At 71.6% G+C, this 57671-nt stretch carries 50 protein-coding genes, 1 tRNA gene and 2 pseudogenes (1 of these 53 only partly in view); 25 read left to right on the forward strand and 28 right to left on the reverse strand.

Annotation, left to right across the window (positions count from 1 at the left end; genetic code table 11):
• Nucleotides 1-30 precede the first annotated feature (30 nt).
• The gene (locus HHX31_RS24715) at nt 31-525 is read right to left on the reverse strand and encodes a helix-turn-helix domain-containing protein (RefSeq protein ID WP_169950743.1); all 495 of its coding nucleotides are present in this window, start codon (nt 523-525) and stop codon (nt 31-33) included.
• Between the two features lie 163 nt (nt 526-688).
• On the opposite strand from HHX31_RS24715, the gene HHX31_RS24720 reads away from it, so the two are divergent.
• The 7 genes from HHX31_RS24720 to HHX31_RS24750 all read left to right on the forward strand — a co-directional run bounded on the left by HHX31_RS24720 (nt 689) and on the right by HHX31_RS24750 (nt 7105).
• Nucleotides 689-2098, forward strand: coding sequence for an MFS transporter (locus tag HHX31_RS24720; protein WP_169950744.1), 1410 nt, complete (start codon nt 689-691; stop codon nt 2096-2098).
• A gap of 22 nt (nt 2099-2120) precedes the next feature.
• Nucleotides 2121-3026, forward strand: a complete 906-nt coding sequence (gene sigJ, locus HHX31_RS24725) for an RNA polymerase sigma factor SigJ (RefSeq protein ID WP_311932222.1) — start codon at nt 2121-2123, stop codon at nt 3024-3026.
• 11 nt (nt 3027-3037) lie between these two features.
• A complete protein-coding gene (locus HHX31_RS24730; RefSeq protein ID WP_169950746.1) occupies nt 3038-3490 on the forward strand; it encodes a carboxymuconolactone decarboxylase family protein in 453 nt (150 codons plus the stop codon).
• Between the two features lie 511 nt (nt 3491-4001).
• Entirely contained in the window at nt 4002-4640 is a 639-nt protein-coding gene (locus tag HHX31_RS24735) for a pyridoxamine 5'-phosphate oxidase family protein (protein WP_169950747.1), read from the forward strand.
• A 285-nt stretch (nt 4641-4925) separates the two neighbouring features.
• Nucleotides 4926-5495: a carboxymuconolactone decarboxylase family protein gene (locus HHX31_RS24740; protein WP_169950748.1), complete on the forward strand. Its 570-nt coding sequence runs from the start codon at nt 4926-4928 to the stop codon at nt 5493-5495.
• Between the two features lie 70 nt (nt 5496-5565).
• The gene (locus HHX31_RS24745; RefSeq protein WP_169950749.1) at nt 5566-6510 is read left to right on the forward strand and encodes a hypothetical protein; all 945 of its coding nucleotides are present in this window, start codon (nt 5566-5568) and stop codon (nt 6508-6510) included.
• A gap of 160 nt (nt 6511-6670) precedes the next feature.
• Entirely contained in the window at nt 6671-7105 is a 435-nt protein-coding gene (locus HHX31_RS24750) for a YbjN domain-containing protein (RefSeq protein ID WP_169950750.1), read from the forward strand.
• Between the two features lie 76 nt (nt 7106-7181).
• Here HHX31_RS24750 and HHX31_RS24755 read toward each other — a convergent pair whose 3' ends face one another.
• The 3 genes from HHX31_RS24755 to nrdR form a co-directional block, all read right to left on the reverse strand.
• Nucleotides 7182-7808 (reverse strand): NADPH-dependent F420 reductase, encoded by a 627-nt coding sequence (locus HHX31_RS24755; RefSeq protein ID WP_169950751.1) that lies wholly within the window; start codon nt 7806-7808, stop codon nt 7182-7184.
• 141 nt (nt 7809-7949) lie between these two features.
• A complete protein-coding gene (locus HHX31_RS24760; RefSeq protein WP_169950752.1) occupies nt 7950-10814 on the reverse strand; it encodes a vitamin B12-dependent ribonucleotide reductase in 2865 nt (954 codons plus the stop codon).
• Nucleotides 10815-10931: 117 nt separating this feature from the next.
• Entirely contained in the window at nt 10932-11396 is a 465-nt protein-coding gene (nrdR, locus tag HHX31_RS24765) for a transcriptional regulator NrdR (protein ID WP_169950753.1), read from the reverse strand.
• Between the two features lie 436 nt (nt 11397-11832).
• On the opposite strand from nrdR, the gene lexA reads away from it, so the two are divergent.
• Nucleotides 11833-12549: a transcriptional repressor LexA gene (lexA, locus tag HHX31_RS24770; RefSeq protein ID WP_169950829.1), complete on the forward strand. Its 717-nt coding sequence runs from the start codon at nt 11833-11835 to the stop codon at nt 12547-12549.
• 123 nt (nt 12550-12672) lie between these two features.
• Nucleotides 12673-13767 (forward strand): aminotransferase class I/II-fold pyridoxal phosphate-dependent enzyme, encoded by a 1095-nt coding sequence (locus HHX31_RS24775; RefSeq protein ID WP_311932223.1) that lies wholly within the window; start codon nt 12673-12675, stop codon nt 13765-13767.
• A gap of 69 nt (nt 13768-13836) precedes the next feature.
• Here HHX31_RS24775 and HHX31_RS36015 read toward each other — a convergent pair.
• Nucleotides 13837-14121 (reverse strand): annotated as a pseudogene (locus HHX31_RS36015) (cellulose binding domain-containing protein); the annotation flags it as partial.
• Between HHX31_RS36015 and HHX31_RS36020 the strand changes: the two are divergent.
• Nucleotides 14051-14368: a hypothetical protein gene (locus HHX31_RS36020; protein WP_396711625.1), complete on the forward strand. Its 318-nt coding sequence runs from the start codon at nt 14051-14053 to the stop codon at nt 14366-14368. The pseudogene HHX31_RS36015 and the gene HHX31_RS36020 sit on opposite strands and share 71 nt — an antisense overlap.
• Before the next feature lie 56 nt (nt 14369-14424).
• Here HHX31_RS36020 and HHX31_RS36025 read toward each other — a convergent pair.
• The 3 genes and pseudogenes from HHX31_RS36025 to leuS form a co-directional block, all read right to left on the reverse strand.
• Nucleotides 14425-15492, reverse strand: a pseudogene (locus HHX31_RS36025) (glycoside hydrolase family 5 protein); the annotation flags it as partial.
• A gap of 226 nt (nt 15493-15718) precedes the next feature.
• Nucleotides 15719-18886, reverse strand: coding sequence for a S41 family peptidase (locus tag HHX31_RS24785; RefSeq protein WP_169950754.1), 3168 nt, complete (start codon nt 18884-18886; stop codon nt 15719-15721).
• 26 nt (nt 18887-18912) lie between these two features.
• Nucleotides 18913-21375 (reverse strand): leucine--tRNA ligase, encoded by a 2463-nt coding sequence (gene leuS, locus HHX31_RS24790; RefSeq protein ID WP_169950755.1) that lies wholly within the window; start codon nt 21373-21375, stop codon nt 18913-18915.
• A 461-nt stretch (nt 21376-21836) separates the two neighbouring features.
• Here leuS and HHX31_RS24795 point away from each other — a divergent pair, with 461 nt between their 5' ends.
• Nucleotides 21837-23237: a hypothetical protein gene (locus HHX31_RS24795; protein WP_169950756.1), complete on the forward strand. Its 1401-nt coding sequence runs from the start codon at nt 21837-21839 to the stop codon at nt 23235-23237.
• Nucleotides 23238-23262: 25 nt separating this feature from the next.
• Here the strand turns inward: HHX31_RS24795 and HHX31_RS24800 are convergent, their stop codons facing one another.
• From HHX31_RS24800 to HHX31_RS24810, 3 genes are all read right to left on the reverse strand, one after another.
• Entirely contained in the window at nt 23263-24552 is a 1290-nt protein-coding gene (locus tag HHX31_RS24800) for a cytochrome P450 (RefSeq protein ID WP_249346484.1), read from the reverse strand.
• Nucleotides 24553-24618: 66 nt separating this feature from the next.
• Nucleotides 24619-25632: a hypothetical protein gene (locus HHX31_RS24805; RefSeq protein ID WP_169950757.1), complete on the reverse strand. Its 1014-nt coding sequence runs from the start codon at nt 25630-25632 to the stop codon at nt 24619-24621.
• A 34-nt stretch (nt 25633-25666) separates the two neighbouring features.
• Nucleotides 25667-26656: a GlxA family transcriptional regulator gene (locus tag HHX31_RS24810; protein ID WP_169950758.1), complete on the reverse strand. Its 990-nt coding sequence runs from the start codon at nt 26654-26656 to the stop codon at nt 25667-25669.
• 99 nt (nt 26657-26755) lie between these two features.
• Here HHX31_RS24810 and HHX31_RS24815 point away from each other — a divergent pair, with 99 nt between their 5' ends.
• Both HHX31_RS24815 and HHX31_RS24820 read left to right on the forward strand, forming a co-directional pair.
• Complete coding sequence (locus HHX31_RS24815) at nt 26756-27175, forward strand: hypothetical protein (protein ID WP_211590273.1); 420 nt, start codon at nt 26756-26758, stop codon at nt 27173-27175.
• A 168-nt stretch (nt 27176-27343) separates the two neighbouring features.
• Nucleotides 27344-28870 carry a long-chain fatty acid--CoA ligase gene (locus HHX31_RS24820; protein ID WP_169950759.1) on the forward strand — a complete coding sequence of 509 codons (1527 nt, stop codon included), beginning with the start codon at nt 27344-27346 and terminating at the stop codon, nt 28868-28870.
• A gap of 18 nt (nt 28871-28888) precedes the next feature.
• Here HHX31_RS24820 and HHX31_RS24825 read toward each other — a convergent pair whose 3' ends face one another.
• From HHX31_RS24825 to HHX31_RS24835, 3 genes are all read right to left on the reverse strand, one after another.
• A complete protein-coding gene (locus tag HHX31_RS24825) occupies nt 28889-30145 on the reverse strand; it encodes a cyclopropane-fatty-acyl-phospholipid synthase family protein (protein ID WP_169950760.1) in 1257 nt (418 codons plus the stop codon).
• A gap of 25 nt (nt 30146-30170) precedes the next feature.
• Nucleotides 30171-31541 carry an FAD-binding oxidoreductase gene (locus HHX31_RS24830; RefSeq protein ID WP_169950761.1) on the reverse strand — a complete coding sequence of 457 codons (1371 nt, stop codon included), beginning with the start codon at nt 31539-31541 and terminating at the stop codon, nt 30171-30173.
• 186 nt (nt 31542-31727) lie between these two features.
• The gene (locus HHX31_RS24835) at nt 31728-32717 is read right to left on the reverse strand and encodes an NAD(P)-dependent oxidoreductase (protein WP_169950762.1); all 990 of its coding nucleotides are present in this window, start codon (nt 32715-32717) and stop codon (nt 31728-31730) included.
• 74 nt (nt 32718-32791) lie between these two features.
• Between HHX31_RS24835 and HHX31_RS24840 the strand changes: the two genes are divergently transcribed.
• Both HHX31_RS24840 and HHX31_RS24845 read left to right on the forward strand, forming a co-directional pair.
• Complete coding sequence (locus HHX31_RS24840; RefSeq protein ID WP_169950763.1) at nt 32792-33910, forward strand: CaiB/BaiF CoA-transferase family protein; 1119 nt, start codon at nt 32792-32794, stop codon at nt 33908-33910.
• Nucleotides 33911-33940: 30 nt separating this feature from the next.
• On the forward strand, nt 33941-34588 hold the full coding sequence (locus HHX31_RS24845) for a nitroreductase family protein (RefSeq protein WP_169950764.1): 648 nt from the start codon (nt 33941-33943) through the stop codon (nt 34586-34588).
• Nucleotides 34589-34653: 65 nt separating this feature from the next.
• Here the strand turns inward: HHX31_RS24845 and HHX31_RS24850 are convergent, their stop codons facing one another.
• On the reverse strand, nt 34654-35163 hold the full coding sequence (locus HHX31_RS24850) for a GyrI-like domain-containing protein (RefSeq protein WP_169950765.1): 510 nt from the start codon (nt 35161-35163) through the stop codon (nt 34654-34656).
• Between the two features lie 103 nt (nt 35164-35266).
• On the opposite strand from HHX31_RS24850, the gene HHX31_RS24855 reads away from it, so the two are divergent.
• The 5 genes from HHX31_RS24855 (at nt 35267) to HHX31_RS24875 (ending at nt 41272) form a co-directional block, all read left to right on the forward strand.
• Nucleotides 35267-36706, forward strand: a complete 1440-nt coding sequence (locus tag HHX31_RS24855) for a GuaB1 family IMP dehydrogenase-related protein (RefSeq protein WP_169950766.1) — start codon at nt 35267-35269, stop codon at nt 36704-36706.
• A 50-nt stretch (nt 36707-36756) separates the two neighbouring features.
• Nucleotides 36757-37503: a general stress protein gene (locus HHX31_RS33800; RefSeq protein ID WP_211590275.1), complete on the forward strand. Its 747-nt coding sequence runs from the start codon at nt 36757-36759 to the stop codon at nt 37501-37503.
• A gap of 143 nt (nt 37504-37646) precedes the next feature.
• Complete coding sequence (locus HHX31_RS24865) at nt 37647-38021, forward strand: FKBP-type peptidyl-prolyl cis-trans isomerase (protein ID WP_169950767.1); 375 nt, start codon at nt 37647-37649, stop codon at nt 38019-38021.
• Between the two features lie 144 nt (nt 38022-38165).
• Nucleotides 38166-39680 carry a glycosyltransferase family 39 protein gene (locus HHX31_RS24870; RefSeq protein ID WP_169950768.1) on the forward strand — a complete coding sequence of 505 codons (1515 nt, stop codon included), beginning with the start codon at nt 38166-38168 and terminating at the stop codon, nt 39678-39680.
• A 65-nt stretch (nt 39681-39745) separates the two neighbouring features.
• Nucleotides 39746-41272, forward strand: a complete 1527-nt coding sequence (locus tag HHX31_RS24875; protein WP_169950769.1) for an ATP-dependent DNA ligase — start codon at nt 39746-39748, stop codon at nt 41270-41272.
• A 34-nt stretch (nt 41273-41306) separates the two neighbouring features.
• Here the strand turns inward: HHX31_RS24875 and HHX31_RS24880 are convergent, their stop codons facing one another.
• Nucleotides 41307-41849, reverse strand: a complete 543-nt coding sequence (locus HHX31_RS24880) for a DUF1707 and DUF4870 domain-containing protein (protein ID WP_169950770.1) — start codon at nt 41847-41849, stop codon at nt 41307-41309.
• Nucleotides 41850-42049: 200 nt separating this feature from the next.
• Here HHX31_RS24880 and HHX31_RS24885 point away from each other — a divergent pair, with 200 nt between their 5' ends.
• Nucleotides 42050-42397 carry a hypothetical protein gene (locus HHX31_RS24885; RefSeq protein ID WP_169950771.1) on the forward strand — a complete coding sequence of 116 codons (348 nt, stop codon included), beginning with the start codon at nt 42050-42052 and terminating at the stop codon, nt 42395-42397.
• Here the strand turns inward: HHX31_RS24885 and HHX31_RS24890 are convergent.
• Complete coding sequence (locus HHX31_RS24890; protein ID WP_169950772.1) at nt 42376-43494, reverse strand: DUF4192 domain-containing protein; 1119 nt, start codon at nt 43492-43494, stop codon at nt 42376-42378. The two genes, HHX31_RS24885 and HHX31_RS24890, sit on opposite strands and share 22 nt — an antisense overlap.
• 217 nt (nt 43495-43711) lie before the next feature.
• On the opposite strand from HHX31_RS24890, the gene HHX31_RS24895 reads away from it, so the two are divergent.
• Nucleotides 43712-45301: an ABC-F family ATP-binding cassette domain-containing protein gene (locus HHX31_RS24895; RefSeq protein ID WP_169950773.1), complete on the forward strand. Its 1590-nt coding sequence runs from the start codon at nt 43712-43714 to the stop codon at nt 45299-45301.
• Here the strand turns inward: HHX31_RS24895 and HHX31_RS24900 are convergent.
• Both HHX31_RS24900 and HHX31_RS24905 read right to left on the reverse strand, forming a co-directional pair.
• A complete protein-coding gene (locus HHX31_RS24900; RefSeq protein WP_169950774.1) occupies nt 45274-46110 on the reverse strand; it encodes an EI24 domain-containing protein in 837 nt (278 codons plus the stop codon). The two genes, HHX31_RS24895 and HHX31_RS24900, sit on opposite strands and share 28 nt — an antisense overlap.
• Before the next feature lie 10 nt (nt 46111-46120).
• Entirely contained in the window at nt 46121-46708 is a 588-nt protein-coding gene (locus HHX31_RS24905; RefSeq protein WP_311932224.1) for a Maf family protein, read from the reverse strand.
• Between the two features lie 61 nt (nt 46709-46769).
• Between HHX31_RS24905 and HHX31_RS24910 the strand changes: the two genes are divergently transcribed.
• Nucleotides 46770-48629: a CASTOR/POLLUX-related putative ion channel gene (locus HHX31_RS24910; protein ID WP_169950776.1), complete on the forward strand. Its 1860-nt coding sequence runs from the start codon at nt 46770-46772 to the stop codon at nt 48627-48629.
• 45 nt (nt 48630-48674) lie between these two features.
• Here HHX31_RS24910 and HHX31_RS24915 read toward each other — a convergent pair whose 3' ends face one another.
• The 4 genes from HHX31_RS24915 to HHX31_RS24930 form a co-directional block, all read right to left on the reverse strand.
• Entirely contained in the window at nt 48675-49628 is a 954-nt protein-coding gene (locus HHX31_RS24915; protein WP_169950777.1) for a helix-turn-helix transcriptional regulator, read from the reverse strand.
• A gap of 136 nt (nt 49629-49764) precedes the next feature.
• Nucleotides 49765-50712 (reverse strand): hypothetical protein, encoded by a 948-nt coding sequence (locus tag HHX31_RS24920; protein WP_169950778.1) that lies wholly within the window; start codon nt 50710-50712, stop codon nt 49765-49767.
• A 46-nt stretch (nt 50713-50758) separates the two neighbouring features.
• Complete coding sequence (locus HHX31_RS24925; protein WP_311932225.1) at nt 50759-51409, reverse strand: peptidyl-tRNA hydrolase; 651 nt, start codon at nt 51407-51409, stop codon at nt 50759-50761.
• Complete coding sequence (locus HHX31_RS24930; RefSeq protein WP_211590276.1) at nt 51406-52665, reverse strand: MFS transporter; 1260 nt, start codon at nt 52663-52665, stop codon at nt 51406-51408. The genes HHX31_RS24925 and HHX31_RS24930 overlap by 4 nt, the downstream gene beginning before the upstream one ends.
• Nucleotides 52666-52736: 71 nt before the next feature.
• On the opposite strand from HHX31_RS24930, the gene HHX31_RS24935 reads away from it, so the two are divergent.
• Nucleotides 52737-53711 (forward strand): GlxA family transcriptional regulator, encoded by a 975-nt coding sequence (locus tag HHX31_RS24935; protein WP_169950780.1) that lies wholly within the window; start codon nt 52737-52739, stop codon nt 53709-53711.
• A 1-nt stretch (nt 53712) separates the two neighbouring features.
• Here the strand turns inward: HHX31_RS24935 and HHX31_RS24940 are convergent, their stop codons facing one another.
• The 3 genes from HHX31_RS24940 to HHX31_RS24950 form a co-directional block, all read right to left on the reverse strand.
• A complete protein-coding gene (locus HHX31_RS24940) occupies nt 53713-53919 on the reverse strand; it encodes a DUF6203 family protein (RefSeq protein WP_169950781.1) in 207 nt (68 codons plus the stop codon).
• An 85-nt stretch (nt 53920-54004) separates the two neighbouring features.
• Nucleotides 54005-54080, reverse strand: a tRNA-Ala gene (locus HHX31_RS24945).
• A gap of 71 nt (nt 54081-54151) precedes the next feature.
• Nucleotides 54152-54607 (reverse strand): rhodanese-like domain-containing protein, encoded by a 456-nt coding sequence (locus HHX31_RS24950; RefSeq protein ID WP_169950782.1) that lies wholly within the window; start codon nt 54605-54607, stop codon nt 54152-54154.
• Nucleotides 54608-54678: 71 nt separating this feature from the next.
• Between HHX31_RS24950 and ftrA the strand changes: the two genes are divergently transcribed.
• The gene (gene ftrA / locus HHX31_RS24955; RefSeq protein ID WP_169950783.1) at nt 54679-55647 is read left to right on the forward strand and encodes a transcriptional regulator FtrA; all 969 of its coding nucleotides are present in this window, start codon (nt 54679-54681) and stop codon (nt 55645-55647) included.
• Here ftrA and HHX31_RS34640 read toward each other — a convergent pair.
• Nucleotides 55644-57110 carry an ATP-binding SpoIIE family protein phosphatase gene (locus tag HHX31_RS34640; protein ID WP_169950784.1) on the reverse strand — a complete coding sequence of 489 codons (1467 nt, stop codon included), beginning with the start codon at nt 57108-57110 and terminating at the stop codon, nt 55644-55646. The two genes, ftrA and HHX31_RS34640, sit on opposite strands and share 4 nt — an antisense overlap.
• Before the next feature lie 12 nt (nt 57111-57122).
• A protein-coding gene (locus HHX31_RS24965) for a class I SAM-dependent methyltransferase (RefSeq protein ID WP_211590277.1) crosses the window boundary here: on the reverse strand, nt 57123-57671 show its 3' portion. The gene runs 120 nt beyond the window's last position; only the last 549 of its 669 coding nucleotides appear in the window; its start codon lies off the right edge, out of view; its stop codon occupies nt 57123-57125.

Below are 57671 nucleotides of genomic sequence, written 5' to 3' on the forward strand. Positions count from 1 at the left end.
TCCCCCAGCGCGGGCACCCCGTACCAGCGGTCAGCCCCTGATAGGCAGGACCGCGCGGGCGACGGCCAGGCGTTCGGCCTCTTCGCGCTCGGCGGCCTCCTGCTCGGCGGCCACACGTCGGTCGTAGGCGGCGCGGGCCGCGGCTATGGCGTTCTGGTGCTCCTCGGTCCAGTCCACCAGCGCACGGATGGTGGTGTGCAGAGTCGCGCCCATCGGCGTCAGCGCGTAGTCCACGCGCGGGGGGACCGTCGGGTGCACCGTCCGGCTGACCAGCCCGTCGCGTTCCAGGTGCCGCAGCGTGCGGGCCAGCATCCGCTGGCTGATCCCGTCGATCGCGCGGCGCAGCTCGGTAAAACGCAGGCTCCGCTTGTCGAGCAGCGCGATGACCAGAAGCGACCACTTGTCGGCGATGCGGTCGAGGATCTGCCGTACCTCGCAGTTCGCGCGCTGATCCCATTGGAGGACGTCGTCGTCGACGCCGGTATTCGCGCAGTAACCGAGGGACTCGGAGGTGCCGTCTTCCATGGTCACCGATAGTGCCTGACGATGCAGTCGGTTACAAGAAGGAACCGGCAGGCACTCGGGGAACCGCTCCGGGACCGGTTCCCCGACGAGATGGAGCCGGACTCCGATGTCCAATTCCGTGGGCGGAATCGCCGCCCGGCAACCGGCCCCTATGACCGCCCGCATGACGGGACGCGCATGGGGCGTGCTGCTGGTGTTGTGCGGCGCGATCTTCCTGGAGGGGATCGACGTGGCGATGCTAAACGTGGCGCTGCCGTCGATCCGGGCCGACCTTGGCCTGTCCACCGGGATGCTGAGCGGCGTGGTCAGTGCCTACGTGCTCGGCTACGGCGGCTTCATGCTGCTCGGCGGCCGCGCCGCCGATCTGCTGGGCCACCGGCGGATGTTCCTGCTGTGGCTGGCCGTCTTCCTGGTCTTCTCCGGTCTCGGCGGGTTCGCCACGCAGGGCTGGATGCTGCTGGCCGCACGGTTCGTCACGGGGGTCGCGTCCGCGTTCATGGCGCCCGCCGGGTTGGCGCTGGTCACCTCCAACTTCCCCGAAGGACCGGTGCGCACCAAGGCGCTCGGCGTGTACGCGGGCACGGCGGCGGGCGGGTTCTCGCTCGGCCTGGTCGCCGGTGGCGTGCTCACCGCGTTCGGCTGGCGGTGGGTGTTCTTCGCGCCGGTCATCCTGTCCGCGCTGATCCTGGCGGCCGCGCTGATCCTCCTCCGTGACACGGGCGGCGCGCGCCCCTCGGGCGGCTTCGACCTGGCCGGGGCGTTCGCCGTCACGGGGGCCATGTTGCTGCTGGCGTACGGGGTGGTCCGGTTGGAGCACCCCGGCGACGGCCCCGGCCTGACCGCCGGCGCGATCGCAGCGGGGCTGGTGCTGCTGGGGGTGTTCGCCGCGATCGAGCGGCGGTCGTCATCACCCCTGATGCGCCTGGGCATCCTGCGCACCGCGCCGCTGGTGCGGGTGAACGCGGCGGCGTTGCTGTTCCTGTTCGCGTTCGCGGGGTTCCAGTTCCTGATCACCCTGTATCTACAGGAGTGGCGTGGCTGGAACACGATGCAGACCGGCCTGGCCATGCTGGTGATCGGCATCGACACGGTGCTCGCGCCGACGCTGACGCCGCGCCTGGTGAACCGCTTCGGCAACACACGGGTGCTGTTCGGCGGCATCGTCCTCGCGGCGGTCGCGTACGCGCTCTTCCTTCCCGTGGGAATGGACTGGACCTACACCGCCATGCTCCCGGCGTTGCTCCTGCTCGGTCTGTCCTTCTCTCTGGCGTACGGCCCGCTGACCATGGCCGCGACGGAGGGCGTCGACGAGGAGGAGCACGGCCTGGCGGGCGGCCTGCTCTACACGGCGATGCAGTTCGGCACCGCGCTCGGGCTGTCGGCCGTCACCGCCGTCAGCGTCGCGGCCGGGCCGGGACCGGACGCGCTGCGGTCCGCGCTGGTCGTCCCGCTGGTGGCGGCGGTGCTCGGCGCGGTCGTCGTCGCGTTCGGCCTCCGCGCCCCCGGAGGTTCCCCGGCACCGGCTCAGGACGCCCCGCGAGCGCGGCCGCCGCAGCGGGATGTCACACACTGAAGGCGTGTCTCGTCCTCAGGATGTGAACGACCATGACAACGCGGTGACCGGCCTGGACGCCGAGTTCCAGGCGCTGCGGCCCCGGCTGCTCGGCGTCGCGTACGGCCTGCTCGGCAGCCTGGACGAGGCCGAGGACGTGGTGCAGGACGCCTGGCTGCGGCTGCGCGCCGCCACGGCGGCGACGGGCGACGAGATCAGGGACGTGACCGGCTGGCTGGTGGTCACGGTCTCCCGGCTCACTCTCGACGTGCTGCGCTCCGCCCGGCATCGCAGGGAGGAGTACGTGGGGCCGTGGCTGCCCGAGCCCGTCCTGACCGGGCCGGACCTGGCCGGGCCCGACCCCGCCGAGCGGGTGACCCTGGACGAGTCGATGAGCATGGCCATGCTCGTCGTGCTGGAGTCGCTCAGCCCGGCCGAGCGGACCGCCTTCGTGCTGCACGACGTGTTCGGCCTGACGTTCGCCGAGGTGGGCGCGGCGGTCGGGCGCAGCCCTGCGGCCTGCAGGCAACTCGCCGCGCGGGCGCGGGCGCACGTCGCGTCCCGCGCGCCCCGGTTCGACGTGGATCCCGCGGAGCACCGGCGGGTGGTGGACGCCTTCGCCCGCGCCTGCCTCGGCGACGACATCGACGCGCTGCTCGCGCTGCTCGACCCGGACGTCGTCCTGCGCAGCGACGGCGGCGGCATCGTGACCTCGGCCCGGCGGCCGGTCATCGGCGCCGCCAAGGTCGCCAGGCTGCTGCTCGGCGTCCGCAGGCCAGGGCATGCGATGGTCCCCGCCACCGTGAACGGCTGGCCGGGGCTGCTGCGCTACCGGGACGGCCGGTTGGTGACGGTGATCGGCCTCACCGTCGCCGACGGCCGGGTCACCGCCGTCGACATGGTCCTCAACCCGAGGAAGCTCGCCCGCGTGACGCGGGTGGCGAGATGAGGAGCTCAGAGATGACCGCGAGGATCGACGTGCCGGCCCTGGCCCCCGAGGCGTACCGGGCGATGAGCGGCGTGGAGCGCTACCTGCGCGAGTGCGGGGTGCCGCACTCCACCCTGGAGCTGGTGAAGATCCGGGCCAGCCAGATCAACGGCTGCGCCTTCTGCCTCGACATGCACAGCCGGGACGCGAAGAAGGCCGGGGAGAGCGACGAGCGGCTGTGGTCGGTGGCCGCCTGGCGGGAGGCGCCGTACTACACCGGCGCGGAGCGGGCCGCGCTCGCGCTGACCGAGGCCGCGACCCGCCTGGCCGACCGGTCCGACCCGGTGCCGGACGAGGTCTGGGCGGAGGCGGCCGAGCACTACTCCGAGGAACGGCTGGCCGCGCTGGTCATGGCCATCGCGCAGATCAACGCCTGGAACAGGATCGCCGTGGTCAGCCGTAAGGTCCCCGGCACGATCTCCTGATCCGTCCCGGAAAATCGCGAGACGCCGGGAGGCGGGGCGAAATAGTCTGCCAACGTCACGGAAGGAGGAGGCCATGAGACGCACGAGGATCCGCAAGCCGCTCCGTGTCCGCCGCCCCGCCGGTCTCGACCTGCGCACCCCTTCAGGCCGGCCGCTCCCCTACTGAGACTCGTGTGACGACTGAGGCTTTACGCCCGTTTTACCTAGTCTCCGGTATCTATAGCGACAAGGTCACGGAACCATCACGGTCAGGGGGGAACGAACATGGTCACGGTGGTGCCGTCACTCGCCAAGGTCAGGGACATCAGGTCGGCGCTGCGCCGCAGGCCCAGGAGGGACAGAGGGGACAGGAAGATCGTCGATCTCCGCGCTTACACGGGCGGTAACGTCATCCGGTTCCCGAGGACGTCCGGGCCGACGTCGGCAGCCTGATCCGGTCCGTACTCAGCGATTTAGAGACCCGCCCGGCATCCCTGCCGGGCGGGTCTGCTTTCTGGTTGGATGTCACCCCATGAGCGATCTGTCCGCGACGGAGCGGACCCGGCACCGTCGCCTTCGGGAGCAGGGCCGCACCGACCGGCAGGCGCTGTTCGAGGTGCTCAGGGCCGGGTTCGTCTGCCACCTCGGCGTCGTCGTGGACGGCGACCCCATGGTGGTGCCGACGGTGTACGGCTTCGACGACGACCATCTGTACGTACACGGCTCCGTCGCCAGCCACAGCCTCACCCGGGACACGACGGTCTGCGTGACGATCACCCATGTCGACGGCCTCGTGCTGGCCCGCTCGGTCTTCGAGCACGGCGTCAACTACCGCAGCGCGATGATCTACGGCGTCCCGCGCGCGCTGGAGGGCGACGAGAAATTCGACGCCCTGCGCTGCCTCACCGAGCACGTCGCCCCCGGCCAGTGGGACCACGCCAGGCGGCCGAACCGCAAGGAACTGGCCGCGACGACGATCCTCGCTGTCCCGCTCGCCGAGGCGTCGGTCAAGGTGCGCGAGGGCCACCCGGACGACGCGGACGACCCGCACGACGTGTGGGCGGGCGTCCTGCCGCTCACCCCTTCATGGCAGGCCCCCGTGACCGACCCGCTGGCCGCAGCCCACCCCGTCCCGCCGCACATCCTGGCCCGCGCCGGCGCGAGCCTCTGACCGGCGTTCCCCGGGTTCGCCGAGGCCGCGTCCTCAGGCGGGCCGCGGCGTCACGACTGATCACGGGCTGAACGACGACCCGGCCCGGCGAGTGCCCGGGCGGTCACCATGAGGGCCGGCCGAGGCGGGAGCGAGACGGCCGCGGGCGTGGCCGAGGCGATCGACGCCGACGGGGCGCTGGAGGTTCTCCAGAGCGAGCAAGACAGAGGTTGACCGGACGATCTTCTTCACGGACGCTGCATGGAAGAAACACGTCCCCCTTTCCCGATCAGCAAGGGAGCGTCCATGCCCCATATCGCCCTCGGATCCGACGCACCGGGGATCCGCGGCCTGTTCGCCTTCCGCCCCGAGACCGCACATCCGCTCAACGCGCTCGCCGAAGTGCTGCTGCGCGGCGACAACACGCTGTCCCGGGGTGAGCGCGAACTCATCGCGGCGTACGTCTCTTCGCTCAACGAGTGCCGTTACTGCTACTCGTCGCACGCCGCCTACGCCGCCGCCCAGTTGCCCGAGGGGATGACGCTGGTCGACCAGGTGCGCGCCGACCTCGACTCCGCGCCCATCACGCCCAAGATGAGGGCCCTGCTGCGGATCGCGGCCTCCGTACAGCGCGGCGGCAGAGAGGTGAGCGAGGAGCAGATCACCGCGGCACGCGCCGAGGACGCGACCGACATGGAGATCCACGACACCGTGCTCATCGCCGCGGCCTTCTGCATGTTCAACCGGTACGTCGACGGCCTGGCCACGTTCGCGCCCGACGACCCCGAGTCCTACGCCGCGCGGGCCGAACGGATCGTCTCCCACGGCTACCTCGCGCTCTTCGCCGAGATGCAGGCCGCCACCGGACGGTCCTGACCTGGTTGACGCGGCTCCCGATCGCACCTCCCCCGCCACGTCCTCGTCATCGTCCGGAGAAAGGTGTCTCATGGCTCGAACCCTGCCGCTTTCCACCTCCCCCTCACTCTCGCACTCCGACGACACGCCCCGGCGCCGCGGCCTGATCATCGTCCTCAGCGTGCTGGCCGGCGCGCTCATCGCCGTCGTCTGGTCGTTCCACTTCGTGGACAGCGTGATCGGCGACAACGTCGCGAACACGCTGCTCGGCTACGACGCGAAGGGGACCGCGATCGGCGGTCTCGCCGCCGGCACCGTCTTCGCGTTCGTCTCGGGCCTGGCCGGGACGTTCACGGCCTGCAACATCGCCGTGTTCGGCGCGATGGCCCCGATGGCCGACTCTCCTGACGCGGAGAGCAACCCGCTCAGGGCCGCGCTACGCCCGCTCGGCAAGCTCGCCCTCGGCATGGTCGTCGTCTCCGCGGTGTACGGCGCGGTCGGGGCGCTGCTCGGCGACCGGCTCCCCCAGTTGTCCACCGCGCAGACGGCCTCGGGCCTGCCGGTCCGGCTGATCCAGGCGTCCGTGGTCTTCGGGCTGATCGGCCTGGCCTTCGTATATCTCGGCCTGGCGGCCCTGCGCCTCGTGCCCGATCCGTTCGCCCGCCTGTCCGGCCGGTTCCCGAACGTCCGGCTCGTCGTCATCGGCGGGCTGATCGGCGGGTTCCTCATCGGCCGCCCGTTCCCGCTGTTCCACAAGCTCTTCGAGTACGCCGCGGCGACGCACAACCCGTTCTACGGCGCCGCCGTCTTCGTCCTGCAGTCCCTCGGCAACATCACCATCATGGCCGTGCTCTTCGTGGTGCTCCTCTACGCGACGAGAGGCGGTTTCACCCGCTGGCTCACGGCGTCGCCCGCGCGGATCGCCACGATCACCGCCGTGACCTTCCTCGTCGTCGGCGCCTTCACGTTCCTCTACTGGGACGTGCGGCTGCCCGCGATGTTCGGGTACGGATGGTTCCCCACGGTCTCCTGGTGACGGCACGGCGTGTGCCGCCCGCGGCCGGCGACCCCTTCACCCGGGTCGCCGGCCCCCGGCGCGGCGCGTACGGCGATAAGGCGCGGAACGCGTCCGCCCCGGCGGGCTCCGTTGTCACATCCGTCACTTCGGGAGCGGAGCGATGCGGCAGGATGGGATCGTGACGCCTTCCCCAGCGGTCGTGCAGCCCGACCGGGATCTCATCGAGGAGATCCTCGACGAGCTGGACATCGCGCACACCACGGACGCGGAGGGTGATCTGGCGATCTCCACCGCGCATCTCACGACGTTCTTCCTGTTCGGCAAGGAGGGAGACCTCTTCACCGTACGGACCTTCTACGACAGGCCGCACTCGGTGGACGACAAACCGATGCTGCTCAGGGCGCTCAACGAGTGGAACGCCGACACGATGTGGCCGAAGGTGTACACGTTCACCCAGGACAACGGCGACATCCGCCTCGTCGGCGACTCGCAGATCTACATCGGCGCCGGCGTGACCAGGGAGCACCTGACCACGATGGTGGCCCACTGGGTGCGATTCTCGATCAAGTTCTACAGCTGGCTGACCGACAGGCTCGCGTTCGAGACCGACTGACCTGACGGCCGACGGCCCCGGCGTGACCGCCGGGGCCGCCCGTCCGGAGTCAGCCGTCCGGAGTCGGCCGTCCAGTTCAGCCGCGGCTCAGTGCGTCGCGCAGCTCGGCGATGGTGAGTCGCGGCCCGTACGCCGGCTTGTCGCGCTGGAACCGCTTCCCCTCCGCGAGCGGGCCCGCGTCGACCACGTCGAAGCCGAACGAGTCGATCAGCTCGGCGACCGTCTTCTTGGCCTCGTCGTCGTCGCCCGCGATGGGCAGCGCCCGCCGGTTCTCCGTGCCCGCGGGCTGGCCCTCCTCGGCGAGGTGGACGTAGTGGATGGCGTTGAACGCCTTGACCACCCGGGATCCCGGCAGGTGCGCGGCCAGCAGTTCGCTGTCGGTGCTCTCACCGGCGTCGAGCTCGGGGTAGTGGCCGTCCCGCTCGAAGTAGTAGTTGTTCGTGTCGATGACGATCTTTCCGTCGAGCGGCCCCACAGGGATCTCCCGGTACCGTCCGAAGGGGATCGTGACGACCACGATCTCGCCCGCCTCCGCGGCCTCGGCCGCGGTGGCGGCGCGTGCGGCCGGGCCCAGCTGTGCGACGAGTTCCGAGAGCGTCTCCGGCCCGCGGGAGTTGCTCAGCACCACCGAGTGCCCGGCGTCGACCGCCAGTTTCGCGAGGGTGCCGCCGATCTTTCCGCTGCCGATGAATCCTATGACCATGGCTGTCGGAACGCGCTGACCTCGGCCCTCATTCCCCGGGGCCACCGTCGGGGCGGCGGTGCGACGGTTTCGAGGAGGAATGCGAAGGGGGCCGGCGCGTTCGCCGGCCCCCTTCACTCCCGGGGTGTTTCGCTAAGCGGCTCAGCTGCAGCCGCTGGTGCTTCCGCAGCCCTCGCAGACGTAGCAACTGCCCGCGGGCCGCATCTTGGTGCCGCAGGTCAGGCACAGCGGTGCGTCGGCCGTACGGCCCTGGTGGCTCTCCAGCGAGGCGCCTGCCCTGCGCGGCTCGGGCACCGCCACCGGCGCGGGCTGCCCGGCGGCCGCGCCCTCGGCGGGCCTGGTCTCGATCGGCGCCGACTGGGCCAGCGCGGCGGTGTCGACGTCCTGGAGCGCGGCCGGGTCCTCCCCGCGCTGCTGCGCGGACCGCTCGGAAGCGGAGAAGATCCCCAGGGCGGCCCGGTCCTCGTACGGCAGGTAATCGAGCGCGAGCCGCCGGAAGATGTAGTCCATCACGGACTGCGCCATCCGGACGTCGGGGTCGTCGGTCATCCCCGCCGGCTCGAACCGCATGTTGACGAACTTCTGCACGTAGGTGTCCAGCGGCACGCCGTACTGGAGGCCGATCGAGATCGCCACGGAGAAGGCGTCCATGACGCCCGCGAGGGTCGAGCCCTGCTTGGACATCTTGAGGAAGACCTCGCCCACGCCGTCGTCCGGGTAGGACGAGGCGGTCATGTAGCCCTTGGCGCCGCCGACCGTGAAGCGGGTCGTGGTGCTGGGCCGCTGGTTCGGCATCCGCCTGCGGGTCGGCCGCGCGATCTCGACGACCTGGACGACCGGCTCCTTCTCCCCGGCTTCCTCGGAGGCGCCGTCGGAGGTCTTCTTGGCGACCGACAGCGGCTGCCCGACCTTGCAGTTGTCGCGGTAGACGGCCAGCGCCTTGAGGCCGAGCTTCCAGCCCTGCAGGTAGACCTCCTCGATGTCGTCCACGGTGGCCGACTCGGGCAGGTTCACGGTCTTGGAGATCGCGCCGGACAGGAACGGCTGGACGGCCGCCATCATCCGGACGTGACCCATGGGGGCGATGGCCCGCTCGCCCATGGCGCAGTCGAACACCTCGTAGTGCTCGGGCCGCAGGCCGGGGGCGTCCACGACGTGGCCGCGCTCGGCGATGTACTCGACGATGGCCTCGACCTGCTCCTCGGGGTAGCCGAGCCGGCGCAGCGCCCGCGGGATCGTCTGATTGACGATCTGCATCGAGCCGCCGCCGACGAGCTTCTTGAACTTGACCAGCGCCAGGTCGGGCTCGATGCCGGTGGTGTCGCAGTCCATCATCAGGCCGATGGTGCCGGTCGGGGCGAGCAGCGACGCCTGGGCGTTGCGGTAGCCGTTCTTCTCGCCCAGCCGCAGGCACTCCTGCCACTGCCGGGTGGCCTCGGCGTGCAGGCCCTTGTCCATGTCGTCGAGCGTGCGCAGGTCGTCGTTGGCCGCGGCGTGCTTGCGCATCACCCGCTTGTGCGGCTCCGCGTTGCGCTGGTAGCCGTCGTACGGGCCGACGATCCCGGCCAGCTCGGCCGAGCGCCGATAGGACACGGCGGTCATCAGCGAGGTGATCCCGGCCGCGATGGCCCGGCCGCCGTCGGAGTCGTACGCGTGGCCGGTCGCCATCAGCAGCGCGCCCAGGTTGGCGTAGCCGATGCCGAGCTGGCGGTACGCCCGGGTGGTCTCGGCGATCTTCTGCGTCGGGAAGTCGGCGAAGGTGATCGAGATGTCCATCGCGGTGATGATCAGCTCGGTGACCTTGACGAAGGTCGCGACGTCGAAGCTGTCGTCGTCGCGCAGGAACTTCAGCAGGTTGATCGACGCGAGGTTGCAGGAGGAGTTGTCCAGGTGGACGTACTCCGAGCAGGGGTTGCTGGCCGTGATGCGGCCGGTCTCCGGGCAGGTGTGCCAGTCGTTGATCGTGTCGTCGTACTGCAGGCCGGGGTCGGCGCACTCCCAGGCGGCCTTGGCCATCTTGCGGAACAGCGACCGCGCCTCGACCTCCTCGATGACCTCCCCGGTCAGCCGGGACCGCAGGCCGAAGCCGTCGCCGGCCTCGACCGCGCGCATGAACTCGTCGGAGACCCGCACCGAGTTGTTCGCGTTCTGGTACTGGACGGACACGATGTCCTTGCCGCCTAGGTCCATGTCGAACCCGGCGTCGCGCAGCGCGCGGATCTTGTCCTCCTCGCGCGCCTTGGTCTCGATGAACTCCTCGATGTCGGGGTGGTCCACGTCGAGGACGACCATCTTGGCCGCCCTGCGGGTGGCGCCGCCCGACTTGATGGTTCCGGCGGACGCGTCGGCGCCGCGCATGAACGAGACCGGGCCGCTGGCCGTGCCGCCGCTGGACAGCAGCTCCTTGGACGAGCGGATGCGGGAGAGGTTGACCCCGGAGCCGGAGCCGCCCTTGAAGATGACGCCCTCTTCCTTGTACCAGTCGAGGATCGACTCCATCGTGTCGTCCACGGCGAGGATGAAGCACGCGCTCACCTGCTGGGGGGAGCGGGTGCCGACGTTGAACCACACCGGCGAGTTGAAGCTGAAGGTCTGGTGGATCAGCGCGTGCTTGAGCTCGTGGTCGAAGATCTCCGCGTCCTCCTCGGAGGCGAAGTAGCCGTTCTCGACGCCGGTCCTGGTGTAGACGCCCACGACCCGGTCGACGAGCTGTTTGAGGCTCGACTCGCGCTGCGGGGTGCCCACCGCCCCGCGGAAGTACTTGGTGGTGACGATGTTGGCCGCGTTGACCGACCAGAAGTCGGGGAACTCGACGCCGTGCTGCTCGAAGTTGACCGAGCCGTCCCGCCAGTTCGTCATCACGACGTCGCGCCGCTCCCAGCGGACCTCGTCGTACGGGTGGACGCCCGGGGTGGTGAAGACGCGCTTCATCTTCAGGCCCTTGCGCGGGCGCTTGCCCCCCCGGCCCCCCGCGCCCGATACCGGGCCGCTCACGGTCTCCGTCATGACTTCCCCCTCCCAGGGCCCGATGGAGCCCCTTCTCCGGACCACGCTCGTTACAAACACATCGGTCGCGCCGCGCCTTCGCGCGCCGCCCGCCTCGTCCCGGCCCCCGGAGGGCGCCTACTCCTCGCCCCCGGGCCCGTGCGCCGCGCGCAGCCGCTCGATCTCCGCCTCGAAGTCCGCCAGCGTCTCGAACCCGCGGTAGACCGACGCGAAGCGCAGGTACGCCACCTCGTCGAGGTCGCGGAGCGGGCCGAGGATGGCCAGGCCCACCTCGTGCGAGGCGATCTCGGCCGCGCCGGTGCCGCGGATGCTCTCCTCGACCCGCTGGCCGAGCTGGGCGAGGGAGTCCTCGCCGACCGGGCGTCCCTGGCAGGCGCGCCGCACGCCGGCGATGACCTTCTCCCGGGAGAACGGCTCGGTGACCCCGCTGCGCTTGCTCACCATGAGCAGCACGGTCTCCTGGGTGGTGAACCTGCGCCCGCATTCCGGGCAGGTGCGCCTGCGGCGGATCGCCGCCCCGTCTTCCGCGGCACGGCTGTCCACGACCCGCGTGTCCGGGTGGCGACAGAACGGACAGTGCATTTCATCGCCTCCCTGAACGCACATCCCCGAACACAAGGTGTGGTGAACTTACACCGATGTGACTACTAGATGTTGTGGTCCAACCGTAGAAGTGCCCGACCTTGAACGCAAGTCGAACCGGCCATGGCGGCGGAAGTGCCTGCTAGGCCCGCGTGTCGCACCCCGCGTCACACCGGCCCCGGCGGCCCCGCCTGTCATGGGGAGCGGCCCGCCCGCCGCGCCCCCTCCCCCGGCACTCTCCGCAGGGGTGCTGAGCTGCGCCTACGCGATCCCGGAAGATCGGCGGAATCGAACACGGGATCGATCGAACTCCCGTACGATGAGGTGGACGACGAGATCGGCGATTTCGCTGGATATCGAACAATTGTTTGACGGCGATCTTGAATCGCGGTACGGTCGCTCTGTGCGACACGAGGAACACGGATTGAGAGGTGGCATCGTGGGTGACCGAAGTGAGCAAGCGGATGGCGTCAGCGACCTCGCGGTTCGCAGGCGCGACTCGCTTGGCCTCACCCCCAGGCAGCGGAAGATCCTTGAGGTGATCCGCGACTCGGTCCAGCAGCGCGGCTATCCGCCGTCCATGCGGGAGATCGGGGAGGCAGTCCAGCTGACGAGCACCTCCAGCGTGTCGCACCAGCTAACGGCGCTCCAGCGTAAGGGCTACCTCCGGCGTGACCCGCACCGCCCCCGGGCCTTGGAGGTCCGGCTGCCGGGAGAGCCGGTGCTGTGGGTGGATCCGGACGCCACCACCGAGGAGGAGGCCGGGTTCAACCGGCCCACTGCCGCGTACGTGCCGCTGGTCGGCCGCATCGCCGCCGGTGGTCCGATCCTCGCCGAGCAGAGCATCGAGGACGTCTTCGCGCTGCCCAAGCAGCTCGTGGGCGAGGGCACCCTGTTCCTGCTCCAGGTCTCGGGCGACTCCATGATCGAGGCCGCCATCGCCGACGGCGACTGGGTCGTGGTGCGGCAGCAGCCGGTCGCCGACAACGGCGACATCGTGGCCGCCATGATCGACGGCGAGGCCACCGTGAAGACGTTCAAGCGCAAGGACGGGCACGTGTGGCTGGTGCCGCACAACCCCAACTACGAGCCGATCCCCGGTGACGAGGCGACCGTGCTCGGCAAGGTCACGGCCGTCCTGCGCAAGCTGTAGCCGCGCCGGCGCCCCGTGGCACGAGACGGCCGCGGGGCGCGGCCGGACGCGGCAGGGCGGGATCCAGCGCGGGGCGGCGGCCACCTTTCCGGTGGCCGCTGACCGACGAATAGGGTGTCTCGGGTGAAACTCGACTCCCTGTCCCTCGACGCGGCCCGCGGCCGTGACGGAATCAAGTGGGCCAAGACCGCCGACGGCGTCATCCCCGCCTGGGTCGCCGACATGGACTTCCCCGTCCCCGACGCGGTCAGGGAGGCCGTCGCGAGACGCGCCGCCACGGATCTCGGTTACCCCGCCTGGCTGGACGAGCCGACCGCCGGGCCCCTGGCCGAGGCGTTCGCCGAGCGGATGGAGACGCGGTACGGCTGGCGAGCCGATCCGGCCCACGTGCGGTCCTACACCGACCTCAACCAGGCCCTCCAGGTGCTGCTGCACGTCATGACCGAGCCTGGCGACGCCGTGGCGCTGCACGTTCCGGCCTACGACCCCTTCCTCACCACCATCACCGGCATGAACCGCCGCCTGGTGCCCATGCCGCTGACGGCGGACGGCAGGTTCGAGGTCCCCGCAGAACCCGTCCGGGTGCTCCTGCTGGTCAACCCGCAGAACCCGTCGGGCCGCTCGTTCACCCGGGAGGAGCTCGACGCGGTCGCCGCGTACGCCGACCGGCACGGCACGCTGGTGATCGCCGACGAGATCCACGCCGACCTGACGTACGCCCCGGCCCGGCACATCCCGTTCGCCACGATCCTCCCCGAGCGCACGGTGACGCTGACCTCCGCCAGCAAGGCCTTCAACATGGGCGGCCTGCACTGCTCGGTGGCCCACGTCGGCGCGAGGGACGTCAGGGACGCGCTCGGCCGCCAGCCCGCCCACATCTACGGAGCGCCGAGCGTCCTCGGCGTGGACGCCACCGTGGCCGCGTGGCGGCACGGCGACGCCTGGCTGGAGGAGGTGCTGGCGATCCTCGACCGCAACCGCAGGCTCATCGCCGAGCGGCTCCCCTCCGTCGGGTACCACATGCCGGAGGCCACCTATCTCGCGTGGCTCGACTTCGGCGTGCCGGACGCGGCGGCCTTCCTCGAGCGGGAGGCCCGGGTCAGGCTCAACCCGGGCCCCAACTACGGAGGCGGCGACACCTTCGCCCGCCTCAACTTCGCGACCTCGGCGGAGATCCTGGAGGAGATCCTGGCCAGGATCGCCGCCGCGCTGAAGTGACGCGCCCGCTCAGCGCGCCGCTCGGCTCATCGCTCAGCTCCCTGCTCAGCTCCCTGCTCAGCCCGCTGCTCAGCTCGCCGTGCAGGTCACCGACGAGGGAACGCCGTTGCTGCCCGACCAGCTCGCGTTGAAGCCGAACATGGTCGAGGCGCCGGCCCCGAGCGCGCCGTTGTAGGACATGTTCGTCACGGTGACGTTGGAGCCGCTCGCGCTCAGCGTGCCGTTCCAGAGCTGGCTGATGCTCTGGCCGTTCGGGAAGGCCCACTTCACGGTCCAGCCCGAGATGGCCGCGGAGCCCGCCTTGACCGTGACCTCGCCCTGGAAGCCGCCGGGGTACTGGTTGGCGACCCGGTACGTGGCGGTGCAGGTCTTGCCGCCCGGAGACGACGGCGAGGCCGACGGAGACGGGGACGGGGACGGAGACGCGCTCGGCGAGGCGGAGGGCGACGCGGACGGAGACGCCGATGGGGACGGTGAGGGGGACGGCGAAGGCGACGCGCTCGGCGAGGCCGAGGGCGACGGAGAGGGCGACGGCGACGCGGTCTGGTTGCCGGTCACCGGCGGGATCAGGTACGGGGAGATGATGCTCTGCTTGGCCTGATCCACCGTGGCCCAGTCGTCCTTCAGGATGCCGCCCGTGTCACCCGAGTTGGGGTTCCACGACCAGTAGGTGAACGACATGCCGTTCACGCCGGTGCCCATGTACTTCATGAGCTCCTGGAGCCAGATCTTGTCGATGTTGCTGGCCAGCGTGGTGCCGAACTCGCCGACCATGATCGGGGCGATGTTCTGCTTGTACAGGTAGCCCCAGTACTTGTCCCAGATGGCCGGCATGTTGGCGGGGTAGTTCGGGTCGTCGAACCACGCCTGGTGGTAGACCGACGTGGCGTACTCGTGCGGCGAGTAGACGAGCCGGTTGGCCACGTTCAGCCGTACGGGGAACTGGCCGGCCTTGGTGAGGTTGCCACCCCACCAGCCGCAGTCCTCGTCGTTGCTGGTGTCGTTGTCCCAGACGTTGGACAGGCCGCCGCTCGGGCAGCTCACGCCCTCCACGAAGATCAGCCAGTTGGGCTGGACGGACAGGATCGCGTTGCCCGCCCGTTCGGCCGCGAGGCGCCAGTCGCGCGCGGGGTCGCCGCATCCCCAGCAGGAGCCGGTCGCGTTCGGGTTGGTGCCGTCGGCGTGCGGTTCGTTGTGCAGGTCGGCGCCGATCACGGTCGTGTTGCCGGCGTAGTGCTGGGCCAGCGCCTTCCAGTTGTCGATCCACGTCGACTCGGGGACGCCGGAGGTGTACCACAGCGCCGTCTGGCCGGCGCTGGTCGGCCTGTGCCGGTCGAGGATGATGCGCATGCCCTTCTGACCCGCGTAGTCCACGACCTTGTCGAGGATCTGCAGCGGCGACAGGCCGATCAGGTCGGGGTTGGAGTAAGTGTTGACGCTGGTCGCCTGCGCGCCCGGCTTCAGCGCGTCGTCCGAGAACGGCACCCTGATGGTGTTGTAGCCGAGGCTCGCCATCAGGTCGATCTGGTTCTTCCACGGGTTGTTCGCCCACAGCCCGTGGAAGGTCTTGTTGTCGGTCTCCATGCCGAACCAGTTGATGCCGGTCAGGCGGACCGTCGCGCCGGTACTGTCGACGATCTTGTTTCCGCTGGTGCGCAGATACCCGGTGCCCGTGCCCGCGGCGTTCGCCGGCGTACCGGTGACGACGAGGACGGTCGCCGCCATCGCCGCGGCGGCGGCCAGCCCGCCGAGAATTCGTCTGAACAAGACGTGCCTCCCACGCAGGGGCGCACGCCGGCGGTGAGCCGTCCGATCAGGCGCGCACCCCAGACCACCGCCGGAGCGGTGGTGGTAGCGGCATGCCCTGACCGCACGCCTACATCGATGTGACTGTTGTGTGGCTCGGGCGTAATTTTGTCCGCAGGGCGACCGATCGTCAACGCCCCCGCGGTCACCGCGGCGGCGGCATCTCCGGCGGGCTCGCGGGCGGCCTCTCCTCCAGCGCGGCCAAGGCCAGCTCCACCGCCCGCGCGAGCTGCGGATCCCGCCCCGCGACCAGGTCCTGCGGGGTCATGACGACCTCGACGTCCGGGTCGACGCCGTGGTTCTCCACGCCCCACCCCTCGCCTTCCAGCCAGAACGCGTAGCGCGGCTGCGTGACGACGGTCCCGTCCACGAGTGAGTACCGCGAGTCGATGCCGATCACACCGCCCCAGGTCCGCGTGCCCACGAGCGGCCCGATGCCGCGGTTCCTGATCCCGGCGCTGACGATGTCCCCGTCCGACCCGGCGAACTCGTCGGCGACGGCCACGACGGGCCCGCGCGGCGCGTCCTCCGGGTAGCGCGCGGGCTCGTACCCCCGGCCCAGCGACCACCCGGTCACCCGCCGCTGCAGCTTCTCCAGCACCAGCTCGGACACGTGCCCGCCGCCGTTGTCGCGGACGTCCACGACGAGCCCGTCGAAACCCATCTCGACGTGCAGGTCCCGGTGGAACTGCGCCCACCCCGCCGACATCATGTCCGGCACGTGCAGGTAGCCGAGCCGCCCGCCGGACGCCTCACGCACGAACGCCCGCCGTCCCGTCACCCAGTCGTGGTAGCGCAGCCGCATCTCGTCGGGGACGGGCGTGACGACGACCCGGCGGGTCTCGCCGCCGGAGCCGGGCCGGATGGTCAGCTCCACCGGGTGCCCCGCCGTACCGGCCAGCAGCGGCAGCGGACCGCGGAGCGGGTCCACCGGGCGCCCGCCCACAGCCACGACCACGTCGCCCTCCCGTACGGCGACGCCGGGCGCGAGCAGCGGCGAGCGGGCCTCGTGGTCGGAGGACTCTCCCGGCAGGACCCGCTCGATCCGCCACGTCCCGTTCTCGTCCCTGGCGAGGTCGGCGCCGAGCAGTCCCTGGAGGCGCCGGTCATCCCGGACGGCCCCGGCGGCCCGCGCGTACGCGTGGGAGGTGGCCAGCTCGCCCTGCACCTCCCAGAGCAGGTCGATCAGCTCCGAGTGGGCGCCCAGCCGCTCCACGAGGGGCGCGTAACGGTCGAGCGTGCCCGGCCAGTCCACGCCGTTCATGTCCGCACGCCAGAAGTGGTCTCGCATGAGCCGCCCGGCCTCGTGGTACGCCTGCCGCCACTCGGCGACCGGGTCGACGGTCACGACCACGCGGTCGAGGTCGATGGTGACGACCTCGTCGTCCTCTCCGGTGGCGCGGGTCCGCAGGCCGTGGCCGCAGGTGGCCACCAGGCGCGTGCCGTCGCCGCTGACCTCGAAGGCGCCGAACTCTCCGCCCAGCTCACCGAGCTTGCGCTTGACCAGGTCGTAGCGTTCGAGGACCGGCTCGCCGTGATCGGTGCCGTCGCCGAGCTGGCCACCGAGCGGATGGCGCAGCCACAGCAGGCAGCCCTTGGCGGCGCGCAGATTGGAGTAGACACCGGCCGGCACCGGCACCGGCACCACCCGCGCCGCGAGCCCGTCCACGTCCACCTCGGTCACCGCGGGCGGCTCGGGCCCGCCCGCGTTCTCCGCGTTCCTGGCGCGCTGGGCGTCCTGGCCGGCGTCGGACTCTTCGCCGAAGCCGCGGCCCCGCGGCGAGGGGTCGAACGGCGAGGGCGTGGTGGCCTTGAGCGGCACCAGGTACGGCCGGCAGCTCGCGGGAAAGGACAGGTCGAAGGCGTGGCTGTCGTAGACCGGGTCGAAGGTGCGGTGCGACAGGAAGGCCAGATACCTGCCGTCCGCGGTGAAGGAAGGCGTGTGGTCGTTGAAGCGCGGCGGTGTCACCTCGATGGGGGCGCCGCCGTCCACGCGGGCGAGCTTCAGGTGGCAGCGCCAGTCGTGGTAGGCGTGCGCCCAGGCGAGCCAGGCCGAGTCCGGGGAGAAGGTCAGCTGCCGCACGTCGCCGTGGGTGGTGCGGTCCAGCTCGCGGACGTCCCCCGAGTCGAGGTCCACCACGAGCAGCCGCCCGTCGTGGGTGGCGACGGCGACACGCCTGCCGTCCGGCGCGGCGGCCAGGTCGAGCACCCGGCCGAGCCCGCCGGCGGCCAGGGTGCGGATCTCACCGCCTGGCGTGCCGATCTCCAGCGCGTCCTCGCCGGACGCGTCCGACACCCAGACGGCGCGGCCCGCCTCGTCGAGGGGCCGTGGCAGCCGCACCCGGACTCCGGGCTCGGCGCGCAGCACGCCCGCGGGGCCGTCGCGGTGGGTGAGCCAGTGGGCGGTGCCGCGGATCTCCACGACGCTGGCCCGGCCGGTGCGGTCCGGCGCGAAGTCGCCGACCTCGTTCCTCACCGGCCGCGTGGCCCTGGCCGGACGCGGCCCGGTCAGGGTGATGTCCAGCTTGCGCGGCTCGGCGTCCAGGCCGTCCAGCAGCCACAGGTCGCCGCCGAGCGCGTAGACGACGCGGGAGCCGTCGGTCGTCGCGTGGCGTGCGTAGAAGCCGCGGTGCGTGGTGTGCTGCCGCAGGTCGGAGCCGTCCGGCAGGCAGGAGTACAGGTTGCCGTCGCCGTCTGTGTCGGCGAGGAAGGCCAGGCGTCCGCCCAGCCACATGACCGACCAGTGCTGGGCGGGGTTACCGGCGAACAGGCGGGTGAACTCGCCGTCGCCCGTGGCGTCCACCCAGATCTTGGCGGCAGTGCCGCCCCGGTAACGCTTCCACTGCGACGGCTCGCGCCACACCGCCGAGACGGTCGCCACCCTGGAGCCGCTGACCGCGGCCTCGCTGACCCTGCCGTACGGCAGAGCCGTCGCGGGGCCGCCGTCCGGCGGGACCGCGTGGGCCCACAGCCGGGACCGCGAGCTCTGGCCCGCGGCGGTGACGGCCAGCACGTGCCCGTCCTCGGTCCAGCCGCGCACGCCTGTCATCGCGTTGCCCCAGTGGGTGAGCCGCTCGCCCTCGCCGCCTTCCAGGTCGGCGGCGAAGACCTCGGGCTCGCCCTCGCGGGTGCTCGTCCACGCGATGCGGGTGCCGTCGGAGGAGAACCGCGGATGGGAGACAGGGACCCGGTCGGCCGTGAACCGCCAGGCCCTGCCACCGTCCGTCGGCGCGAGCCAGACGTCGTCGTCCGCCACGAAGGCGAGGAGATCACCGTGCAGGTGGGGGTATCTCAGGTACGCACCATTCGCCACATCGGCACTTTATGCCCAATCGATCGTCACGGGACGATGTTGACGAGCTTTGGCGCCCGCACGATGACCTTGCGCGGTTCACCGTCCAGATAGGGGCGGACCTTGTCCGACGCCAGGGCGAGGGCCTGCAGGTCCGCCTCGGAGATGTCAGGGGAGACCTCCAGCCGGTCGCGGACCTTGCCCGCCACCTGCACCACGGCCGTCACCGACTCCTGCACCAGCAGCGCCGGGTCGGCCTGCGGCCAGCCCGCCTTCGCGACCGACGGCGCGTGGCCGAGCCGCTCCCAGCCCTCCTCCGCGACGTACGGCGCGACCAGCGACAGCATGACCGCCAGGGTCTCGGCCGCCTCGCGGACGGCGGGGTCGGCGGCGCCGGGCCCTGCGTCGATCGCCTTGCGGGCGGCCGAGGTCAGCTCCATCATGCGGGCCACCGCGACGTTGAACCGGTAGCTCTCTACGAGCTTGGTCACCTCGTCGATGGTCCGGTGGGTGATCTTGCGCAGTTCGACGTCGCCGCCGGAGAAGCCGGCCCCAGGAGCGGACGCCGCGCCTGCCTCCGCCATCACGCGGAACGCGCGGGCCAGGAACTTCTGCGACGCGGCCGGCGAGACGTCGGCCCAGTCGATGTCGTCCTCCGGCGGCCCGGCGAAGATCATCGTCAGCCGGACGGCGTCCACGCCGAAGGCATCGATCTGCTCGCCCAGGTCCACGCCGTTGCCCAGCGACTTCGACATCGCCTTGCCGCGGTTGATGACCTGGCCCTGGTTGAGCAGGCGCAGGAACGGCTCGGTGAAGCCGACCATGCCCATGTCGTAGAGGACCTTGGTGAAGAACCGCGAGTAGAGCAGGTGGAGCACCGCGTGCTCGACGCCGCCGACGTACTGGTCGATCGGGCCCCACTCGCGGACCTTCTCGACGTCGAACGGCCCGCCGGTGTAGTGCGGGTCGCAGTAGCGCAGGAAGTACCACGACGAGTCGACGAAGGTGTCCATCGTGTCGGTGTCCCGCTGGGCGGGGCCGCCGCACTTGGGGCACGCAACGTTGACCCAGTCGGTGGCCGTGGCCAGCGGCGAGACGCCCTTGGGCTGCAGGGCCGCGCCGCGCAGGTCGGGCAGCGTGACCGGGAGCTGGTCGTCCGGCACTGGGACCTCGCCGCAGTCCATGCAGTGGATGATCGGGATCGGGGTGCCCCAGAACCGCTGGCGCGACAGCAGCCAGTCGCGCAGGCGGTAGTTGACCGCCGGCCTGCCGGTGCCGCGCTCCTCCAGGACCTCGATGATCTTCTGGATCGCCTCGGCCTTCGTCAGCCCGTCCAGCGGGCCCGAGTTGACCAGCGTGCCCTCGCCGGGGGTGGCGACACCGGTCTCGCCCGGGTCGGCCAGGCCGGTGTGCACGACGACCTTCACCGGCAGGCCGAACCTCAGCGCGAAGTCGAGGTCGCGCTGGTCGTGCGCGGGCACCGCCATGATCGCGCCGTGCCCGTAGTCGGCCAGCACGTAGTCGGCCGCCCAGACCGGGATGCGCTCCCCGTTGACCGGGTTGATCGCGTACGTGCCCAGGAAGACGCCGGTCTTCTCCTTCTCGGTGGACAGCCGCTCGATGTCGGAGAGCTTGGCGACCTCGGCGCGGTAGGCGGCCAGCGCCTCCGCCTGCTCGGGGGCGACGATCTCCTCCGCCAGCGGGGCGTCCGCCGCCACGACGAAGAACGTCGCGCCGTACAGCGTGTCGGGGCGGGTGGTGTAGACGGTGACGGGCTCGTCGCGGCCCTCGATCTGGAACTGGACGTCGGCTCCGGTGGAGCGGCCGATCCAGTTGCGCTGCATGGTGAGGATGCGCTCCGGCCAGCCGCCCTCGATCTGCGCCATGTCGTCGAGCAGGCGGTCGGCGTAGTCAGTGATCTTGAAGTACCACTGCGTCAGCTCGCGGCGGACGACGTCGGCCCCGCACCGCTCGCACTTGCCCGCCACGACCTGCTCGTTGGCGAGCACGGTCTGGTCCTGCGGGCACCAGTTGACCAGGCCGCCCTTGCGGTAGGCCAGGCCCCGCTCGAAGAAGCGGGTGAACAGCCACTGGTTCCAGTGGTAGTACTCCGGGTCGCTGGTGTGCAGGCGCCGCGACCAGTCGAAGGAGATGGCGTACCGCTTGAACGAGTTGGCCTGGGTCTCGATGTTGGCGTACGTCCACTCGGCCGGGTGGGCGTTGCGCTTGATCGCGGCGTTCTCGGCGGGCAGGCCGAAGGAGTCCCACCCGATGGGGTGCAGGACGTTGTAGCCCTTCTGGAACCAGTACCGCGCGACCACGTCGCCGATGGCGAAGACCTCGCCGTGGCCCATGTGGAGGTCGCCGGAGGGATAGGGGAACATGTCGAGCATGTACTTGCGCGGCCTGGTGTCCGCGAGGTCCTCGACCGCCGCGAAGGGGTTCGACTCCTCCCACCGCGGCAGCCACTTGGCCTGCAGCGCCTGCGGGTCGTACACCGGCTCGTCCACTTCCACTCCTCGCCAGGCGGCTGGGATCACACAGATGAAGGCGCGCCCGGGGCGGAACCCCGTCGCACCCCCTCGCCGATCCGGTCTCCGCGACCGGGAGGGCGGCCCGCGCTCTCACACGCCCGCGTGTGCGGCGGTTGTCCGCGCAGCAGGGTGCGGCACGCCTGTCAAGGGTAGCGCAGACCGCACGTGGGTCGCTGATGGATCTTGCTCGCTGACCTCGCCTGTCAGGCTGCGATACCCGATGGTGATAGTTCCGTTGTTGGCTCTTATGTCCATTCCCTTACTGTGCTGACGTGGCCAACTCTTTTCCGCCCGCCGATCTGCCGATGCAGGACCCGCCCACCGACCCCACGGGTGAGCAGTTCCGAGGGGCATTCGGCGGTTTCGCTGCGGCAGCCCCCGGCTCGCATGAGATCATGCCAGGCACCCCCAATTCGGGCATGATCTCGGGAGGTAGCGTGCCCACGGACCGCAGCGACCACCAGCGGGAGCCGGCGTGGCCGGAGATCCCGCCGGCCTGGCCCGAGGTGCCTCCGCCCTCCTCCTTCACCCCGACGGTCCGGTCCTTCGTCGAGGGGACGCCGCAGCAGTCCCGGGACGCCTCCGCGGCTCCCCCGCAGCCGCTCCCGCCCTTCGGCGGCCCTGACGCCTTCGCCGGCCACCCGCAGACCGGCGGGCCCACGCCCGTGTACGGCATGCCGGGCCCCGGGCAGAACCACGATCACAACCACGGGCACAACCACGGCCAGAACCACGGGCAGCAGCACGGGCACAACCACGGTCAAAGCCACGGCCACGGCCGCGACCGGGGCCAGGACCGCCCGCAGCCCTCCGCGCCGTTCACCCCCTCGGTCCGCGGGTTCGCCGAGGCCGCCGCCGCGCCGCTGTCCACGCCGCCCCTGTCCACGCCGCCCCTGTCCACGCCGCCGATGTCCGCCCCTCCCCTCTCGGCGCCGCCGATGTCCACCGCGCCCCCGCCGCCGCCGCAGCCGGAGGATCCGTACCGGCCGTTCGTGACGGCGGGGCAGATCAGCGGGCCGAAGACGCCTCCCGCGCACCGGCAGCAGGAGCTGTGGAACACGGTGTTCGGGGAGAACTACCGGGCCATCGACGAGTACGAGGAGGAGGAGCCAGGCCGGCCGGTCTGGCTCTACGCGCTGGTGGCCTCGGTCGCCGCCGCGCTGGTCGGCGTGCTCGTGTGGGCGTTCGCCGCCGGGCCGCTCAGCTCAGGGGACACGGCCGAGGCCGCGACGTCCGCGAAACCCTCCCCCGCCGCGACGGGCGCCACGGCCAAGCCGCAGGCGCAGGTCCCGCGACTGCCCGTCTACAAGGGCCAGGCCTCCCCCGTGATCGGCGTCGTCACCGACACCGCCGCCCGGATCACGCTGCCCAGGCTCGGCGGCCCCTGGCAGGCGGACACCGACCCGGCCCAGATCAGGGCGTCGTACGGCTTCACCAGCAGGCAGTACGTGCCCGCAGGCATGACCACCACGGGCAAGCAGGAGTTCGCCCTCGTGATGTCGGGCCGGCTGGCGCAGTCGCTGGCCGTGAAGTACACCACTCCCGACAACCTGGGCCCGGTCGTGAGCGCGGTGATGTTCCGTGCGCGGCAGACCCAGTTCCCCAAGGACAACAAGGTCACCAAGGTCGCCCAGCAGCGCCTGGCGCGCAACGGCCTCACCGGCCTCACGGCCGCCTACAAGGTGACCGCCGACGGCGCGACCACCACAGTCGTGATCTCGGTGGTGAACACCGGGGCGGACCTGCCCACGATCGTCTACATGGCCGTGCCCGAGCTCAAGAAGGAACTGCTGCCCGACATCAACACGGTCACCCGGTCGATCAAGCCCGTGGGCTGACCCGCCGCCGCGGGGGCCGTCCGGCTCAGAAGTGACACGGCATGTGCTTGATGCCGTTGATGAAGCTGGACAGCAGGCGTTCCGGCTCGCCCGCCTCTATCTGGGGGACCCGCCGCAGCAGTTCGCGGAACATCGCGGTGATCTCGCGGCGGGCCAGGTGCGCGCCGAGGCAGAAGTGGGGGCCGGGGCCGCCGAAGCCGACGTGCGGGTTGGGGTCGCGGCGGATGTCGAAGCGCAGGGGGTCGTCGAACACCCGCTCGTCGCGGTTGGCGGCCCAGTAGTACAGCAGGACCTTCTCGCCCTGGTGGTAGAGGTTGCCGTTCATCTCGTGGTCGCGGGTGACCTTGCGGCGCATGTAGTTGACCGGCGCGGCCAGCCGGACGATCTCCTCGATCGCGCGCGGCGCCCGGCCCTCGAAGTCCTCCAGCCACAGCCGACGCTGCTCCGGGTTGAGCGTGAGCAGGCGCATGCCGTGCGAGATGGCGTTGCGGGTGGTCTCGTTGCCGGCCACGACGAGCAGGATGAAGAACGAGCCGAGCTCCTGCGCGGTCAGCCGTTCCCCGTCGATGTTGGCGTTGACCAGGGACGAGGTGAGGTCGTCGGTGGGCGTCTCCATCCGGAGCGCGGCCAGGTCCTGGACGAGCTGCTGCAGTTCCATCCCCGCGGTGAGCAGCGCGTGGGCGATGTCCTCGCGGTCGCTGACGTACTCGGGGTCGGTGGCGCCGAGGACGATGTTCGAGCGGTCGAAGACGAACTGGTAGTCCCGCTCCGGGATGCCCATCATGTCGCAGATGATCTTCAAGGGGAGCTTCGCCGCCACCTCGGTGACGAAGTCGCAGCCGGTGCCCGTCTCCAGCAGTTCGTCGACGATGCGCGTCGCGGCGGCGTCCACGTCCGACTCGAACTGTTTGATCATCCTCGGCGTGAAGGCGCGCGAGACGATCCGCCGCAGGCGCGCGTGCCGCGGGTCGTCCATGTTGATCATCGAGCCGAAGTACTCGGCGAACTCCGCGGGCAGGTCGGGGATGTTGGTGGCCCCGCCGTCACCCGAGCAGAAGACCTCCGGGTTGCGGCTCGCCTCCAGGATGTCGGCGTGCCGGACGAGCGCGTGGTAGCCAGGGCCCTGGGGAGTGCCGGCGAAGGTAAAGATCGGCTCGGGGAAGAAGGCGGGCCTGTCCAGGTCCCGCAGCAGCCGGAACGCGTGTTCCCGCTCCTCATCGGAGCGGCTCCAGAAGTTCCAGTCGTTCAGGTCGATGTCCGCGGCCGAGGTGATGGGCGGCGTGCGCTCCGCGGGCCCCATCGGCTGTGTCGTCATGGAGAGGCCGGCCCCTTCCGGGTGACTAGAATCATATTCGGTCGTCAGTCTGCCACATCCGCCGGTTCAGCCACAGTGGGTCAACCGGGCATGCCCGCGCCGGCAGCGCGGATCCCAGTGCGCACCGAACCGCATCAGTGACGCGGCCATCTCGGGATGTGCGGCGGCCCAGACATCGTCGAAGAGGAACCACTGCCGATAACCGAAAGCTTCGTCCATGTGGATCGCCATCTGGGCCAGGTGACCGTCGCATCGGATGAGCGTGCGACCCGGGTCACGTCCGTCCGCCGGGACGAAGTCCTCCAGCAGTCGCAGCGCGTGTTCGTGCGCCTGGGAGTGCGGAGGACTGATCTCGGGCAGCCACTCCTCCAGAGGCCCCCAGCGGTTGCAGCACTCCAGTGCGGACGCGATCTCCCTCTCGCCGGGGGCGATCAACGCGCGCAGGGCACACAACTCGCCGGACAGCTCATGGGCATCCGCCGCGCGCAGGGCCGCCGCGAGCCCTGGCAGGCGCACGCCCTGCAACGCCTTCGGGTACCTGCCTCCTACGCTGTTCGCGGTCGCGTGGTGAGTGAGTATGACGGCCCACGTCACGCCCTCCCCGCCGGGCGGTGCGGGGCTGACGACGTCGACCGGGACCGGAGGCGTGAACGTACGCACGTGCGGTGGCGCGTCCGCGGGCAGGTCCCAGCTCTCGTGCACGAGGTAGGCCCAGCAGTCGGGTTCATCCGCCACCACGTGGTCGTCCACGAAGAAGTACGCCAGTTCGACGTCGTCGTCGTCGGTGAGCACCCGCACGCTGTGCCGGTCCACCCGCAGCGTCCGTTCGACGTACAGATGTTCCTTGAGCATCCGGCGCAACTCGCCATGCGTGCGGGGGGCCGGCAGCCCGGTCTCGAAGATGGTGTGCAGACCGTGAACGTTCGCGCCGAGTTCGCGCTCCACCCACTTGTACGCGTCCTGCGACGCGGCGTCGTCCCACACTCTGCGGAACCAGTCGAGCACGGTGGCGTCGGGGAAGTGCCGCACGAGCCGGCCGGACGGCCCCTCGTAGACGCATCGGTAGACGAAGTAGACCACTCCGCCACCATCGCAGCCGGCACCGACAGAATCGTCACTTGTCGTTTGTGAAGGCGGACGGCAACGCGGTCGCCTGCGTCGAGCGGTAGCGCGAAGGCGGGACTCCGTACAGGTCGACGAACGCCTGACGGAGGGCCTCGGCCGTCCCGAAGCCGCAGCGGGCCGCGATCGCGGTCATCGGCAGCGACGTGGAGACGAGCAGGTGGGCGGCGGCCTCGGCGCGGGCCCGGCGCACGAACCGGCCCGGCGTCTGGCCCGTGTGCTTGAGGAACAGCCGGGTCAGGTGGCGCTCGCTCACACCCGCGCCAGCCGCCAGGGCGGCGGTGGACAGGTCGGCGTCGGGACGGCCGGTGGCATGGTCGACGATCCGCTTGACCAGGCCGTCGCCGGGCGGCGGGCCCTCGGTGAACATGCTCATCTGCGCCTGGTTGCCGGGGCGTTGCAGGTAGGTCACCAGGTTGCGGGCCACCTGCCTGGCGAGGGCCGGGCCGTGGTCCTCCTCGATGAAGGCGAGCGTGACGTCCAGTGCGCTCGTGACGCCGGCGGCGGTGGTGACATTGCCGTCGCGGATGAAGATCGGGCGGGAGTCGACGTCGATCTCCGGGTGGCGTGCGGCGAGCGCGCGCGCGAACTGCCAGTGCGTGGTGGCGCGCCGCCCGTCGAGCAGGCCGGCGGCGGCCAGCACCGCCGCGCCCGTGCACACCGACGCGACGCGGCGGCTCTCCCGTGCCAGCCGCCGGACGTGCCCGACGATGACCCGGTTGGCCGCCGCCTCCTCGTGCCCGATTCCCCCGGAGACGACAAGCGTGTCCAGCGGCCCCGTGACGCGTTCGAGCGCCTGCTGCCCTTGTAGTGTCAACCCGCTGCCGCAGGTGACGGGCAGACCCGACGGGGTGGCCAGGCACACGTCGTAGCTCGGGGACGCGCCGTGAGCGTTCGCCATGATCAGGCTCGACGTCACGCACGCGATGTCCACGAGTTCCGCCGCGTGATACCCGACCACGACCATGCGCCGTTGGGTCATGACCATGACTCTAGGCCGGATGGACGGAGAGCCCAAGATTTCGGACCCGTCCCCGTCTCTCTCCTTGGCGCGGCCGCGGACCGCCCGGACTGTTGGACCATGACTCACACCACGCCTGAAAGGCACACCGGTCACCGTCCCGTCACACGGCGATGGGGTCGTTTCGCCCTGCACTACCTCGAGATGGTGGTCGCGATGTTCGCGGGGATGTTCGCGCTAGGCCTGCTGTGGTCCGCGACGGGCATGGCGCCCTCGTACGCCCGCGCTCCCGAGCTCGCCTATCTGCTGATGGCGTTCGACATGTCGGCCGGCATGGCACTCTGGATGCGCGTGCGCGGACATGCCTGGGCTCCGGTCCTGGAGATGTGCGGGGCGATGTTCGCCCCGGTCGTGCCGTTGTTTCCGCTCCTGTGGCTGGGCCTGATCGACGGCATGGCCCTGATGGTCGCGGCCCATGTCGCGATGTTCCCGTTGATGCTGGCGGCCATGCTGCGGCGCCGCGACGAGTACGCCCACTGAGGCCGACGCTCAGCGGCGGTGGCGCGTGTGCCGGACGCCGTCGTCGTCCGTGTCAAAGGCCGGGAACGCCCCTGTGACCGGACCCTCAAAATCGGCTCCCCGAGCCGTTACGCTGAGGTACCTACCGGTTGGTATGGACCGAGGGTCCGATAGAAGAGGGAGCGGCAGATGCTCAACCTGGCCGTCGTGCTGGAAGACAGCGCGCGAGACACGCCCGACGCGACAGCGGTCGTCTTCGGAGACCTCCGCCTGCCCTACTCGCTCGTCGACACCATCGCCAACCAGGTGGCGAACCTGCTGGTCGCGCGGGGCATCGGCAGGGGTGACAAGGTGGCGCTGGCCTGCCCCAACCTGCCGTACTTCCCGTTCGTCTACTACGGGATCCTCAAGGCGGGAGCCACCGTCGTCCCGCTGAACGTGCTGCTGCAGGCCAGGGAGATCGCCTACCACCTCGACGACTCCGACGCCAAGGCCTTCTTCTGCTTCGAGGGCACACCCGAGCTGCCGCTCGGCGAACGCGGCCGGGCGGCCTTCGCCGAGACCGGGGTGACCGACCACTTCTTCGTGCTGCCGGCCACGGCGTTCGCCACCGAGTCCGAATTGGGCGAGACGCTCTGGGCCGCCCTCGACGGGATGCCAGGCGAGTTCGAGACCGTGCAGACGTCCCCCGGGGACACGGCGGTGATCCTCTACACGAGCGGCACCACCGGCCAGCCGAAGGGCGCCGAGCTCAGCCACCAGAACATGATCATGAACGCCATCGTCAGCGACGAGATGTTCCCCAGGCTGGACCGGAACGTCTCTCTCGTCGCGCTGCCGCTCTTCCACTCCTTCGGCCAGACCGTGCTGATGAACGCCGGCTTCCGGCGGCGCGGCACGCTCGTGCTGATTCCGCGCTTCGAGCCGGTCGAGGCCCTCACGCTGATGAGGCGGGAGGAGGTCACGCTGTTCGCCGGGGTGCCGACGATGTACTGGGCGATGCTCACCGCGGTGCGGACCGGGGCGGCCGAGGCGCCGACGTCGCTGGTCACGGCGGCCTCCGGCGGCGCCGCGCTGCCCGTGGAGGTGATCAAGGACTTCAGCGCCACGTTCGGCGTGGACGTCCTGGAGGGCTACGGCCTTTCGGAGACCTCGCCGGTCGCGTCGTTCAACCAGCCGGGCAGGCCCGCCAAGGCCGGCTCGATCGGCACCCCCGTATGGGGCGTGGAGATGAAGCTGGTCGACGCCGGCTGGAACACGGCCGACGACGTCGGCGAGATCGCCATCCGCGGGCACAACGTCATGAAGGGCTACTACAACCGGCCCGAGGCGACCGCCGAGGTGATGAAGGACGGCTGGTTCCGCACCGGCGACATGGCCCGCCGCGACGAGGACGGCTACTACTTCATCGTCGACCGGGCCAAGGACATGATCATCAGGGGCGGGTTCAACGTGTATCCCCGGGAGGTCGAGGAGGTCCTCATGACCCACCCGGCCGTCTCGCTCGCCGCGGTCGTCGGGGTCCCCCACGACTCCCACGGCGAGGAGATCAAGGCGTACGTGATCCGCGAGCCCGGCGCCACGACCACCGAGGAGGAACTGGTGACCTGGTGCCGGGAGACGATGGCGGCCTACAAGTACCCGCGGATCGTGGAGTTCCGCGAGTCCCTGCCGATGACCGCCACCGGCAAGATCCTCAAGCGCGAGCTGCGGTAGGGGACACGCCCTCCGGCGTCACGGCCAGTCGAGGGACGGGCGCAGCGCGACGTACGACCGTCCCTCGTCGAGCCGGACACCGAGCACCTGGTGGAGCTGCACCTTGTTGCGTTCGAACCCGACGACGCAGCCGGCCATGTAGAGCCGCCAGACCCTGGCGGTGCCCTGGCCGACCTCCTCGACCGCCTCGTCCCAGTGGGCGTCGAGGTTCTTGCACCACTCGCGGAGCGTCAGCGCGTAGTGCTCGCGCAGGTTCTCCTCGTGGCGGACCTCGAACCCGGTGTCCTCCATCTGGCGGATCAGGTGGCCGACCGACTCCAGTTCGCCGTCGGGGAAGACGTAGCGGTTGATGAAGCCGCCCTTGTTCAGGCTCTTCTCCGTGCTGGTCGGGCGGGTGATGCAGTGGTTGAGCAGGCGCCCGCCCGGCTTGAGCTTGCCGTAGAGGAAGGAGAAGTAGGAGGGGAGGTTGTCCTTGCCGATGTGCTCGGTGAGGCCGATCGAGCTGACCCGGTCGAAACCGGTTTCCGCGACGTCACGGTAATCCATGTGCCGGACCTCGCAGAGCTCCGACAGTCCGGCCTCCGCGATGGCCTTCTGCGCCCACTCGGCCTGCTGGCGCGACAGCGTGACGCCGAGTCCCTTGACCCCGTACTCCTTGGCCGCGTGCATGACCATGCCACCCCAGCCGCAGCCGACGTCGAGCAGGCGCATGCCGGGCTTGAGGTCGAGCTTCTTGGCGACCAGGTCGAACTTCGTGTACTGCGCCTCCTCCAGCGTCGCGTCCGGCCGGGGGAACGTCGCGCAGGTGTACGCCATGGAGGGGCCGAGCACCCACTCGTAGAACCGGTTGGACACGTCGTAGTGATGGTGGATCACCTCGGCGTCGCGCTGCTTGGCGTGCCGGCTGCCCAGCTTGGCCAGCGTGCTCTGCCGCGCCTCCTGCGGCGGCGGCTGGACGCGCATCAGCAGCGGCTTGATCCCGAGCGCGCGCACCGCCGCGATCTTCTCGCTGAGCGGCAGGTCGTTGATGGTCAGCGACCACATCCGGTCGAGCAGGGTGTACATGTCACCGTGCACGTCGATATGCCCGGAGATGTACGCGCGGGCGAGGCCGAGCTCCCCCGGCGCCTGCGCGAGGTAGGCCACCGCCGCCGGCGACTTCACCTCGATGCGGACGTCCGCCCCCGAGGACCCGGCCTTGCTTCCGTCGTAGGCGACGAACTCGACGCCCGCGTCAGGACCGACGATCTTCTCAAAGATCTCCGCAAGAGTCATTGCACCTCTCCCGACGTTTCGACGCCTACCTGCCCCTGACGCACTTGTCATAGAGGTCAAGCAGCCGGCCACCTGGGTCGTAGGCGCGTTTGACCGGCCAGTAGGCGTCTCCGTTGTAGAGCCGCCAGAACTCCTCCCGCTCATAGAAAGAGGTGGAGTACAGCGACTTGTGGCCGTCGAGCGCATGCACCGCCCGCTCGACGAGCCTGTTGTAGTACCCGTCGTACTGACCGCGCGGCAGCGGCACCATGCCCCAGAAACCGAAGTTCACGTACAGCCGGTCAGGCTCCAGGGGGTAGAGCGACCACTGGCCGCTCGCCTTGAGCGGGCACATCCACACCGGGGTCATGCCGACCTCGTCGTGGAAGACCTCCAGGAACTCGGCGCCGTGCTCGACGGGCACCTCGACGTCCTGGATCACCGACTCGTGCACAGGGTTGTTCCGCCAGCGGTCGATGCGGGCGGTGACGCCGTACCTCTGGTCGAGGCCGACGAGCTTGCGGTAGACGTCCGACCGCAGGTAGCGGCGCGGCAGGAGCGAGCGGACCAGCGGCTGCTGCACGCCGAAGGCGCGCGAACACCAGAACCAGTCGGTGTCCCAGCGCCACAGGTAGTCGCGCACCGTCAGCCAGTCGCGGACGCGGCTGCGGATCGACTGGTAGTAGATCCGCATGCCGGTGTAGTCGGACGTGTAGGGCGCCCGGTCGGAGAACGAGCCCACCGTGACGTACAGCTCGTCCGGGCCGAAGAACGTGCCGTCGACGAAGTCGACCTGCTCGCCGTCGTGCTCGCGGCTCTCGCAGATCTCCTGCATGGCGAGCATGCACTTGGCGGCGTCGCTGAAGCGGATGTGCGTCAGCTTGACGTACGGTTTCACCCGCGCCAGCTTGATCCGGATCCGCAGGGCGTAGCCGAGCGTGCCGTAGGAGTTGGGGAACGCGCGGAACAGGTCCGCGTGCTCGTTGTCGGGCCTGGCCACCAGGATCCGCCCGTCGCCGGTGAGGATCTCCAGTTCCTCGACCGACTCGTGCGGCAGGCCGTCCTTGAAGCTCGTCGACTCGATGCCGAGACCGGTGACGGCGCCGCCCAGCGTGATCGTCTTGAGCTGCGGCACGACGTACGGCATGAGCCCGTGCGGCAGCGTCGCGTCCACGAGGTTCTCGTACGTCGTCATGCCCTGGACCTCGGCCGTCATGGTCACCGGGTCCACGTGGATGACCTGGTCCAGGTCGCGGGCGGACAGCGTCGCCGTCTTGGCCGGCGTACGGAAGCGGAACAGGTTGGTCGTGGCCTTGGCCAGCCGGGGAGCGGCGTCCCCGGGGATGGCCGCGTAGGAGTCCCTGATCCGCTCGACGGCCTGGCTATGGGCGGTCATACTGGCCGTGCGCTCTGGCATGACACCACCCCCATTGGATCGTAGAGATCGCTTTCTTGGCACGCTATCCCCGGAGGGGAACGCAGACCAGAGTAGACACGTTACGCCCGCGAAAACTATCCGGTGTTCTCACGGCGGCCCGCGGCGTAGATCGTATCCTGCTCTTCTCCATCGCCTCCCCCGCCCCTCGGGTAACCATCCGAACCGTCATGACCTGGGCGGACGCCGGCGGACGAGCGGGCCGGCGCCGTTCACCACGTTGACGACGGGACGGCCGTCCATCGCCGCGGCGAGATTGTCCAGCACGCACCGGATCAGCCGCGTGGTCGCCTCTGGCGTCACCCCGGCGGCGTGCGGCGACAGCAGGACCCGCGGGCAGGAGCGCAGCGGGTCGTCCGGCGGCGGGGGCTCGCTGTCGTACACGTCGAGCGCCGCGCCGGCGAGGTGGCCGGACTCCAGCGCGGCCAGCAGCGCCGCCTGGTCCACCACCCCGCCGCGAGCGGCGTTGACCAGCACCGACCCCCTGGGCATCCGCTCGATCACGGCGGCGTCGATCAGCCCGCGGGTCTCCGGCGCGAGCGGCACGGCGAGGACAAGCACGTCGCTGCCCGCGGCCAGCGCGTCCAGGTCCAGGTAGGCCGCGCCGTACGACTCGGGCTTCGGCGTGCGCGACCAGTAGGAGACCCGGCAGCCGAGCGCGCCGAACATGCGGGCGCAGGCCGCGCCGATCGGCCCGAAGCCGGCCACCCCGACGCGGCACCCGGCGAGCTCGCGGCGCTGGTAGGCGAACTGCGGCCACTCTCCCGCCCGCATGTCCCTGTCGCCGTCCGCGAGGTGGCGCAGCAGCGCCAGCGCGGCGGCCAGGCACCATTCGGCGACCGCGGCGGCGTTCACCCCGGCGGTGTTGGCGAGGGGCACCCCGGCGCGGGCCAGCGCCTCCAGGTCGTGTCCGTCCACGCCGACGGACGGCTGCTGCACGAACGCCAGGCGCGGCGCCAGCCGTACGGCCTGCGCGTCGAGGGCAAGGGCGCCGCTCCAGTCGCCGACGACGATCTCGGCGTCCGGCAGCGCCTCCAGCAGCGACTCGCGGTCGCGCCGGGCGGGGACGCGCACGTCGGCGCGGCCGTCGAGTTCGGCGAGCAGGCCGCGCACCGCGTCCTCGGGGAGCGGGGGCAGCGCGAGAACATTCCACGTCACCGGCGCAGTCTCGCACGTCTCCAGAAACATGTTCTACTGTCGCGTGAAGTGCCGCCGCATCGAGGAGGGTTCTCATGGACGAGTCTCGCGGACCGCTTGCGGGAATCCGCGTGCTGGAGCTGGCCGGCCTCGCCCCCGGGCCCTTCGCCGGGATGATGCTCGCCGACCACGGTGCGGAGGTGCTGCGGATCGACCGGGTGAAGGCCGTGAGCGACGCCCCCAGCCGCGAGGTGATGGACCGCGGCAAGCGCACGATCGGCCTCGACCTGAAGTCGCCCGAGGGCGTCGCCGCGTTCAGGCGGCTGGCCGAGCGGGCCGACGTGGTGATCGAGGTGTTCCGGCCCGGGGTCGCGGAGCGGCTCGGGATCGGGCCCGCCGACCTCCACGCCGTGAACGGGCGGCTGGTCTACGGCAGGATGACCGGCTGGGGCCAGGACGGCCCGCTGGCCACGACCGCCGGGCACGACATCGACTACATCGCGATCTCGGGGGCCCTGTCGATGCTGGGCCGCGAGGGCGGCAAGCCTACGCCACCGGTCAACATCCTGGGAGACTTCGCCGGCGGCGGGCTCATGCTGGCCTACGGCGTGCTGCTGGCCCTGCTGGAGCGGGAGCGCACCGGCCGCGGCCGGGTGGTCGACGCGGCCATGGTCGACGGCGCGGCGCTGCTGCTGTCGATGTTCTACGGCGCGCTGCACGGTGGTCACTGGGGCCCGCGCGGCACCAACCTCCTCGACACCGGCGCCCCCATGTACGACACCTACGAGACGGCCGACGGCGGCTTTCTCGCCGTGGGCGCGCTGGAGCCGCAGTTCTGGGCGGAGATGCTCACCCGGATGGGCATCGGCGACATGCCCGACCGCGGAGACCGGGCGAACTGGCCGGCCATCAGGCAGCGGCTGACCGAGGCGTTCCTGTCGCGTACGCGGGCCGAGTGGGAGGCGGTCTTCGAGGGCTCCGACGCCTGCGTGTCCCCGGTGCTCGACCCGCGTGAGGCCCCCGGGCACCCGCACAACCGGGCGCGCGGCACGTTCGTGGAGGTCGGCGGGGTGCCGCAGGCCGCGCCCGCGCCCCGGCTGGCCGGCGTGCCGCGCGGCGACCTGTCCCCGGCCACCCGGCTGCGGGACCTGAGCTCCTGGGGCCTGCCCGACGACGAGGCGAAGGCCCTGCGCGCCGCCGGCGTGCTCGCCTGACCGATCCGACAGGACGAGGAGTCTCCGCACATGGACCTGTTCGAAGCGCTCTACACGACCCGTGCCATGCGGCGGGTCAAGCCCGACCCGATCCCGATGGAGGTGCAGGAACGCATCCTGGACGCCGCCGTCCGCGCCCCCAGCGCCGGCAACACCCAGGGCTGGCGGTTCCTGCTGGTGGACGACCAGGAGGTGAAGGCCAGGCTGGGGCCGTTGTACCGGGACGCGCTCGGCACCCTGTTCGAGGGGCACTACAAGCCGATGCGCGAGCGGGCCGAGGCGACCGGCGACACCCGCACCCTCAACGTGCTGCGCTCGGCCCGGCATCTGGCCGACAACTTCGAGTCCTATCCCCTGCTGATGTTCGCCTTCATCCGCAACGACCCCGGTGGCGGCTCCATCTATCCGTCGGTGTGGAGCGCCCAGCTCGCCGCCCGGGCCTTCGGCGTGGGCAGCGCGCTGACCTCCGTGCTCGGGCTGTTCCACGGCGCGGAGACGATGCGGATCCTCGGCGTGCCCGAGGGCAAGGGCTGGCAGGTGGCGTGCATGGTCACCTTCGGCTACCCGACCGGCCGATGGGGCGTGGCCCCGCGCCGGCCCGCCCACGAGGTGTCGTTCCGCAACCAGTGGGGCGACCCGGTCGGCTTCGAGACCCCCGAGCCCCTCTGGACTCCCTGAGCGGTCTCATCGACAGAGGTGGACCTGGACCCCGACCCGCCGCCGGACGAGGAGGACGAGGGCGGTCAGGCGGGCGTGGCCTGAACCGGCGGGATGGGCCCGGTCGGGTCCCCGAACGACGGAAGCGTGGCCACGTAGAGGTCGACGCCACCGGGGTGGTGGATCTCCAGGTCCGTGGTGAAGGCGCGAGGCGGTGCGTACCCGGACTCCGAGTGCTTCCACGCCTGCTGCCAGGCGTCGGCGAGCGCCCCCGGCATCGGCCCCCGCGCCTCGAACAGCAGCGCGGGCACGCCGGGCACCCGCACCGCGACCATGCCCTCGGGCAGCCGCGCCGCCGTGCGCACGGCCACGCCGACGATCTGGGTGTAGGCGCCGTTGTGGTCGCTCTCGTAGTCCGTCAGCACGGCGTACAGGTTCTCGTCGACCCGGCCCGGCACGTGCGCGAAGGCTCCGGGCGCTCCGGCTCGTGCCCACAGGCCCGGCAACTGGGCGCGGGCCGGGTCCGCCTCCGCCGCGTTGGTCGTCCGCACGACGTAGCCGACGACGAGCGTCTCCGGACGGTCAACGATGATCACGTGCTCTCCTCTCAGGCGAGGTCAATGTATCCCGTGTCCGGGTCGGGTCCGGCGGCGGCCGGTAATGCCGGTATGACCCGCTCACAACGTAGGCTGGACAAATGTGCGATTCCTCAATGATGTGACGCCGCCCTACGATCTCACGTACAGCGATGTCTTCATGGTGCCGTCCCTGTCCTCCGTGGGGTCGCGCCTCGCGGTGGACCTGTCCACCGGCGACGGAACCGGCACCACGATCCCCGTCGTCGTCGCCAACATGACCGCCGTCGCGGGCCGCCGCATGGCCGAGACCGTCGCAAGGCGCGGCGGCATCACCGTGATCCCCCAGGACATCCCGATCGACGTGGTGGCCGACGTCATCGAGTTCGTGAAGAGCCGCGACCTCGTCCACGACACCGCCATCACGCTCACCCCGCACGACACGGTGGGCGAGGCGCTCACCCTGCTGCCCAAACGCGCGCACGGCGCGGTCATCGTCGTGGACTGGGAGAAGCGGCCGGTCGGTGTGGTGACCGAGGCCGACTGCCACGGCGTCGACATGTTCACCCAGCTCGCCCAGGTCATGACCGCCTCACCGCAGACGCTGCCGCGCGGCGTCGATCCGCAGGCCGCGTTCGACGCGCTGCACGAGGGCCGCCACCGGCTGGCGCCCGTGGTGGACGAGGACGGCCGCCTGGTCGGCATCCTCACCCGCACCGGGGCGCTGCGCGCCACGCTCTACCAGCCCGCCGTGGACGCGCGCGGCAGGCTGCGCGTCGCGGCGGCGGTCGGGGTGAACGGCGACGTGGCCGCCAAGTCCAAGGAACTGCTCGACGCCGGCGTCGACCTGCTCGTGGTCGACACGGCGCACGGCCACCAGGAGAAGATGATCTCAGCGTTGCGTGCCGTACGGGCGCTGGAGCCCTCCGTGCCGGTCGCGGCGGGCAACGTCGTCACCGCGGAGGGCGTACGCGACCTCGTCGACGCCGGCGCCGACATCGTCAAGGTCGGCGTTGGCCCGGGCGCGATGTGCACGACCCGGATGATGACCGGCGTGGGACGGCCGCAGTTCTCCGCCGTGCTGGAGTGCGCGGCCGAGGCACGCCGCCTGGGCAGGCACGCGTGGGCCGACGGCGGCGTCCGCCACCCCCGCGACGTCGCGCTGGCGCTCGCCGCCGGAGCCTCCAACGTCATGATCGGCTCGTGGTTCGCCGGCACGTACGAGTCTCCCGGCGACACCCGCACCGCCCCCGACGGCCGGAAGTACAAGGAGAACTTCGGCATGGCCTCGGCCCGCGCCGTACGGCTGCGCACCGCCGACGACACGCCGTTCGAGAGGGCGCGCAAGGCGCTGTTCGAGGAGGGCATCTCGACGTCGCGGATGTACCTCGACCCGGCGCGGCCCAGCGTGGAGGACCAGATCGACGCCATCGTGGCCGGTCTGCGCTCCTCCTGCACGTACGCGGGCGCCGCGACGATCGAGGAGTTCCACGAACGGGCCGTGGTCGGCGTGCAGAGCGCCTCCGGCTACAGCGAGGGCATGCCGCTGCATCAGAGTTGGTGACCGTTCCTGCTCGGAACAGGAATATCGGGCTCTGCCGGGGTAGTGCGTCCGTGTACCGACCGCACTACCCCGCGGAGGCGATCATGCAGTACTCCCCGGCCGGAGGGCCGGTCAGCCCGGCGGCCGACAGACGGCTGCTGGTCAGCTATGACAACTACACGGCTGCGCAGCGCGCCGTCGACACCCTGTCCGACGCCGGGTTCCCGGTGGAGAACAGCGCGATCGTCGGCAGCGACCTGCGCCTGGAGGAGACCGTCACCGGGCGGCTCACCAACGGCAGGGCCGCGCTGTCGGGCCTGATCACCGGTGCGGTGTTCGGACTCGTCGTCGGCCTGTTCCTGGGGCTGTTCACCTCGACCACGACCTCGTTCATCGGGCTGGTGCTCTGGTCGATCCTGTGGGGCGCCATCGCCGGGGCCGCCTTCGGCTTCACGAGCCACGCCTTCACCGGCGGGACGCGCGACTTCTCGTCCCGGAGCTCCATCGTCGCCGGGCGCTACGACGTGCTGGTGGCCTCGCCCATGCTCGACCAGGCCCAGGCGCTGCTGCAGGGCGGCGTGCAGCCGGCCGACACCGTGGTCGTCGAGCGCCCGCCGTCGGCCGGTCCCGCCACCGCGTCGCCGGTCACCGCGTCGCCGGTGATCGGGGGCGACACGGCGCCGCAGGCCACCGCCTACCCGGAGCCCGGATCCCGGGCAGACGAGATCAGGGCCGACGAGATCAGGGCCGAGGAGGCTCGGGCCGAGGAGGCGGGCGACGCCGGCCGGACCGGCGCCTCGCGCGGCCCCCGCCTCTGAGCCCTCCTTCCACCGTCCCTTCCGTCGTCCACGCAAGCCACGACGCCTTCCCCGCACCGCATGGGGAAGGCGTCGTCGTGCCGGCCGTCCCCGGTAGAGTCAGCCGGTCGGAACTTCCGGCGCTCTAAGAACAGGAGGCCCACGTGGCACTGGAGAAGCCCGAGATCGACTTTCCCGACGGCGCGCCGCCCGCGGACCTGGAGATCGTGGACCTCGTCGAAGGAGACGGGCCGGAGGCCAAGCCCGGCCAGAACGTGACCGTCCACTACGTCGGGGTGGCGTTCTCCACGGGTGAGGAGTTCGACGCGTCCTGGAACCGCGGCCAGCCGTTCCAGTTCCCGCTCGGCGGCGGCCGGGTCATCGCCGGCTGGGACCGCGGCGTGGCCGGCATGAAGGTCGGCGGACGGCGCCGCCTGACCATCCCCCCGCACCTCGGGTACGGCAACCGCGGCGCGGGCGCCCTCATCAAGCCCGGTGAGACGCTCATCTTCGTCGTCGACCTGCTCGGCGTCGCCTGAGCGGACGCGGGGCGCCGCCGGCGCTCCGGATTGGGGGGTAGGCGATCCGGAGCGCTTCGAGGATGATGGCCGCGTGGACGACCACCCTCCGAAGCACGCGCCCGCAAGCGCCCCGTCGCGCACGCCGGCGTCCGGGAGGCCGGCGTGACCGCGGACGGCAAGGCGACCGCGGGCGCGCAGGCGGCCCGCCGAGGGGAGCCGGCGGGCGGGCCGCTCACCGCACCACTCACCGCGCTGCCCCGGGCCGTGATCGTCATCGCCGCGGCGACCGTGGCCGTGCTCCTCGCGGTGAGCCCGTGGTACGGGTACCACCGCGACGAGCTGTACTTCCGCATGCTGGGTGAACGGCCGCGGCTCGGTTACTTCGACACTCCGCCGATGACGCCGATCATCGCCCGGCTGTCCACGGCGGTCTTCGGGGACACGGTCGTCGCACTGCGGATCTTCCCCGCCCTGTGCACCGGAGCTCTGATCGTGCTCGTCGCGCTGGCCGCCCGCGAACTGGGCGGCGGCCGCGCGGCCCAGATCCTCGCCGCGGCGGCGACCGCCACCTCCGTGCTCCCTCTCCTCGCCGGGCACTCGCTGCTCACCCTCACCCCCGACCTCCTCCTGTGGAGCGCGGTCACGTTGTGCCTGCTCCGGGTGTTGCTCAGGAGGGACGGACGCTGCTGGCTCTGGATGGGAGTGCTCTGCGGGATCGCGGCGTACAACCGTGACCTCATCGTGGTGCTGCTGGGCGGCGTCGGCCTGGGCATCCTCGTGGCCGGTCCACGCGAGGTGCTGCGGGACCGGCGGCTCTGGATCGGCGCCCTCCTGGCCCTGGCCATCGCCTCGCCCAACCTGGTCTACCAGGTCACGCACGACTGGCCGCAGCTCCAGATGGCCGAGGCGCTGCGGATCGACGAGGGCTCGGACAACCGCGCCGCCTTCGTCCCCCTTCAGCTCGTGCTGCTCGGGCCCGTACAGGCGGTGCTGTGCGCGGCCGGGTGGCTGCGGCTGTGGCGGAACCGGCCGGTCCGCTCGCTCGCCATCGCCTATCCCGTGGCCTGCGCGCTGATCCTCTACTCGGGCGGCAGGCCCGACTACACGGGCGGGTTCCTGCTCTACCTGCTCGCGGCCGGCTGCGTCAGCGCGGCCGGGTGGCGCTGGCGGAAGGCCACGGTCGCGGCACTGGCGGTGGGCGGCGTGACCTCGATCGTGGTGGCGCTGCCGGTCGTGCCTGCCGCGTCGCTCGGGGAGACACCGGTGGCCGCCGTCAACGAGGTGGCCCGTGAGTCCGTGGGCATGCGCGACGTGGCGGCGCAGACGGCCGCGGTGGTTCGGGGCCTGCCCGCCGAGGATCGCGCCGGGGCGGTGCTGCTCGCGGTGAACTACGGCGAGGCCGGCGCGCTGCGCCGCTGGGCGGCCGAGTTCGGGCTGCCCCGGGTGTACAGCGGCCACAACGAGCTGTGGTGGTGGGGACCGCCCCCGGAGGGAACCCGGGTGGTCGTGTCCGTCGGCTACCCGCCGGCCGGGCTCGGCACCGTGTTCGCCCGTTGCGCCCCGGCGGGCAGGCTGAGCGGGATGCCGGGTGAGGAGCAGGGCGTGCCGATCACCATCTGCCATGACCCCGTCCGTCCCTGGCGCGAGCTATGGCCGGATCTGCGCAACTACAGCTAGGCCGCCCGGACGTGCCCTAGCCCCCGGCCTGTGCAGCCCCCCTCGTGGTGAGGCAGGATTACGGTGTGCTGCTGATCGACCTGGCCAGGACCTCCGCGGCCGTCGCCGCGGACTCTGCTCGGCTCGCCAAGATCAGGCACCTCGCCGAGCTGCTCGGCAGGGTGGGACAGGACGAGGCCGAGATCGCCATCGCGTACCTGTCGGGTGAGCTGCCGCAGCGCCAGATCGGAGTGGGCTGGCGGAGCCTGTCCGATCTTCCCGAGCCGCGTCAGATCGCCACGGCGACCCTGACCCGGGTCGACGAGCTGCTCGAACGCGTCAAGTCCCAGTCCGGCGCCGGCTCGCAGGCCGCGCGCCGCGATCTGCTGGGCGAGCTGTTCGGCGCCCTCACCCGCCAGGAGCAGTCGTTCCTGCACCGGCTGCTGACGGGCGAGCTGCGCCAGGGAGCGCTCAACGGGGTGATGGTCGAGGCGATCGCCATGTCGGCCGACGTGCCCGCCGCAGAGGTGCGCCGGGCCCTGACCCTGCGCGGCTCGCTGCCCGCCGTGGGCGCCGCCGCGCTGCGCGGCGGCGTCGCCGAGCTGAAGGCGTTCCACCTGGAGGTCGGCCGTGCGGTGGCGCCGATGCTCGCGCAGAGCGCGCCCAGCGTGACCGCCGCTCTGGAGAAGGCCGGCGCCCCTGCCGCGGTGGAGTGGAAGCTCGACGGCGTGCGGGTCCAGGCCCACCGCTCCGGCGACCGGGTGGCCGTCTTCACCCGGACGCTCGACGACATCACCGCCCAGGTCCCCGAACTGGTGGAGGCCGTGCTCGGCCTGCCGGGGACCGATCTCGTGCTCGACGGCGAGGTCATCGCGCTGCGCCCGGACGGCCGCCCCGAGCCGTTCCAGGTCACCTCGGGCCGGGTGGCCAGCAGGACCGACGTCGCGTCGCTGCGCGCGACCGTGCCGCTGACCGTCTTCTTCTTCGACGCGCTGCGCGTGGGCGGCGCCGACCTGCTCGACCTGCCCGACGAGGAGCGGCACGCCGCGCTGGAGGCCGCGGTCCCACCCGAGCTGATCACCCCCCGGCTCGTCACGGCCGACGCCGACGAGGCCGAGGCGTTCTTCGGCGACGCCGTACGGCGGGGCCACGAGGGCGTCGTGGTGAAGTCGCTGCGCACCCCTTACGCCGCGGGCCGCCGGGGGGCGGGCTGGGTCAAGGTGAAGCCGCGGCACACGCTCGACCTGGTCGTGCTGGCCGCCGAGTGGGGCAGCGGACGGCGCCGGGGCCGGCTGTCCAACCTGCATCTCGGCGCCCTCGACCCGGAGACCGGCGGCTTCGTGATGCTCGGCAAGACGTTCAAGGGCCTCACCGACGAACTGCTGGCCTGGCAGACCGAGCAGTTCCTGCGCCTGGCCGACGAGCCGGCGGACGACTACGTCGTCACCCTGAGGCCCGCGCTGGTCGTGGAGATCGCCTTCGACGGCGTGCAGCGGTCGAGCCGATACCCCGGCGGCATGGCGCTGCGGTTCGCGCGGGTGCTGCGCTACCGGCCCGACAAGCGGCCCGAGGAGGCCGACACGGTCGCCGCGGTCCGCGCGCTCATGCCCTGACTCACCTCACGAGGCGGGTCACCTCACGAGGCAGTCACTTCACGAGGCGGAGGGTCAACGGGTAGCGGAACTCGCCGCCGGCCAGCGCCGACACCCCGCCGACGATGCTCAGGACCATGCCGACGACCCAGATGACCGGCACCAGGACCAGCCCCACGACGGTGAGCGGCAGCAGCAGGGTCGCCCCCAGCACGGTGAGGTGGAAGTTGAGCGCCTCCACCGCGTGCCTCCTGATGTAGGGGGAGGTCCGCCCCGCGGTCACCATCATCAGCAGCGGGCCGATGATGAACAGCCCCATCAGCCCGAACACGTGCGAGGCCGCCGCCCCGACCCGGTCTCCCCCGTCCGGGACCGCGGCGGGCCGATGGACGGGCGGCCGGGGGACGTACGCCGGGCGCGTCCCGTACAGGTCGTTCATGATGGGCACGAGGTCGGCGTGCGTGCGCGCGGTCATCGCCAGGTGCAGCCGCTCGTCCATCTCGCTCTTGTCGAGCCTGCCCTCGGCATAGGCGGCCTTGACGTGCTCGACCACGTGTTCGCGGTCCTGGTTGGTGACCCGCAACTGGGGGTGTGGCATCTGAGCTTGTCCCTGCCAGGGTGGTGTCATCGCCGCGGGCATCACGCATCGCCTTCCGTCATTTCGGCTGCTCGGCTCTCTTCGAGTCTGCCTCCATCCTCTGCCCGTTACGCGCCCCGCGGCATCAGGGACATCCCCGACATCGCCCCGAGACCTTTCCCTTAACGCCATCGTGATCCATGGCGATGTATACAAGCACTATGAGATGGCGAGATCGCTATGGGCTCCGCCGACGGCGGGGTGCCCGTGTGGCCAAGTTCGACCGCGAGGCGACCGACGCCGACATCGAGGCCCTCATCGAGTTCGCCAAGACGCGGCGCGGCGTCGAGTTCTACGTCGAGCCGGAGACCTTCGCGACCGACACCACCGCGGTGGCCGTCGCCCACGACGGCGAGTGGACCCGCCGCCGTGTCGGGGCTCCCGCGGTGATCGCCAAGGTCGCCAGGGACCTCGCTCTCCCGGTCTACGACGTGCAGCTCACCGGCTACCCCGCCCGCATGCGCGCCTACAACGAGCGTCGCCGGGCTCAGGACGGCGACCCGGTCTGACGGCCGCCCGGCACCGGCTCGGGCTCGTGCGCGTGATCAGGCTCGGGCTCGGGCAGGTCCCGCGCCAGCACCGCGCGCAGTGGCGCGAGCCAGACCGCCCGGGGGCTGCCCATTTCGTCGTCGAGTTCCTCCGGCGTCGGCATGCGGTCGCGGAGCATGGCGGGGGACATCATGTGCGTCAGGGCCTGCCGGAGCAGGAGCGCCATCGAATAGCCGGGGTCGGCGGCGAGCGCCCGCTCCAGCGCCATGCCCATGAGCGCGCACTCCCCCCGATGCCACGCGGCTGCCGCCAGGAGTGAGGCCGCGGGCGCGACGTGCCCCGGCTCGAGACGGCGGGTGAGGTCGCGCCACAACGCGATGTGCGCGTCACGGTCGTCGACCAACGCCCACGCCTCGTCCCGCACCCTGACCACGGCGAGGTCGAGCCCCAGCCGGGCCGCGCCCTCGTCGTCCAGCCGGCCCCCAGAGTCGTACAGGCCGAGGGCCCTGCGCACCCGTGCCAGCCCTTCGGCCACGAACCGCGCGGCCCGTTCGTCCGCGGCCGGTCCCCCCGGCTCCGGTAACGCCCGCAGGTCGGTCATCACGCGCAGCGTGGCCCGCCGCATCGCCGCCCCGCCGCGCCACTGGACCGATCGCCGCAGGCTGCCCTGGTCGGGCAGAGCGACCAGCCCGTGCATCACGGCCTCCGCGGTGACACGGCTGCGCCCGGTGTCGTACGGCGTGCCCTCCGCGGGACAGCAGGTCGCGCTGCCGCAGGAGTAGGACCAGTAGCGCCCGCCCTCGGCCCGGAGGCTCTCGGTCACCCGGATGCCCCCGGCGTGCAGCAGCCGGGTCACCGCGTCGACGGCGGGGGTCACCGTGGCGCCGGAGCCGTACCCGACGACGAACGCGGCGGTCACCGCCTCACGGCGCAGCAGCGGGACCAGCCGGTCGATGTCTCCGGACGCGACCGGCAGGTCCCAGCGCGTCGTCAGCCGCACCTCCCGGTCGGCGAAGCCGGTCACGACGAGGCTGTCCGCGGGATGGAACCCGACGAGATAGGGCACGGCGGCGAGGATGTCCGCCGGTGAGGAGAGCACGAGCTTCGGGATCGTCATGCGCGCAAGCCTCGCCGGTCGGCCGCGCCGCCAGGACGGCCGAAGCGCGTTCTGGGGACAGCCGTGCTCCTGTGGACAACTCCGCCCCGATAACCGTTGGAACCGAGCGCGGCGCGCGGCCTAGACTCGGCGCCATGTCGACGCCCCGGATCTCCTAGCTCGGACACCCGCTTTCACGCCACCCGTGTGTCCTTGAGCTTATCCGGAGCGTCATCAAATGATCACCCTTCGCGGTGTCGACGTGCGCGTCGGCGCCCGCCTCCTGCTGTCGGACGTCACCGCCCACGTCGCCCCGGGCGACCGCGTCGGCCTGGTCGGCCGCAACGGCGCGGGCAAGACCACCTTGCTGAAGACCCTGGCCGGCGAGCTGCACCCGGCCGCGGGCACCGTCACCCGGACCGGCCCGGTCGGCTATCTCCCCCAGGATCCCGCGGCGGCCGACCCCTCCGTCACCGTCGCCGGGCGCGTCATGTCGTCCCGGGGCCTCGACGAGGCCGAGCGCGCGCTGCGCGCCGCCGAGGCCGCGATGGCCGACCCCGCCCTGCGGGAGCGGGCGATGCGGCGGTACGTCCGGGCCGAGGCGGAGTTCGAGGCCCGCGGCGGGTACGCCGCGCAGGCCGAGGCCGCCCGCATCGCCGCCGGGCTCGGCCTGCCCGACCGGGTCATGACCCAGCCGGTCGGCACCCTGTCCGGCGGGCAGCGCCGCCGGGTCGAACTCGCCCGCATCCTGTTCGCCGGGCAGGGCACGCTGCTGCTCGACGAGCCCACCAATCATCTGGACGCCGACTCGGTGGCCTGGCTCCGGTCGTTCCTCGCGAGCCGCGCCGGCGGGCTGGTCTTGATCAGTCACGACACCGCGCTGCTGGACCACGCCGTGAACAGGGTCTGGCGCCTCGACGCCGACCGGGCCACGCTGGAGGTGCACAACACCGGCTGGCGAACCTACCTCGCCGACGGGGAGGCCGCCGAGCGCGGGCGCGCCCGGCAGCGGGCGGCCGCGGAGCGCAAGGCCGCGGCGCTGCGCGCCCAGGCCGACCGGATGCGCGCCGGCTCGTCGAGCGTACGGGCCAAGGAGATGGCGCGCCGGGCCGACCGCATGCTGGCCGAGGTGGAGCCTGCCCGCCGCGCGGAGAAGGTCGCCCGCGTCCGGCTGCCCGAGCCCGCCCCCTGCGGCCGCGTCCCGCTCGGCGCGATCAGCCTGACCAAGGCGTACGGCGACCTGCGGGTGCTCTCCGGAGTCGACCTGGCCGTGGACCGGGGCGGCCGGCTCGTCGTGCTCGGTCTCAACGGCGCGGGCAAGACCACGCTGCTGAGGATCCTGGCCGGGCGGGAACGTCCCGACTCCGGCCGCGTGGTGCACGGGCCCGGTCTGCGGCTGGGCTACTTCGCGCAGGAGCACGACACGCTCGACCCGGCGCGCACCGTCGCCCAGAACCTCGCCGCCGCCGCGCCGCATCTGGGGGACGGGGAGGTGCGCGGGATACTCGGCTCGTTCCTGTTCGGCCGGGACGACGCGGACAAGCCCGCGGGCGTGCTGTCAGGCGGCGAGAAGACCCGCCTGGCGCTGGCCACGCTGGTCGGCTCGCCTGCCAACGTGCTGCTGCTCGACGAGCCCACCAACAACCTCGACCCGGCCTCCCGCGACGAGGTGCTGGCCGCGCTCGCCTCCTACCGCGGCGCCGTCGTGATGGTCACCCACGACGAGAAGGCCGTGGAGGCCCTGCGCCCGGACCGCGTCCTGCTGCTCCCGGACGGCGTCGAGGACATGTGGGACTCCGGTTACGCGGGCCTCGTGTCCCTGGCCTGATCTCCCGGTGCCTGCTCTCCCGGCGTCTGATGTCCCGGGGCGGTCGCCGGCGCCAGGCGCATGCGGACGAGCATGGCGGCGCCGGCGACCGCGCCGGGCATCGCGACGACGATGACGAGCGGCACCATGAAGGCGAGGAAGAGCGGCACGCCGAACCCGAGCGAGACGGACATGTTCGATCGCAGCAGGGCGAAGCGCTCCTCGCGCCGCAGCCCTCGGCGTTCCATCGCCATGGCGGTCAGTTCGACCGTGAGGAAGAACCCGGAGACGAACGCCCCCACCACCGGCACCACGGTCTGGCCGATGACCGGCACGAAACCGAGCACGAACAGCGGCACCGTGAACAGCAGGACGTACCAGAGCGTGACGAGGCTGTCGCGGATCGACCGGAAGAGGGACGCCCAGAAGGGCTGGTCGTGACCGGGGAGACCGCCGAGGTCCTCCTCCACCTTCTCCGACAGCTTCTCGTAGAACGGGTCGCCGATGACGAGCGTGACGGCGGCGAACGTCAGCACGGCGAGCGCGAGCCCCACCACGACGATCATCACGCCGACCAGTACGCGGAACGTGTCGCGCCAGCCCCAGTCGTCGGCGAACGGCGTCGCCCACTCCGCCACGCCGGTGGCGTTCGTGCCCAGCCAGACCAGCGCCAGGACGTACAGCACCAACGCGATCAGAGCCGGGATCAACCCGAACAACCACCACCGGGGGTGCCTGGCGACCCACCCGAGACCCCGCACGCAGAATCCGATTCCCTCGGCGAAACCGCCGACGCCGCGCCGTCCGGCGGGCCGCCCGATGCCACTCATGGCGGGCAGGCTAGCGCCACAAGGTCGTCACCGGCACATCCAGATCGGCGAAGAGTCGGCGAAGCAGGGGAAGCGAGATCCCGAGCACGTTGCCGTGGTCCCCCTCGATGCCCTCCACGAACCAGCCGCCCAGGCCGTCGAGCGTGAACGCCCCCGCGACGCGGAGCGGCTCCCCGCTGGAGACGTACGCCGCGATCTCCTCGTCGGACGGCGTGCCGAACCGCACCACGGTCGCCGCAACCTCCGACACCCCGCGGTCCGCCGCCACGTCGACCACGCTGTGCCCGGTCAGCAGCCGGCCGGTCCTGCCCCGCATCATGTGCCAGCGGCGCGCCGCCTCCTCGGGCGTCCCCGGCTTGCCGTACGCGACGCCGTCGAGTTCGAGCACCGAGTCGCAGCCGATCACGATGCCGTCGCCGAGCGTACGGGAGACGGCGTCCGCCTTGGCGACGGCCAGTTTCAGGCACAGCTCCTCGGGCGTGGCGGCGGTGATCGCGTCCTCGTCCACGCCACTGACGATCACCTTGGGATCCAGCCCGGCCGCCCGCAGCACACCGAGGCGGGCGGGCGAGGCAGAGGCGAGCACCAGTTCCGTCACACGAACAAGCCTAGTCGCTTCTACTATGTCTGACATTTACTGATCACTACGGGGGACGCCGGTGTCAAAGGCCACGGTCAAAGAGCGTGCGCGCTACTGGTTCGACAACACCATGGCCAGGGGCACGGCCGCCCTCATCGGCTGGCTGGCCCTGGTGTCCCTGGTTCTCATCGTGGTGGTCAGCGCGCTGACGATGTGGCTCACCCCCGACGAGGCGCTCCGGCACGACGGCCTGCCCGGAGTGCTGTGGCTGTCACTCATGCACGCCCTCAGCCCCGGCAAGATCGCCGGAGACGCCGGCACCGCCCCCTTCCTCGCGATCATGCTGGGGGCGTCGCTCGGCGGCATCTTCATCGTCAGCATCCTCGTGGGCGTGCTCTCCGCCGGGCTGCGCGGCAAGATCGAGGAACTGCGCAAGGGCCGCTCCCGCGTCATCGAGACCGGCCACACCGTCATCCTCGGCTGGTCCGAGCAGCTCTACACGATCGTCTCCGAACTCACGAAGGCGCACGCCAGCCAGCACGGCTCGGTCATCGCGATCCTGGCCGACAGGGACAAGCCGGCCATGGAGGACGCCATCAGGGCCCGGGTGGGCGACACGGGCAGGACGCGCCTGGTGTGCCGCACCGGCCGGCCCACCGAGCCGGGCGACCTCGACCTGCTGAGCCTGAGCACCGCGCGGACGATCGTCGTGCTGTCCCCCGAGCAGGAGGACCCGGACGCGCACGTCATCAAGACCCTGCTCGCCCTGGCCAAGCGGGCGGGCGAGCATCCTCCGGTGGTCGCCGCCATCGCCTCCTCGCGCAACATGGCCGCCGCCCGCCTGGCCGGAGGGCCCGGCGTCCACCTGGTCGACAGCGACGACATCGCCGCGCGGCTGATCGTGCAGTCGTCCCGGCAGTCCGGCGTGTCCGTCGTCTGCATGGACCTGCTGAACTTCGACGGCGGTGAGATCTACCTGCGCCGCGATCCCTCCCTCGCGGGCAGGTCGTACGGCCAGGCCCTCGACGCGTACGCGACCGCGACCGTCCTCGGCCTGCGCACGCCCCGCGGGGTGACGCTCAACCCGCCGCCTGACACGGTGATCGGTACGTCCGACGCGATCATCGTGCTCGCCCAGGACGACTCGCTCATCAGCCTGGCGAGCGGTACGGCTCCCGCGGACGAGCGGCACATCGTCCCCGCGACGCCCCCGGCGCCGGCCCCCGAGCGGACCCTGATGCTCGGCTGGAACGGCCGGGCCGCGCGGATCATCCGCTACCTGGACGGCTATGTGGCCCCCGGTTCGGTGCTCGACGTCGCCGGCGACCATCCCGGCACCGGTCTGGAGGGCCTGCGCAACCTCACGGTGAACGCCAAGGAGTGCGACACCACCGACAGGTACGCCCTGGAGTCCCTGGGCGTCGGCGTCTACCAGCACGTCATCGTGCTCTCCGACGACCAGCTCGATCCCAACCACGCCGACAACCGGACGCTGATGACGCTGCTGCAACTGCGTGACATGCAGGCGACCCTCGGGGAGAAGTACTCGATCGTGAGCGAGATGCACGACGAGAACAACCGGGCGCTCGCCGAGGTCACCGAGGCCGACGACATCGTGATCAGCGACACCGTCATCGGCCTGCTGCTCGCGCAGCTCGCCGAGAACCCGCACCTCGCCGAGGTCTTCGGCCACCTCTTCGACTCGGCGGGCTCGGAGGTCTACCCCAGGCCCGTGGAGAACTACGTGACGACCGGTGAGCCGGTCGCCTTCCGCACGATCGTGGAGTCGGCCCTACGGCACGGCGAGACCGCGATCGGTTACCGCGTGTCGGCGGAGTCCGGGGAGCCGCCCCACTACGGCGTCGTGCTCAACCCGGACCGGTCGCGGGCGGTGACGTTCACGCCCGGCGACTCCGTGATCGTCCTCGCCGAACACTGAGCCGCCGAACACTGAGCCGCCGAACACTGAGCCCGCCGTCCTCGCTCAACGGCCGGCGCGGTCACCGGCCAGCAGCGCGGAGCCCAGAGGCGTGAGCGTGTGGAGGACCGCGCCGCCCAGCCGGGTGGTCGAGATCAGTCCCGCGTTGCGCAGCACGGTGGCGTGCTCGCTGGCGGACGCGCGCGACACCGCGACGCGGTCGGCCAGCTCGCTGGTGGTGGCCGGATGCCGCAACGCGGCCAGGACCGCCGCGCGCGTACGGCCGAGAAGAGGGCCGAGAGCGTCCGTCGCGTCCTCCGGCCTGTCGCCCGAACACATCGGATACACCAGCACCGTGGAGAGGCCGGGGCGGTACATCAGCAGGGCTCCGGGGGCGAAGTACGACGGGACCAGAAGCAGCCCGCGCCCACACAGCTCGACTTCGTAGTCGCACGTCGTTCGGACGTGCAGGACCGGCGGGTCCCAGCGGCCGTCGGCGAGCAGGGTGGCGAGCAGGGCGTCGGTGCCGCCGCGCAGCAGCGTCTCGGCGCGCAGGGCCCGGTCGGCGGCGGCGGTCTCGCGGACCCGCGGCCACCACGACGCCAGCGAGGAGGAGAAGTAGCCGTTCAGGTCCTCGGTGAGCGTCCGCCACGCGCCGGCCTCGCCCTCGGCCAGCCCGTGCCGCCACGATCCCCCGTCCGGCGGGAGCTTGTGGATGTCGGCCGCGAGTTGCCCGGGCGGTGTCCGCCTGGCCAGTTCCACGCCCTCGGACAGGTCGCCGGCGTCCGGCTGGAGCAGGAAGTCCGGCAGGAACCCCTGCTCGGGGACCACGTCCATCAGTGCTCCCGCGCGCCTCGTCAGGCTGCCGCCGACCCGCCGGCGCCACTCCCTGAGACCGGGTCTCGACCAGCGGGGGCCGCGTGGCCTGCGGACGCTCAGAGCGGTCTCCAGCAGGGCGTTCGGCGCCGGGGCGAAAGCGATCCTGCACAGGTCGGCGGGGGTGAAGCGCAGACGCAACATATGGCCTCATTCTTCTCGGCGGCAACGCGGCGGGAAGCCCTTTCGGGGAGGACCGAAACGCACTGTGGTCTGCGTTCCGGCCCCGGCAGGGTCGACCGGGAAGTCGGGCCTCCCAGTCACGCGGGCCGTGCCGGGGTCAGAGCGCCTTGACGGAGGACATCACCTTGTTGATGTCGTGCCAGCGCTTCTTCTGGCTATCGGGGATCGTGACGAACACGACGGCGGGCTTCTTGTCCGGGACGTCCACGAGGGCCAGCGCCGCCGAGGAGACCCGCTTCTCGCCCTTGAGCGTGTAGTGCACGGTGTAGCCCAGCAGCCAGCCCTTCCGCTTGCCCGCCTTGATGGGCTGGGAGGCCGTCCAGGTGATCGTGGCGCCCGAGGGGTGGTGGTTCAGGGTCCACCGGGCGGCCAGGAACGCGGTGTCGCGCAGCGTCTCCTGCTCCGGGATCGGCACCGGGCAGGAGACCAGCATCCCCCGGTACGGCGTGCCCTTCACCCTGGGCAGCAACTGACGCGAGGCGAACGGCGTGGGCTGGGCGAGCGTCCACTGCTTGGTGAAGCGGGGCAGGGCGACGCCGGACCTGCGGTCCTTGACCAGGCCGCGGGTGGCGGCCGCCCGGCCGGGCAGTGCACGGAGCCGGCGGTCGGCCTCCGGCAGCGCGGGCACGCGGGGGTCCTTCAGCGCCGCCGCCAGCGCGGGATCCACGGCGGGACTGGCCGCAGGACTGGACGCAGGGCTCGGCAGAGGGCTCGACAAAGGGCTGGAGACCGGGCTGAGACCGGGCGTGGCACCGGCCGATGGGGGGTCCGCCACGGCGGACTGACGCGGCGCGGCGGCCGCGGTAGCCGTGGCGGGGTCGTCCCGGTCCAGCAGCACGACGGCCGCGCCCGCCCCCAGCACGGCCACCCCCGCCGCGACGGCGACGACTTTGTAGACCACCCGCATCGGCAGGTCCCCGAGCTTCTTGGGCGGGTTCGCCGGCGGCGCCGCGTCAGGGACCGTGATCTTCGGAAGCGGAGTGGTCTCGGCCTCGGCCGCTATGTAAGAGGGGACGGCCTTCGTCCCATAGTCCCCAGGTGACACGAACGGGAGCGTACGGCAAATCCCGTTATTTCGGGTACGTTCCCCATCACACTTCGGGAACGCCCACCCTCAGCCACGGCGCGTCCGCCACGACCGTCGCGGAGCCCGGTTCGATCTCGGTGAACCCGGCGTCCCTGACCACCGGCAGCCCGCTCGCGGCCAGCGCGTCCCACCGGGCCGGGACGGCCGTCCTGACCCGTACGGCGAAGCCGCGCCCGCGCCAGGCCGCTCTGTCCGCCTCGCCCGCGCCCCACCACGCGAACTGGGCGCCGTGGCCGGCCTGGGCCATCGCCTTGCCCGCCGTCATCTCCAGGCGGGGGTTGATCCAGAGCACCACGTCATCGGGGCCCGCCTCCGGCGGCGCGGCGTCGTCGGTGAGGTCGGTGCCCGACACCTGGAGCCTGGCGAGGTCGCGCGGCCAGCCGTCGAGCGGCACGGGAGGATGCACCCGCACCTCGGCCGTGCCCATGGCGACGGTGATCCCGGGCAGGTCGAGCGCCCGCCGCCACTCGGCGCCGCGTGCCCGCCTGACGACCTTCCTGATCCGGCCGTCCTGCCACTCGGCGACCTCCTGCGGCCACTGGGCACTGTCCAGCAGGCGCACCACCGCGGTCGCGGCCGCCTCCAGCGCGTCCGTGCGCAGGGGCGGCGCGGCCCGCTCGATGCGTACGACCAGGGGAAGAACGCGTTCGGTCACCCGACAAGGATCCCAGCTTCGCGGCGGTCCCGGACACGCGTGACGATAAGGGACGACATGAGCGCGGCCAGCAGGCACAGCGCGCCCGCGCCGTACCACGCCATGTCGTAGTTCCCCAGGCGGTCGCGGGTGACCCCGGCCACGGTGGCGACGACGGCCGCGCCGACCTGGTGGGAGGCGAAGACCCAGCCGAACACCACCGCGCCGTCCGCTCCGAAGATCCTGCGGCACAGTGCGACGGTCGGCGGCACCGTGGCCACCCAATCGAGGCCGTAGAAGACGATGAAGACCAGCATGCTCGGCTCGGCCGTGGCGGCGAACAACTGCGGCAGGACCAGCAGCGACAGCCCGCGCAGGCCGTAGTAGACGACGAGCAGGAGCCGCGGGTCCACCCGGTCGCTCAGCCAGCCGGAGAAGACGGTGCCGGCGATGTCGAAGACGCCGATCACGGCGAGCAGCGAGGCGGCGGTCGTCTCCGGCATGCCGTGGTCGTGGGCGGCCGGGATGAAATGGGTGCCGACCAGCCCGTTGGTGCTCGCCCCGCAAATGGCGAAGCCGAGCGCGAGATACCAGAAGTGCCGGGTGCGGGCGGCGTCCCGCAGCACCCGCACGGCCCGCGCGGCGGCGCCCCTGCCCGGCGTGCGCACCACCGGTTCCGCCGCGCCCAGCGCGGTCAGGCCGATCTCCTCCGGCGTGTCCCTGAGCAGGAACCACACGAGCGGGACGACGGCGATCGCGGCCGCCGCCACCGTGACCGAGGCCCACCGCCAGCCCTGCGTCTCGGCCAGGTGCGCGAGCACCGGCAGGAAGACGAGCTGTCCCGTCGCCCCGCCCGCCGTGAGCACGCCCGTGACCAGGCCGCGGTGCCGTACGAACCAGCGGTCGGTCAGCGTGGCGGCGAAGACGAGCGCCATCGAGCCGGTGCCGAGCCCGACCAGGACGCCCCAGAGCGCGACGAGCTGCCAGGTCGCGGTCATGAAGACGGTCAGGCCGCTGCCCGCCGCCACCAGCACCAGGGCGCAGGCGACGACACGGCGCATGCCGAAGCGGTCCATGAGCGCCGCCGCGAACGGCGCGCACAGCCCGTAGAGCATGAGGTTCACCGAGACCGCGAGCGAGATCGTGCCTCTCGTCCAGCCGAACTCTTCCTCCAGCGGCGTGATCAGCACGCCCGGCGTGGCGCGGAAACCGGCCGCCCCGATGATGGCGACGAAGGCGACGGCGGCGACGATCCACGCCCGATGCAGCGACTTCATGCCGAGCATCATCCTGGCGGGCCTGCCTCGGGGACAGTGGCCGGGAGGCCAACATGTGAAAGAATCGGGCCATGAATCCGGCCGTGCACCGCGTCGCCGTACTGGCCCTCGATGACTTCGCCACACTCGACCTGGGCGTCCCGGGACAGGTGTTCTGGGCCGCCCGCGATCCCGGCCCGCTGTACGAGGTCGTCACCTGCAGCCCGGGCGGCCGCCCGGTGCGGAGCCAGGCGGGCTACAGCGTCGTCCCCGATAACGACCTGAGCGTGCTCGCGACGGCGGACACCGTGGTGGTGCCGGGCATCCACAGTGGGACCCCGCTGGAGAACGGCACGCTCGACGAGGAGGTGCGCGCGGCCCTGCGGGGTGTCGCCGGACGCGCCCGGCTCATCTCGATCTGCACGGGGGCCTTCGTGCTGGCCGCCGCGGGACTGCTCGACGGGCGTCCGGCGGCCACCCACTGGCGCAACGCCACGAGCTTCCGTGCGCTGTTCCCCCGCGTAAGGCTCGATCCCGACGTGCTGTTCATCGACGACGGCGACGTGCTCACCTCGGCCGGCGTGGCGGCGGGCATCGATCTGTGCCTGCACGTCATCCGCCGCGACCACGGCAGCGAGGTGGCCAACCGCACCGCCCGCCGGTGCGTCACCCCGCCGTTCCGGGAGGGCGGGCAGGCGCAGTACATCGAGCGCCCGCTGCCCGACCCCGTCGGGACCACCACCGCGCCCACCCGGGCGTGGATGCTCGAACACCTGGAGGAGCCGGTCAACCTCGCCGCACTGGCCGCGCACGCCCGCATGAGCGTGCGGACGTTCACCCGCAGGTTCCGGGAGGAGACCGGCCTCAGCCCGGCCAGGTGGCTCGCCGGGCAGCGGATCGCGCATGCCCGGCACCTGCTGGAGACGACCGACCTGCCGGTCGACGCGATCGCCAGGAAGGCCGGGTTCGGCAGCGCGGTCTCGCTCCGCCAGCACCTCCACGCCGCCGTGGGGGTCTCCCCTCTGGCCTACCGGCAGACGTTCCGCGAGCCCGCCGTGCTCGGCTGACTCACCGGCGGTCGCCGGCGGCGGAACCGCGCCGGGCGTACGGGTCGCCCGGCCTGCGTGCGGGTCCGCGGCGCGCGGGGGTCCGAGCGGGCTGCTGATCGCGGGCCCGCCGCTTGCGCATGAACAGCCAGCCGAGGCCGAGCACGACCATCCCGATCGGCGTACGCGCCAGCCAGCGGGTGACGACGAGTTGCAGGATCCTCTTCATGGCATCCGCCACTACCCGGCACGGATGTGATCATGTGCACAAGACGAAAGCCGCCTTCCGGGCGGAAGACGGCTTTTTCGATATGTGGTGGAGCTATGGGGACTCGAACCCCAGACCCCTTCCATGCCATGGAAGTGCGCTACCAGCTGCGCTATAGCCCCTTGCCCACGCCACTTCGGTGGCGCGTGGCCAGTGTATAGGACTTTGGGGGCGTGGGTGTAACCGAGAAACCTCAGCAGGCGCAGGCCGCTCCCAGGGGCGCGGTGAGCGGGTCGGCCGGCCGGGCGCGCACGCCGGTGGGCTCCACGACGGGGAAGCCCTCGCGCACCCAGTATTCGAACCCGCCGATCATCTCCTTGACCCGGTAGCCCAGCCGGGCGAACTCCAGCGCCGCGCGGGTCGCGCCGTTGCAGCCCGGCCCCCAGCAGTACGTGACCACGGTCGCGTCACGCGGGATCAGCACGGGCGCCCGGACGGCGATCTCCGCCGTGGGCAGGTGGACCGCGCCCTCGATGTGACCCTGCCGCCAACCCTCCGCGCCGCGGGAGTCGACCACCACGATCCCCGGCTCGCCGGAGAGCAGATCGGCGCGTACGTCGGAGACGTCGGTCTCGAAGGCCAGCCGGGCGGAGAAGTGGGCGACGGCGGCGGCCGGCTCGGCGGCCGGCGTGTGCGTTACGGCGGACATGTCACCAGGGTGCCCGGCCGCCCCACTACGCCAGAAGAGGCGGAAACGCCGGATATCGATAAGATCCCGCCATGATCCCGATCCGCGGCCGGAGCCACACCGTGTCGGTGCTCGCCTTCGACGGCATGAGCCCCTTCGAGCTCGGCTGCGTCGTCGAGGTCTTCGGTCTGCCCCGGCCTGAGCTGGACGTTCCCTGGTACGAGCTCAGCGTGTGCGCCGAGATGCCCGGCCCGTCGCGTGCGGTCGGCGGGTTCACGATCGAGGCGGCGCACGGGCTCGACGTCTTCGCCGCGGCGCGCACCGTGATCGTTCCCGGCGTCGCGGACGTGCGGGCGGAGGTCTCCCCCGCTCTCACGGCCGCCCTGCGCCGGGCGCACGCGCGGGGCGCACGGATCGTGTCGATCTGCTCGGGCGCCTTCGCCCTCGCCGCCGCGGGGCTGCTCGACGGGCGGTCCGCGACCACCCACTGGAGGTACGCCGAACTGCTCCAGCGGCGCTTCCCCGAGGTCAGGGTGGATCCCGGGGTGCTGTACGTGGACGAGGGCGACGTGCTGACCAGCGCGGGCAGCGCGGCCGGGCTCGACCTGCTCGTCCACCTGGTGCGGCGTGACCACGGACCGAGCGTGGCCAACGCGGTGGCCCGCAGGCTCGTGGTGACACCGCACCGCGAGGGCGGGCAGGCGCAGTTCGCCGAGGCGCCGGTCTCCGCCGTGGAGGACGACGACCCGGTGGGCAGGGCGATGGAGTGGGTGCTGGCCGATCTCAGGCGGCCGGTCACGGTGGCCGCGCTCGCCAGGGTCGCCGGGATGTCGGAGCGCGGCTTCACCCGGCACTTCGGGCGGCGCACCGGGACGAGCCCTCTGCGCTGGGTGATCACGCAGCGGATCGCGGCCAGCCTGCCGCTGCTCGAGACGACGGCGGCGCCGATCGAGGAGATCGCAACCACCGTCGGGTTCGAGAGCCCGGTGACGTTCCGCCACCATTTCGGCCGTTCGATGCGCACCTCACCGTCGGCCTACCGCAAGGCGTTCCGCCGTTAGGGGATCGCCAGCGAGAACCAGACGGTCTTGCCTCCGGCGACCCGGCTGGTCCCCCAGCGCTCGGCGAGCTGGCTGACCAGATAAAGCCCTCTGCCGTCCTCGTCGAGCAGTCCCGGCTCGCGCACCACCGGCAGCCGGTGGTCGTCGTCGCTGACCTCGCACAGCAGGTGGTCGGTGCGCAGCAGCCTGAGGGTGATGGGCCGCTGGGTGTGCCGTACGGCGTTGGTGACGAGCTCGCCGGCGAGCAGTTCGGCGACCGGGACCAGCCGCGCGAGGCCCCACGAGCCGAGTGTCCGGCGGACCAGGCCGCGCACGCGCCCCGGCGTCGTCGGCGCGGGCTCCAGCAGCCACTGGGCGACGTGCTCGCTGGGGATGCCGCGGAACCGGATGGCGAGCACGGTCACGTCGTCCGTCCTGGCCGTGGACAGCACGTCGTCGCTCAGCGCGTCGATCGAGGCGCCGCTCTCCAGCCTGCGGCGCAGCGACTCCACCTTGAGCCCGATGTCCTGCCCCCGCTCCTCCACGAGGCCGTCGGTGTAAAGGACGAGCATGCTGCCGTCCTCCGCCGCGATCTCCATCGTCTCGAACGGCGTACGGCCCAGCCCGATCGGCGGACACCGGGGCGGCGACAGCACCTCCGCCTTGCCGTCCGGCCCCAGCAGGATCGGCGGCAGGTGACCGGCGCTCGCGATCGTGCACCTGCGCAGCACCGGGTCGTACACGCAGTAGACGCAGGTGGTGAGCGTCTGCGCGGCCAGCCGCTGGGCCATCTCGTCCAGCGAGTGCAGCACCTGCTCGGCCGGCAGGTCGAGCGACGCCAGGGTCTGCACGGCCGTGCGAAGCTGGCCCATCACGGCCGCCGCCGCCAGCCCGTGGCCCATGACGTCGCCGACGACCAGCGCCACCCTGCTGCCCGGCAGCGGGATGACGTCGTACCAGTCGCCGCCCACCCGCTCGGCGGCGGGCTCGTAGCGGTAGGAGATCTCCAGCCCGGGCAGTTCGGGCGGGTCGCCGGGGCGCATCCCGCGCTGGAGGATCTCCAGGGTCTCGTCCTGCTGCCGGTCCCGCAGCCCATGGAAGATCGCGAGCGCGGCGGGCACGGCGAACTGCCCGGCGGCGAGCACGTGGGCCTCGCCGAAGGGCGGGCGCCGCGGGCCGCGGGCCAGCAGCGCGCAGCCCACCGGCGTGCCGTAGGCCCGGAGCGGCACGGCGAGCAGGCGCCCGTCGAGCAGGGACGCCTCACTGACGCCGTCGCCGCTCCAGCGTCGCGGCAGCCGTCCGTCGGGATCGACCCGCTGGCGGGCGTCGCCGTCCACGTAGACAGCGGCGGCGTCGGCCAGGCCGGGCACGACCGCGTCGCAGAGGACCCTCGTCGCCTCCTCCGGCCCCTGGCTTTCGCCGATGGCGCGGACGATTTCGCTGACAGCACTCAGCACGGCGAGCGGTTCCCCGTCTTCCGGCACAGGCGTGTCCGCTCAGAATCGGTCGTCACGCCGGCAGTTGACGAACAGCTGGATCTCCGGTGGCGCCTGGGTGGTCGCCGGAGCGTACGAAATGTGGTTCTCCGAAAGCACGCTGAACCCGGCGGCTTCGATGACCTCGCGCAACTCGTCGCGCAGATATCCGGTCACCCGCACCGGCGCGCCGAGAAACTGGAAAGGCACGTCGTCGAGGTCGATCTCCACCATGCTCAGCGAGAACAGGCCACCGGGCGCGAGCACGGAGTGGATCTTGCGCAGCGCCTGCTCGATCTCCGCACGCGGCAGCATCAGCAGGCTGAAGAAGGCCGTCGCGGCGTCGAACACGCCGAGCGAACCGTCGAGTTCGAGCACGTCACGTTCGAGGAAGGTCCCGGTCGGCACGTTCTTGCGCGCCAGTTCCACCATGACCGGGGAGATGTCGACGCCGGTCACCTCGCAGCCCGCGTCGGCGAACTGCTGGGCCGTGGGTGCGCCCGTCCCGCAGCCCACGTCGAGGACCCGCGACCCCGGCTTCAGCTGTTTGATCATCCATTCGCCGGCGGC

This window comes from Microbispora sp. H11081, from assembly GCF_012999535.1.
Taxonomy (GTDB): Bacteria; Actinomycetota; Actinomycetes; order Streptosporangiales; family Streptosporangiaceae; genus Microbispora.

Bases quoted from the DNA above. Each gene is read 5' to 3' on its own strand.
- HHX31_RS24730 (WP_169950746.1), top strand. From the start codon at position 3,038: ATGACCGCGAGGATCGACGTGCCGGCCCTGGCCCCCGAGGCGTACCGG.
- HHX31_RS24810 (WP_169950758.1), bottom strand. From the start codon at position 26,656: ATGACCCAACGGCGCATGGTCGTGGTCGGGTATCACGCGGCGGAACTC.
- HHX31_RS24880 (WP_169950770.1), bottom strand. From the start codon at position 41,849: ATGCCACACCCCCAGTTGCGGGTCACCAACCAGGACCGCGAACACGTG.
- HHX31_RS24950 (WP_169950782.1), bottom strand. From the start codon at position 54,607: ATGTCCGCCGTAACGCACACGCCGGCCGCCGAGCCGGCCGCCGCCGTC.
- nrdR (WP_169950753.1), bottom strand. From the start codon at position 11,396: ATGCACTGTCCGTTCTGTCGCCACCCGGACACGCGGGTCGTGGACAGC.
- HHX31_RS24830 (WP_169950761.1), bottom strand. From the start codon at position 31,541: ATGCCAGAGCGCACGGCCAGTATGACCGCCCATAGCCAGGCCGTCGAG.
- HHX31_RS24825 (WP_169950760.1), bottom strand. From the start codon at position 30,145: ATGACTCTTGCGGAGATCTTTGAGAAGATCGTCGGTCCTGACGCGGGC.
- HHX31_RS24745 (WP_169950749.1), top strand. From the start codon at position 5,566: ATGGCTCGAACCCTGCCGCTTTCCACCTCCCCCTCACTCTCGCACTCC.
- HHX31_RS24800 (WP_249346484.1), bottom strand. From the start codon at position 24,552: ATGACGACACAGCCGATGGGGCCCGCGGAGCGCACGCCGCCCATCACC.
- HHX31_RS24885 (WP_169950771.1), top strand. From the start codon at position 42,050: ATGAGATGGCGAGATCGCTATGGGCTCCGCCGACGGCGGGGTGCCCGT.
- HHX31_RS24715 (WP_169950743.1), bottom strand. From the start codon at position 525: ATGGAAGACGGCACCTCCGAGTCCCTCGGTTACTGCGCGAATACCGGC.
- HHX31_RS24890 (WP_169950772.1), bottom strand. From the start codon at position 43,494: ATGACGATCCCGAAGCTCGTGCTCTCCTCACCGGCGGACATCCTCGCC.
- HHX31_RS24915 (WP_169950777.1), bottom strand. From the start codon at position 49,628: ATGTTGCGTCTGCGCTTCACCCCCGCCGACCTGTGCAGGATCGCTTTC.
- HHX31_RS24900 (WP_169950774.1), bottom strand. From the start codon at position 46,110: ATGAGTGGCATCGGGCGGCCCGCCGGACGGCGCGGCGTCGGCGGTTTC.
- HHX31_RS24755 (WP_169950751.1), bottom strand. From the start codon at position 7,808: ATGGTCATAGGATTCATCGGCAGCGGAAAGATCGGCGGCACCCTCGCG.
- HHX31_RS24815 (WP_211590273.1), top strand. From the start codon at position 26,756: ATGACTCACACCACGCCTGAAAGGCACACCGGTCACCGTCCCGTCACA.
- HHX31_RS24935 (WP_169950780.1), top strand. From the start codon at position 52,737: ATGAATCCGGCCGTGCACCGCGTCGCCGTACTGGCCCTCGATGACTTC.
- HHX31_RS24940 (WP_169950781.1), bottom strand. From the start codon at position 53,919: ATGAAGAGGATCCTGCAACTCGTCGTCACCCGCTGGCTGGCGCGTACG.
- HHX31_RS24895 (WP_169950773.1), top strand. From the start codon at position 43,712: ATGATCACCCTTCGCGGTGTCGACGTGCGCGTCGGCGCCCGCCTCCTG.
- HHX31_RS24760 (WP_169950752.1), bottom strand. From the start codon at position 10,814: ATGACGGAGACCGTGAGCGGCCCGGTATCGGGCGCGGGGGGCCGGGGG.
- HHX31_RS24820 (WP_169950759.1), top strand. From the start codon at position 27,344: ATGCTCAACCTGGCCGTCGTGCTGGAAGACAGCGCGCGAGACACGCCC.
- HHX31_RS24735 (WP_169950747.1), top strand. From the start codon at position 4,002: ATGAGCGATCTGTCCGCGACGGAGCGGACCCGGCACCGTCGCCTTCGG.
- HHX31_RS24845 (WP_169950764.1), top strand. From the start codon at position 33,941: ATGGACCTGTTCGAAGCGCTCTACACGACCCGTGCCATGCGGCGGGTC.
- HHX31_RS24840 (WP_169950763.1), top strand. From the start codon at position 32,792: ATGGACGAGTCTCGCGGACCGCTTGCGGGAATCCGCGTGCTGGAGCTG.
- ftrA (WP_169950783.1), top strand. From the start codon at position 54,679: ATGATCCCGATCCGCGGCCGGAGCCACACCGTGTCGGTGCTCGCCTTC.
- HHX31_RS36020 (WP_396711625.1), top strand. From the start codon at position 14,051: ATGGCCGCGGAGCCCGCCTTGACCGTGACCTCGCCCTGGAAGCCGCCG.
- HHX31_RS24720 (WP_169950744.1), top strand. From the start codon at position 689: ATGACGGGACGCGCATGGGGCGTGCTGCTGGTGTTGTGCGGCGCGATC.
- HHX31_RS24740 (WP_169950748.1), top strand. From the start codon at position 4,926: ATGCCCCATATCGCCCTCGGATCCGACGCACCGGGGATCCGCGGCCTG.
- HHX31_RS24930 (WP_211590276.1), bottom strand. From the start codon at position 52,665: ATGAAGTCGCTGCATCGGGCGTGGATCGTCGCCGCCGTCGCCTTCGTC.